This window comes from Micromonospora sp. HK10 (genome assembly GCF_000982955.1).
GTDB lineage: Bacteria > Actinomycetota > Actinomycetes > Mycobacteriales > Micromonosporaceae > Micromonospora.
This window is the reverse complement of the sequence record NZ_KQ058674.1, coordinates 1-45803: the sequence shown is the minus strand read 5'-3', so window position 1 is coordinate 45803 and position 45803 is coordinate 1. Positions and strand designations below refer to the sequence as shown.

Here is a 45803-nt window from a genome sequence, read left to right as displayed (position 1 = left end):
CGCCGACCGGGGCGCGCCCGCCGGAGCCGCCCCGCGGCGGTACGGAGGCGCGGGCCGAGGCGCCGTCCCCCGATCCGGATGGCCAGCCGTTCCCGCGTGCGCCCCCGCCGGAGCCGGGGTCGCCGCCCGGGCCCGGGATCTGGGCCCGCCCACGCGAAGAACTGGGATCGCCGTAGTTCATTCCTCACACCCTGCCGGTCGCGGTGGGGCGCGGTCGCGCCGCCACCGGGTTGCCGTGAGATGGAACACGAGACGCTACACCCTGGGCGCACCCAGGCGCAGGCGTCAGATCCGACCTAATCGGACCAATCAGACGTGGAAGCTGTCGGGTGGACCGCCCGCCGATGTCGCGGGGGCCGACCAGGACAGCCAGCTTCACCGTTGCGCCTCTCGCCTTCGACGAGGGGTGGAACCGGTCGCGGCCGAACCGCTCGCCGCCTCCTGCTCCGACCCGTCCTCGGCGCCCTCGGCCAGCCCGTCCCGGCCGAGCAGGTACTGCTCGACGAGATGGTTCCAGGCACAGCCGGGGCACACCTCCACCACGTAGACCTGGAACTCACGCAGCGTCATCGCCAGCAGCGACAACTCGGCCCGGTTTCGCGCCTGCCCGGCCGACTGCTTGAGTTCGTCACCGTAAATGTAGTGGACGTGGATGAGGTTCTCGCTGCGGCAGATCGGGCAGCGCTCATCGGTGGGTTCGCCATGGAAGCGAGCGGCGTTCTTCAGGTACGGCGAGGCGTCGCAGACGTCGTACGCGCCGATCCGGTTCGCCAGGAGGTCACGCAGCACCGCTCGCTTCTGGAGCGAGTAGTCGACGACCTGGCGGGACGTGCGCATGCGGCAAAGGGTACGCGGTCCGGCCGGACGAGGCGACCATGGTCACGATCCGTGACCGCAGCACCGCGTAAACGGGGGTTTGCCCCGGTCGGACGACTCCGCTACCGTGCGATGTATCGGTCCGATACATCGCGGCGGTTACCGCTCCGCGCCGGGGGTAAGAAGGGATGGCCCGTGCTCGAGTTCGCCATCCTGGGCCTCCTGCAGGAGGCTCCGATGCACGGCTACGAGCTGCGCAAGGAGCTGACCGCCAAACTCGGCGCCATCCGGGCGGCGATCAGCTACGGCACGCTCTACCCGACCCTGCGCCGGCTGCAGGCGGCGGGCTGGATCACCGAAGCCGACGGCACACCCGCGACCGCCGAGGAGGTTCCCGCGCTGACCAGCCGACGCGGTCGGGTGGTCTACACCATTACCGCGGAGGGCAAGGAACGCTTCGCCCAGCTCATAGCGCAGGCTGGACCCGAGACGTACGACGACACGGGCTTCGGCGTGCACTTCGCGTTCTTCGCCCGGACCGACCAGGCCACCCGGCTCCGGATCCTGGAAGGTCGTCGCCGGAAGATCGAGGAGCGTCGCGAGGGTCTTCGTGACGTGCTCGGCCGGGCGGCCGAGCGGCTCGACGCGTACACCCTGGAACTGCAACGCCACGGGCTCGACGCCTGTGAGCGCGAGGTCCGCTGGCTGGAGGAGCTCATCGCCAACGAGCGCTCCGGCCGGGCCCCGGCCGACCCGCGACCCGGGACGGCCGGTGGCCGAGGAGACAACGACAGCCCGCCCACGCCTGGAACGTCCAGGACAGAGCGGCCGTGATGAAGAAGAAGGAGGCAGACGCTATGGGCTCCGTCCGCGTCGCCATCGTCGGTGTGGGTAACTGCGCCTCGTCCCTCGTACAGGGCGTGGAGTACTACCGGAACGCCGACCCGAACGACCGCGTCCCGGGTCTCATGCACGTCACCTTCGGCGACTACCACGTCTCGGACGTGAAGTTCGTCGCGGCGTTCGACGTGGACGCCAAGAAGGTGGGCATGGACCTCGCGGAGGCGATCGTCGCCAGCGAGAACAACACGATCAAGCTGTGCGACGTGCCGCCGACCGGCGTCACCGTGCAGCGCGGCCCGACCTTCGACGGTCTCGGCCAGTACTACCGCGAGATCATCGAGGAGTCGGACGTCGAGCCGGTCGACGTGGTCCAGGCGCTGCGCGACGCGCAGGTCGACGTCGTCGTCTCCTACCTGCCGGTCGGTTCCGAGCAGGCCGACAAGTTCTACGCCCAGGCCGCCATCGACGCGGGCTGCGCGTTCGTGAACGCCCTGCCGGTCTTCATCGCCTCCGACCCGGAGTGGGCGCAGAAGTTCACCGACGCCGGCCTGCCGATCGTCGGTGACGACATCAAGAGCCAGGTCGGCGCGACCATCGTGCACCGCGCCCTGGCGAAGCTCTTCGAGGACCGCGGGGTCGAGCTGCTGCGCACCTACCAGCTCAACTTCGGCGGCAACATGGACTTCATGAACATGCTGGAGCGCAACCGCCTGGTCTCCAAGAAGATCTCGAAGACCCAGTCGGTGACCTCGCAGATCCCGCACGAGATGCAGAAGAGCGACGTGCACATCGGCCCGTCCGACCACGTGCCGTGGCTGGACGACCGCAAGTGGGCGTACATCCGGCTTGAGGGCCGCTCCTTCGGCGACACCCCGCTCAACGCCGAGCTCAAGCTCGAGGTCTGGGATTCGCCGAACTCGGCCGGCGTCATCATCGACGCCGTCCGGGCCGCGAAGATCGCGCTGGACCGGAAGATCGGTGGCCCGATCCTCTCCGCCTCCTCGTACTTCATGAAGTCCCCGCCGCAGCAGTACGCCGACCACGACGCGCACGCCGCCGTCGAGGCGTTCATCGCCGGCGAGGTCGAGCGCTGACCCGCTGACGAGCAGCACCGACGAGGGCCGGGTCCGGGTGGACCCGGCCCTCGCGCGTTCAGTCCGCCATCTCGAGGTACGGCGAGAGCCGCAGCGCCAGCTCCTCGACCGAGTCGACCTCGCCGCTGGTCAGCGCGTCCGTCAACGCCATCCGCTCCTTGGCCGGCATGCTGAGAACGAAACCGGAGCGTTCCAGGCGAACGTCCGCTGCCGTCCAGGCGAGACTGGCGTTCCACATGTCCAGCGGCCGCCAGACCAGGATCGCGTGCAGGAGTGCCGCCGCCTGGTCCAGCGGTGTCGGATAGACCCGGCCCTGCAGCAGATGGGCGTGCGGACGCGCCGCCGAGGCGAAGAGGATCCCACCGTCGCGCACGATGGTTCGGGACGACGTGCTTCCCGCGAGCAGGAGCAGCAGGTCCTCCGCGTCCGGCCAGGACCGCGTCATCGGTCGCCCAACATCTCGTAGAACTCGGCATTGCGCTCGTGGACCCGGCGGGCGGCCTGCCGGGTCCACTCGTCGCGCTCGTGCCGGTCCAGGTACGCCTGCACCGCCACCTCGACCGTCTTGTGCATCGACCGGTGCTCCGCCTCGGCGAGTTCCTTGAGCCGCTGCTCGACCTCGGGCTTCAGGTTCAGGGTGAAGGCCATACCAGATTTGTATAACTCGCGTGTCTGCACGTCAACCACGCTGGGTGCCACGTCTCCTCCGCACGACTCGGGATCTTGCCGGAGGAGATGATGGCGAGCAGCGCTCGGACCAGGGCGGACGAATTGTGCGACAACTCCTCAGGAGAGCCAGGCGCGCCGCAGCGCCACCGCCGCCTCGAGTTCCAACAGCGTCACCTTGCGCGGCAGCCCGCCGCCGAAGCCGACCAGCTTGCCGCCCGCCCCGACGATCCGGTGACAGGGCACCAGCACCGGCACCGGGTTGCGGTTGCAGGCCACCCCGACCGCCCGGGCCGCGCCCGGCTCGCCGACCGCCTGCGCCACCTCGCCGTAGGTGAGCGTCTCGCCGTACGGGATGCGGGTCATCTCCCGCCACACCGCGCGTTCGAACTCCGAGCCGCGGGACACCGACACCGGCACGGTGAACTCGGTCAGCTCGCCGGCGAAGTAGGCGCGCAGCTCGGTCAGCGCCCGCCCGGCGACCGGGTCGCCCGGCCGCTCGGTGGCCGACTCCATCCGGCCGAAGTGCGCCGCCCGGACGGCCGCGCCGTCGGTGGCCACGGAGAACTCCCCGATCGGCGAGTCGAGCACGGTCCAACGCATGGTTCCCATTCTTCCTCGGGCAGCCGCTGCCCAGCGAACCCCACTTCGAGGTGACCGTCGCGCCGGGTTGACCGTTCGGCCGGGCCGCAACGTTGCACGATGTCGATACCGTGCAGGTCGTGGCCACGGGGACGCTCATCTTTCTGATCATCGGTGGGGCGGGGGTCGGCGTGCTGGCCCTCGCCCTCGTCGGGGCCGGGCTGCTGCACATCGGGCACCCGGACGTCGACGGTCCGGTGTCGCTGGAGGCGGTCGCCGGTTTCACCGGCGCCTTCGGCTTCGGCGCGGCGATCGTCAACGAGCTGCTCGGTGGGCGTACCCCCGGAATGATCGCCGCGGCGGCGGCCGGTGGGGTGGTGGCCGCCGTGCCCACCGCGTGGCTGGCGGCCCGGCTCAGCCGTGCCGCCCGCACCATGCGCACCGACGCCACCCCCACCCGGTCCCACCTGGTCGGCGCGACCGGCCTGGTGGTCACCCCGGTGCCGGCGAGCGGCTACGGCGAGGTCCGGGTACGCCTCGCCGGCCAGCCGGTCAAGCTCAACGCCCGGGCCGACCGCCCACTCCCGGTCGGCGCCCGGATCTTCGTGGTCGAAGCGCTCAGCGAGACCAGCGTGCACGTCGAAACGTACTGATTTCCCCTTCCACAGACGGGAACGACCATGCCCCTGCTCGTCGCCATCGGCGGCGCGGTTCTCCTCGCCGTCCTCCTCGTCCTGTTCGTGCTCTCCCGGATCAAGGTCGCCGGCCCGAACCAGGCGTTCATCGTCACCGGCCGCAAGGGCCGGACCACCCAGACCGCCGACGGCGCCCGGTCCACCGACATGTCCGGACAGAAGGTGGTGCTCGGCGCCTCGGTCTTCGTCCTGCCCGTGGTGCAGAAGCTGCAGTCCCTCGACCTGTCCAGCCGGCGGATCGACGTGAGCATCCGCGGCGCGGTGAGCAAGCAGGGCATCCGGACCGAGCTGCACGGTGTGGCCATCGTGAAGGTGGGCGGCACCGAGGACGCCATCCGGGCCGCCGCCCAGCGTTTCCTGAACCAGCAGGAGGAGATCGACAACTTCACCCGGGAGGTGCTGGCCGGCGCGCTCCGCTCGATCGTCGGGCGGCTCACCGTCGAGGAGATCATCCGGGACCGGGCGGCGTTCGCCAGCGCGGTCGCCGAGGAGGCCGAGCACTCGATGACCAACCAGGGCCTGGTGCTGGACACCTTCCAGCTCCAGGACATCCTGGCCGAGGGCTCGTACCTGCAGGACCTCGGGCGGCCGGAGGCGGCCCGGGTGCTCAAGGACGCGGCCATCGCCGAGGCGCGGGCCCGCCAGCAGGCCGAGCAGGAGCGGCTGCTCGCCGAGGAGGCGATCGCCGAGGCGAACCGGAACCTGGCGTTGAAGCAGGCCGGCATCCAGGCCGAGATCGACGCCGCGAAGGCGAAGTCGGCGGCGGCCGGACCGCTCGCCCAGGCCGAGCGGGACCAGGCGATCCTCTCCGAGCAGCAGAAGGTCGCCGAGCGCAACGCCGAGCTGAAGCAGCGCCAGCTCGACACCGAGGTGCGCAAGCCGGCCGACGCGGCCCGTTACAAGGTCGAGCAGGAGGCCGAGGCGGCCCGCAACGCGGCGGTGCTCACCGCCGACGCGCAGCGGCAGGCCACCATCGCGGCCGCGCAGGCGGCCGCCGAGCAGGCCCGCCTCACCGGTGAGGGCGAGCGGGCCCGCCGGGCCGCGCTGGCCGAGGCGAACGCGATCGAGGGTGCCAAGGAAGGTGAGGCCGAGCAGCGCCGGCGCAGCGCCATTGCCGAGGCGGTCGAGCGGGAGGGTCAGGCCGAGGCCGCGGCCATCCTGGCCAAGGGGCAGGCCGAGGCCGACGCGATGGCCCGCAAGGCCGAGGCGTTCGCCGCGTACGGCGAGGCCGCCGTGCTGGACCTGCTGGTCAAGGTGCTGCCGCAGGTGGTCGAGGCGGCGAGCGCCCCGATCGGCGCGATCGACAAGATGACGGTGATCTCCACCGACGGCGCGTCCTCACTGACCAAGTCGGTGGCCGGCAACGTGGCCCAGGGCCTCCAGCTCGGCAGCGACCTCACCGGCATCGACCTGGCCGGCCTGCTGGCCAAGCTGGGCTCGGCGTCCACCGCTCCGGCCGGCAACGGCAAGCCGTCGGTCGACGGCACGGCGGTCGAGACCCACTGACCGCGAGCACGACGAAGGGGCCGCCCAATCGGGCGGCCCCTTCGTCGTGGTGTCAGTCGACGATGCCCTGCTCGCGGGCCCAGCGCAGCAGCTCCGCCTCGGCCTCGTCGCGGTCCAGCGGGCCGCGTTCCAGCCGCAGCTCCTTGAGGTACTGCCAGGCCCGGCCCACCACCGGGCCGGGCGGGATGCCGAGCAGTTCCATGATCGCGTTGCCGTCCAGGTCGGGGCGGACCCGGGCCAGGTCCTCGTCGGCGGCGATCCGGGCGATCCGCTCCTCCAACGCGTCGTAGTCGGCCGCGAGCTGGGCCGCCTTGCGCCGGTTGCGGGTGGTGCAGTCGGAGCGGGTGAGCTTGTGCAGGCGGGCGAGCAGGTCACCGGCGTCCGTGACGTACCGGCGGACCGCCGAGTCGGTCCACTCGCCCCGGCCGTAGCCGTAGAAGCGCAGGTGCAGGCCGACCAGCTTGACCACCTGGGAGGTGATGTCCTTGGGGTACCGCAGCGCCTTCATCCGGGCCTTGGTCAGCCGGGCGCCCACCACCTCGTGGTGGTGGAAACTGACCCGGCCGTCCGGGCCGACGGCCTTGGTGGCCGGCTTGCCGATGTCGTGCATGAGCGCGGCCATCCGCAGCACGAAGTCGCAGCCGTCGGTCTCCATCGACATGGCATTGCTGACCACGGTCAGGGTGTGCTCGTAGACGTCCTTGTGCTGGGCGTGCTCGTCGATCTCCAGCTTGAGCCCGGTCAGCTCCGGCAGGAAGCGTTCGGCCAGCCCGGTGTCGACCAGCAGCCGCAGCCCGGTGACCGGGTCGGCGCCGCAGAGCAGCTTGGTGAACTCGTCCCGGATCCGCTCGGCGGTGATCCGGTCCAGGTCCGCGGCCATCCGGGTCATCGCCGCGCGGACGTCCGGGTGCACCGCGAAGCGGAGCTGGGCGGCGAACCGGGCGGCCCGCAGCATCCGCAGCGGGTCGTCACCGAACGACTCCCGGGGCGTGCCCGGGGTACGGATGATCTTGGCGGCCAGGTCGGCCAGCCCGCCGTACGGGTCGGTGAACCGGTGATCGGGGAGGCTGACCGCCATCGCGTTGACGGTGAAGTCCCGGCGCTGCAGGTCGTCGACCAGGCTCGTGCCGTACGCCACGATCGGGTTCCGGCTGACCTGGTCGTACGCCTCGGCGCGGAAGGTGGTGATCTCCAGGCTGAGCCCGTCGCGCTGGCAGCCGATGGTGCCGAACTCCCGGCCGGTCTCCCAGATCGACTCGGCCCAGCCCTTGATGATCTTCAGCGTCTGGTCCGGGTGGGCGTCGGTGCAGAAGTCGAGGTCGTTGCCGAGCCGGCCGAGCAGCGCGTCCCGGACCGATCCGCCCACCAGGTGCAGTTCGTGACCCGCCTTGGCGAAACGGCGGCCGAGCTCGTCGGCGACCGGCGAGACGCGGAGCAGTTCGGCGACGGCGTTGCGCTGCGCGCCGGTCAACTCACGGCGGTCGGCGGCGTGGGATGCGGAGGCTTCGGACATGGGATCGCCAGCCTATCGGGCCGGGGCGGGAACAACCGCGCCGGGCGCGGGTATGCCACCGAGGTTGACTAAGGTCTCGGTGTGCGGGCCCGCAGGTCCGGCTGCGACGTACCCCCTGGGAGGCTGGAGATGAGCGGCGGCCTGTACCGCAGCGCCAACGCGCACGGCGGCACCCAGCCACCGGACGACGAGGCCACCTTCATCTCGGCCGAGCCGCTCAACCAGCCGGCCGTCGAGGCCACCGCGCCGCCGCAGGAGGTGGTCGCCGAGACCAGCGCCGCGGCGAACAGCGCGGTGATGGCGATCGGCAGCCTGGTCAGCCGGGGTACGGGCTTCATCCGCAACCTGCTGATCGGCGCCGCGCTCGGCAACGCGGTCGGCGACGTCTACACCACCGCCCAGTTCCTGCCGAACCAGGTGTACGAGTTCCTCCTCGGCGGCGTGCTCACCAGCGTCCTGATCCCGGTGCTGGTCCGCCGCCGCAAGGTCGACCCGGACCGGGGCGAGGCGTACGCCCAGCGCCTGCTCAGCCTGGCCGTGCTCGCCCTGGCCGCCGCGGCGCTGATCGCGGTGCTGCTCGCACCGGTGATCACCGCGATCTACGCCGCCGGCAAGGACGACACGTACAAGGGGCTGGTCAACGACCTGTCCTACCTGATGCTGCCGATGCTCTTCTTCACCGGCCTGAGCGCGTTGATCGCCGCGGTGCTGAACACCCGGGGGCACTTCGCCGCCCCGATGTGGGCGCCGATCCTCAACAACCTGGTGGTCGCTGGCACCTTCGGCCTGTACATCGTGGTGTACGGGGCGCGGGCGCTGCGGCCGGAGCAGATGGACGCCGGCCGGATCCTGCTGGTCGGCGGTGGCACCCTGCTCGGCGTCGCGGTGCAGGCCGCCGGCCTGCTGCCGGCGCTGCGCAAGGTCGGCTTCCGGTGGAAGTGGCGGTTCGACTTCCGCGCGCTCGGCCTGCGCGAGCTGGCCCGGCTCGGCGGCTGGATGTTCTGCTACGTGGGGGTCAACCAGCTCGGCCTCTTCGTGGTGGTCAACCTGCTCACCCGGGTCGGCGGCGGGAAGAACGCCGGTCTGCTGATCTACAACTACGTCTTCCTGCTGCTGATGATGGCGCACGGCATCATCGCCGTCTCGATCATCACCGCGCTGATGCCCCGGATGAGCGCGGCCGCCGCCGAGGGCCGGTTCGACGACGTCACCGCCGACCTGTCCCGGGGCACCCGGATGGTCACCGCGGTGCTCGCCCCCATCGCGGTCTGCTACGCGGTGCTGGCCGGCCCGATCTCCGTGGTGGTCTTCCGGTACGGCGCGTTCACCGGTGACAACGCGGTGGCCACCTCGACCGTGCTGCTGGTGGCGGCGCTCGGCCTGGTCCCGTTCGCGATCAGCCAGCTCTTCACCTTCGCCTTCTACGCGCTGCCGGACACCCGCACCCCGGCTCTGATCAACATCCCGGTGGTGGCGCTGCGGGTGCTCCTCCAGGTCGGCCTCTTCCTGGCCTTCTCGGCCACCTTCGCCGCGGCCGGCATGATGCTCGGCAACGCCGTCTCGTACGTGGCGGCCGCGATCCTCTCCGCGGTGCTGCTGCGTCCCCGGGTGGGCCGGATCGGGCTGGGCGGGATCATGCGCACCATGGGTCGGGTGGTGGTCGCGGCGCTCGGCGCGGCCCTGGTCGGCCTGCTGGTGGTCAAGCTGCTCCCCGGCGACCCGGCGCACCTGAGCTGGGCGGCGGCGGCGGTTCAGCTGGTGATCGGCGGCGCGGTGATCGGCGCGACGTACCTCGGGCTCGCCATGGTGCTGCGGATCGGTGAGATCACCGAGGTCGTCGCCATGGTGCGGCGTCGCCTGGGTCGATGAGCCCGACCAGCGGCTATGACTGAGGGTGAACGAGGATCACCAGCCTGGGGATACGGCTGTGGATAACTCGGGCTTCCGCCGCCCAGTAGGCCTACCGGCCTGTGGACAACCAACCGTAAGGATGAGGGTGACCAGCTGGACCAGGGGAAACCGCAGGTCTCCGGCAAGGCCGCCACACCGGTCCGCCCCTGCGCCCACGGCCCGGCCGCAACCTCTAGATTGGCGGGAGCGTGTTGTCAGCAGACGCGGCGGAACGCCACCGGCCGTGGCCCGCACCGTGGTCACTGGCTTCCCACCGGCTCCGGCGGGAAGATGACATGTCGGAGAACCGGGCATCCCGGGTAAGGTCGCTCTCGACGGGTACGGCAGGTGCCCACGCGGGCGTCGACACCCGCCTGCCGGTTCCTTCGAAGGCAGAGCGGACAGCCACATGCCCAGCAATACGGGTCCATCGATGGACACGATCACCGAGGGAGGACGGGTGACCCAGGTCGGCGAGGGTCAGGAGGCGGAGGAGAACGCCCCTCCGGTCATGACCTTCGGTGCTCCCACGGCCGGTGAGGTCCTCGCCGAGCGGTACGAGCTGGTCGAGCACATCAACAACGACAGCGCGGGCCGCCTGGTCTGGCGCGGGGTCGACGTCGTGCTGCGCCGTCCCGTGGCGGTGGTCCTCCGGTACCCGGGTGGCGACTCCGCCACCGAGATGCTCCAGGCCGCCGTCGCGGCCAGCCGGGTGATCCACCCGAACCTGGTCGGCGTCTACGACGCCATCGACGAGGCCGACCGGGCGTACGTGGTCCGCGAATGGGTGGACGGGCAATCCCTGCGCGAGCTGGTCGCCGCCGACGGCGCGCTCGACCCGGTCCGCGCCACCGCCATCGGCAACGCGGTCGCCAGCGCCCTCGCCGCGGTGCACGCCACCGGCATGGTGCACGGCAACCTGCACCCCGGCACCGTGATGATCAGCGACGACGGCCGGGTGGTGCTCGCGGACGCGCGGACCGACGGCGCGGACAGCCAGGAGACCGACATCCGGGCGGTCGGCGGCGTGCTCTACTTCGCGCTCACCGGGCACTGGCCGCACGGCGAGGCCCCGCTGCACGGCGCCACCGCCGGGCACGGGCGGGCCGCCCTGCCCGACGCGGTACGCGACGCCAGCGGCTCGATCGCCGCGCCCCGGCAGGTCCGCGCCGGAGTGCCGGCGTACCTGGACGACCTCACCATGGACCTGCTCGACCCGGAGATCGCCCCGCCGTCGTCGGACGTGCTGGCGGCCGAGCTCAGCCGGCTGGACGTGCCGGCCGACGAGCACTTCCTGGAGCAGGCCGGCCCGCTGCGGTTCGCCGCGGACACCGGCGAGGAGCCCTCGCCGCTGGCCTCCACCGGTGGCCGTAAGGTCGCCCTGGGCATCGCCGGCCTGCTGGCGGTGGCCCTGGTCGGGCTGCTCATCGGGATCAGCACGCTCGGCGGCGAGAAGGACCCCAAGCAGGAGCAGGTGGCCCGCCCTTCCAGCAGCGCCCCCGCGGCCGGTGACGCCACCCAGGCCCCCACGGTGGTCCGCCCGCTGCACATCGAGGACGTCCGGATCATCGACCCGGACAGCAAGACCCGGGACGAGCTGGGCGGCGCCGAGAAGGTGATCGACGGCACCGACGCCGGCTGGGAGACCGACACCTACACCCGGGCGAACTTCGGCAACTGGAAGCGCGGCATGGGCGTCTGGATCGACCTGGGTGCCCCGCACACCGTCAAGTCGTTGCAGGCGGTGCTCTCCGCCCCCGGCGCCTCGGCCCGGCTCCTCGCCGGCAGCGGCGAGCACCCGCCCACCTCCGCCGGTGACAAGCAGCTCTACACCACCTACAAGACGGCGATCGGGCAGCCGATCGAGGACCACGACGGCACCACGATGACGTTCGACGGGTTCGACCCGGAGCGGAAATACCAGTACCTGCTCTTCTGGATCACCAAGCTGCCGAAGAAGGACGACAACAGCGGATACAAGATCGGTGTCCAGGAGATCAAGGTCCAGGGCGCGTGAGCCGGGCGCCCCGGCCGGCGCAACGCCTCCGCCGGACGTGGTGATGGCCGGTCGCGGTGGGCGCTCGCCCGAGCCGGTGACCGGGGACGGCCCGGCGGCCGGGAGGTCCGACCTCGACCTGCTGCGGGCGCACGTCGCCGGCGACCGGGACGCCTTCACCGAGCTGTTCCACCGGCACCGGGACCGGCTCTGGGCGGTGGCCCTGCGTACCGTCGGCGACCGGGAGGAGGCCGCGGACGCCCTCCAGGACGCGCTGCTCTCGGCGCACCGCGCGGCCGCCCGGTTCCGGGGCGACTCGGCGGTGACCACCTGGCTGCACCGGATCGTGGTGAACGCCTGCCTGGACCGGATCCGACGCCGGCAGGCCCACGCCACCGTCCCGCTGCCCGACGGCGTGCGCGGCGACGGTGAATCCGGGCGGCACACCGGCGGGGTGGAGCCCGCCGCGCCGGCCCACGACCACGACACCGCCCTGGTGGTCCGGCAGGCGCTCGCCCAACTGCCGGCCGAGCAGCGGGCCGCGCTCGTGCTGGTGGACGTCCAGGGGTATCCGGTGGTCGAGGTGGCCCGGATCCTCGGCGTCGCCGAGGGGACGGTGAAGAGCCGCTGCGCCCGGGGCCGGGCCCGCCTCGCCGGGCTCCTCGGGCACCTGCGGACCGGGTCCGACGAGACGGCGGACGTGCGCCGGGTCACCGGGGGGAACCCGGGACCGCCCGAGGGCGTCGGATCGACGTCGGGGTGGTCCCGGCGGGACGCCAGCCAGGAGGACACGTGACTGCCCGGAAGTTCAGCGGGGTCGACCACGACCTGCTCGCCGACTACCTCGGCGGGGCGCTGGACGGTACGCCGGAGCAGGCCACCGTGGCCCGGCTGATCGACGACGACCCGGCCTGGGCCGAGGCGTACGCGGCGCTGGCCCGGGCGGTGGAGCTGGTCCGGGCCGACCTGTCCGGCTGGGCGGCCGGCCCCGCCCCGGAGCTGCCGCTCGCCGTGGCGGACCGGATCACGGCGGCCCTGGCCGGCGCCGGCCCGGCGCCGGTCGACGCGCGGCGGGAAGCCACCGGGCCGGAGGTCGCGGCCGGCGTCTCCGGGGCAGCGGACGGCGGGCCGGCCCCTCGGCCGGGGACGGTACCCGCCCAGCCCACCGGCGGCACCCGGCCGGCCGGCGGCACGGGCCGCCACACCGGTCCCGGCCGGCGGTCGCGCCGCTGGATCCGGATCGCCGGACCGGTCGCGTTGGCGGCCGCCTCGGTCACCGCGGTCGGTCTCGGGGTCGGCAACCTGGTCGGCGCGGGCGGCGGCTTCGCCGGTTCGGTGGCCGACGGCGGCCGGCCCGCGGCCGACGAGGCCGCGCCGATGGCCGCCGTCGCGCCGTTCCGCACGACCGGACCCCCGCAGCACAGCGGCACCGACTACGGCCCGGAGCGGCTCTCCGGCCGGACCAGCGCGCTGAACGCGCCGACGACCCCGGCGGGCGACAAGGACGCCGCCGGCGACGCCCCGCGGGACCAGCGCGTACCGTTCGCGACCCGGCTGGACCGGCTGGGCCAGCCGGCGGCGCTGGCGGCCTGTCTCGCCGCGATCAGCACCGAGCACGCGACCGGGCCACTCACCGTCGACCTGGTCGACTTCGCCACCTACCAGGGGGTGCCGGCGCTGGTCGTCACCTTCGTCGACGCCGGCGGCGCGCGGTGGGCGTGGGTGAGTGGACCCGAGTGTGGCGTCCCCGGCTCCGGCGCGGACACCCGGTTCCGTACCCGGGTAGGGTGAGGATCACGGTCACCCGGACGTGTCCCGCCACGTGACGTGACCCACCGGATGACCGGCTCGGGAATCCCCACTTCGTACGATGACGTTCTGCAAGTCAGGCGCCGGTGCCGTTAAGCCGCCGGCACTCGGGATCGGCATCGGTGCGCGGCCGGTGACGAACACACACATCGGGAGACGGCAGTGGACGAGGTCCGCAACCTGATCATCATCGGCTCGGGACCGGCCGGCTACACGGCGGCGGTCTATGCCGCGCGCGCCAACCTGAAGCCGCTCGTCATCGAGGGCGTGCAGTCCGGCGGTGCGCTGATGACGACGACCGAGGTGGAGAACTTCCCTGGTTTCGCGGACGGCATCCTCGGCCCCGAGCTGATGGACAACATGCGCAAGCAGGCCGAGCGGTTCGGCGCCGAGTTCCTGACCGACGACGTGACCCGGGTCGAGCTTCAGGACACCGGCGAGGTGGGCTCGCACACGGTCAGCACCGTCTGGGTCGGCGAGACGGCGTACCGGGCCAAGGCCGTCATCCTCTCCACCGGCTCGGCCTGGCGCCCGCTGGGCGTGCCGGGCGAGCAGGAGTACCTGGGCCACGGGGTGTCGTCCTGCGCGACCTGTGACGGCTTCTTCTTCCGTAACCAGCACATCGTGGTGGTCGGCGGCGGCGACTCGGCGATGGAGGAGGCCAGCTTCCTCACCCGGTTCGCCGACTCGGTGACGATCATCCACCGGCGGGACGAGTTCCGGGCCAGCAAGATCATGGCCGACCGCGCGCTGGGCAACGACAAGATCAAGGTCGAGTGGAACAGCGTGGTCGAGGAGATCCTCGGCGCCGACGGCAAGGTCAGCGGGGTCCGGGTCCGTAACGTGCACACCGGCGAGACCAAGGTGCTCGACGTCACGGGCGTCTTCGTGGCGATCGGCCACGACCCGCGCAGTGAGCTCTTCCGGGGCCAGGTGGACCTCGACGACGAGGGGTATGTGAAGGTGCAGGCGCCCAGCACCCGGACCAACATCCCGGGTGTCTTCGCCGCCGGCGACCTGGTGGACCACACCTACCGGCAGGCGATCACCGCGGCCGGCACGGGCTGTGCCGCCGCCCTCGACGCCGAACGCTTCATCGCCACCCTGAACGGCTGAACAATTCTCGGAAAAAAGTCCCGGAGGAGGGGTTCATAGTGGGAGCAACCAAGGCGGTCACCGACGCCAGCTTCGCCAGCGACGTGCTCAAGTCCGACAAGCCGGTTCTGGTCGACTTCTGGGCGGAATGGTGCGGCCCGTGCCGCAAGGTCTCGCCGTTGCTCGAGGAGATCGCCGGTGAGATGGGCGACCAGGTCAGCATCGTCAAGCTCAACATCGACGAGAACCCCGAGACCGCCCGCGCCTACCGGGTGATGTCCGTGCCGACCCTCACCATCTTCAAGAACGGCGAGCCGGTGCAGTCCATCGCCGGCGCCAAGCCGAAGGGCGAGCTGGTCAAGCTCATCGAGTCGGCGCTCTGAGCCGACCCCGTACCCACGGAACCCCCGTCACCCGGCTCGGGTGACGGGGGTTCCGGCTCTCCGGCGACCTCCGCGAACCCGCAGCTCCGGGTGATCGGCCACGGTACGCTCCGTAGGCGTCCCCCTCGTGTCAGGGGGCAGCACCTCCGTCGGAGTCTCCGGCCAGCCAGCATCCGCGCAGAGGGGGTCGTCGTGCGTCCGATCCGACCCGGTGACCGGGGCCCCGCGGTGGCCGAGATCCGCACCGTCCTCACCACCCTCGACCTGCTCCCCTCCGACGGGCGGGGCGACGAGTTCGACACCGCGACCGAACGGGCCGTCCGGGCGTTCCAGCAGTCCCGCGGGCTCAGCGTGGACGGACGGGTGGGCGCGGAGACCTGGCGGGCGCTGGACGCCGCCCGCTGGCGGCTGGGCGCCCGCACCCTCTACCACGCCGTGCCCGAACCGCTCACCGGCGAGGACGTCCGGTCGCTCCAGGAACGCCTCCTGGAGATGGGGTACGACGTGGGCCGCGCCGACGCCATCTACGGCGTGCGTACCTCCCGGGCCGTCGCCCAGTTCCAGCGCGAGATGGGGCTGAAACCGGACGGGTCCTGCGGCCCGCACACCATGAACACGCTGCGCCGGCTCGGCCGCAAGGTGGTCGGCGGACGCCCGCAGTGGCTCCGCGAGTCCGACGCCATCCGCCAGGCCGGGCCGACCCTGGTCGGGCGCACCGTGGTGATCGACCCCGGGCACGGGGGCACCGACCCCGGCGAGGTGGTGCCCGACGGCCCGCTCCGCTGGACCGAGGCGGACATCGTGTACGACCTGGCCAGCCGGCTGGAGGGGCGGCTCGCCGCCGCCGGGGTGCGGGTGCAGCTCACCCGGGGCCCCTCCCCGGCGACGTGCCTGCCCGACGCCGACCGGGCCCAGCTCGCCAACGCCCTGGGCGCGGACGTCTTCATCGCCCTGCACACCGACGGGCACGCCAACCCGGCGGCGAACGGGGTCGCCACCTACCACTACGGCACCGACAACGGCGTCACCTCGGCCACCGGGGAACGCCTGGCGGGGCTGGTGCAGCGGGAGATCGTCGCCCGCAGCGGGCTGCGCGACTGCCGCACCCACGCCAAGTCGTGGGACCTGCTGCGGCTGACCAGGATGCCCGCGGTCCGGGTCGAGGTGGGCTACCTGACCTCGCCCGAGGACCGGGGCCGGTTGGTCGACCCCCGGTTCCGGGACACCATCGTGGAGGCGATCGTCGCCGCCGTGCAGCGGATGTACTTTCCCATCGAGCGGGACGTGCCGACCGGCTCGATCGACGTGAGCGAACTGCGCGCGATCGTCGCCGCCGGCACGGTGGTGGACTGAATCGGCCGCCCCCCGACCTCAGCCCGTCGCGCGGGTCGCCGGGGCCGGGCGCACCGGGCGGAGCAGCGACTCCGGGCTCATCGAGCCGAGCAGCTTCTCCAGCGCGTACTCGACGTCGGACTTCCAGCTCAGCGCGGTGCGCAACTCCAACCGCAGGCGCGGGTAACGGGGATGCGGGCGGACGGTCTTGAAGCCCACCGAGAGGAAGAAGTCGGCCGGCGCCACACAGGCCCGGGTCGGATCGTCCACCGCGCCCTCGCCGAACTTGGCGTCGCCGAACGCCTCGATCGCCTTGATGCCGCGCTTCGTGAGATCCCGGGCGACACCCTGGACCAGCATCCGGCCCAGACCTCCACCGGCGAAGGCGGGCACCACGTTCGCGGTCATCAACAGCGCGGCGTCCGCCGAGACCGGCGAGGTCGGGAAGGCCATCGAGCGCGGAACGTACGCGGGCGGGGCGTACATGACGAAACCGGCCGGCATCCCGTCGACGTACGCCAGCTTGCCGCAGGAACCCCACTCGAGCAGAGTCTGCGAGACCCAGGCCTCCTTCTCCAGCCCAGGGTCACCGGCCGCGCAGGCCCGATCGGCCGAAACCGGATCCAGCTCCCAGTAGACGCACTCCCGGCAGGGACGGGGCAGATCCTCAAGGGTGTCGAGGGTCAGACTGACCAGACGTCGCGACATCAGCGCATCCCCACCAATAGGCTCGGGGCGGTAACCACCGCGGTGCACACGTTCCGCCACTTTCCCCTGCCCCCGACGAGCGATCGTACGCCGCCGCCCCGCGGTTCGGGAGGGGACGCGCGAACCCCCACCCGGCGGCGGGACGGCCCGTCCGGGATGTGGACGTACCCGGATGGCTGGTCCGGACCGGCTGGCCGCGGACTACGATCGACCAACCGGCCGTCCCGCGCCGCCATGGATGTCGGTATCGGGGGTACCCACCGGACGGCCGCTCCGCCGACACCCGATCGAGGTGATGTCATGACCGGCACGACGCTCGACGACTACACCGACAGGTACGCCCGCCGGGTCCGGGGGATGACCGCCTCCGAGATCCGGGCGCTCTTCGCGGTGGCCAGCCGGCCGGAGGTGGTCTCGCTCGCCGGCGGGGCACCGTACATCGCCGCGCTGCCGCTGGACGCGGTCGGTGAGATGCTCGGCCGGCTCGGCGCCGAACACGGCACGACCACCCTGCAGTACGGCATCGGCCAGGGCACCCCGGAGCTGCGCGAGCGGATCTGCGAGGTGATGTCCCTCTCCGGGATCGACGCCGCCTGCGGTGCCTCACCCGAGGACGTGGTGGTCACCGTCGGCGGTCAGCAGGCGCTCGACCTGGTGGCCCGACTCTTCCTCGACCCGGGCGACGTGGTGCTCGCCGAAGGCCCGACCTACGTCGGCGCGCTCGGGGTGTTCCAGGCCGCCCAGGCCCAGGTGGCCCACGTAGCGATGGACGACGAAGGGCTGATCCCGGAGGCGCTGGAGACGGCCATCGCCGACCTGGCCCGGGCCGGCCGGCGGGTGAAGTTTCTCTACACCATCCCCACCTACCAGAACCCGGCCGGCGTGACGCTGAGCGAGGAGCGGCGCGAGCGGGTGCTCGACATCTGCGAGCGGGCCGGCCTGCTGGTGGTCGAGGACGACCCGTACGGTCAGCTCGGTTTCGAGGGCGAGGCGCCCGCTCCGCTGCGGGCCCGGCGGCGCGACGGGGTCTTCTACCTGAGCACCTTCTCCAAGACCTTCGCCCCGGGCCTGCGGGTGGGCTGGATCCTCGCCCCGCACGCCGTCCGCGACAAGCTCGTGATCGCCAGCGAGGCGCAGATCCTCTGCCCCAGCGGGTTCGCCCAGGCGGCCGTCGCCACGTACCTCGGCACCATGCCCTGGCGGCAGCAGCTCAAGGTCTACCGGGAGGTCTACCGGGAGCGCCGGGACGCGCTGCTGGACGCACTCGCGGACCTGATGCCGGCCGGCACCACCTGGACCACCCCGGCTGGTGGTCTCTTCGTCTGGGCCACCCTCCCCGACGGCCTCGACTCCAAGGCGATGATGCCGCGTGCCATCGCCGCCCGCGTCGCGTACGTGCCCGGCACCGGCTTCTACGCCGACGGGAGCGGCGGCGGCAACATGCGCCTCAACTTCTCCTTCCCGGCCCCGGAGCGGATCCGGGAGGGCGTGCGCCGGCTGGCCGGCGTGATGGAGCAGGAGCTCGCCATGCGAAAGGTCTTCGGGGCGGTCGGCGGCGCCGGGCCGCGGCGCCGGCAGGGCGGCGCGGACGCGCCCGGTCCCGACTTGGCATGATGCCCGCATGGCCGTCAGCCCCGCCGCCCCGGAATCCGTGACCGACCCCGCCGCCACCGACGAGTTGCACGTTCTGGTGCTCGCCGGCGGCCTCTCCTACGAGCGGGACGTATCCCTGCGGTCCGGTCGGCGGGTGCTCGACGCGCTGCGCGCGGTGGGCGTGGAAGCCGAGCTGCGTGACGCGGACGTGGCCCTGCTGCCCGCGCTGGCCGCCGACCCACCCGACGCGGTGGTGATCGCGCTGCACGGGGCCACCGGCGAGGACGGCTCGCTGCGCGGGGTGCTCGACCTCTGCGACATCCCCTACGTGGGCTGCGACGCGCGCGCCTCCCGGCTCGCCTGGGACAAGCCATCGGCGAAGGCGGTCCTGCGCGAGGCCGGCATCCCCACCCCCGACTGGGTGGCCCTGCCCCACGACCGCTTCTCCGAGCTCGGCGCGGTAGCCGTACTCGACCGCATCGTCGACCGGCTCGGCCTGCCGTTGATGGTGAAGCCGGCACAGGGCGGCTCCGGGCTGGGCGCCGCCGTGGTCCGGGACACGGCGTCGCTGCCGGCCGCCATGGTCGGCTGCTTCGCGTACGACCAGACGGCGCTCGTGGAGCGGTACGTGCCCGGGATGGACGTGGCGGTCTCCGTGGTCGACCTGGGCGCCGGCCCGCAGGCACTACCTCCGGTTGAGATCGTGCCCCGCAACGGCGTCTACGACTACGCGGCCCGCTACACCGCCGGTCGCACCACCTGGCACGCGCCCGCCCGGCTCGACGAGGAAACCACGCGGCGGGTGTCCGAGGTGGCCCTCGCCGCACACCGTGCGCTCGGCCTCCGGGACCTGTCCCGGGTCGACCTGATCGTCGACGGGGACGGGCAGCCACACGTGTTGGAGGTCAACGTCTCCCCGGGGATGACCGAGACCTCCCTGCTGCCGCTGGCCGTGCAGGCCGCTGGACTGGACTTCGGCCGGGTACTCGGCTCGCTGGTCAGCCGGGCAGCGGGCCGTCAGCTGTAGCTCTCCCGGCGCTCTCAGGTCGCCCGCCGGCCGGCCGGGTTCCCGGTCCTGTGGGGGCCGACGCGGGCGACGCAGGCCGGTGGGGGCTGCCCGGCTCGGGTCGACGACCCGGCCGGCGAGGGCCGGCCGCGTCGGCCGGCCGCGTTCCGGATCCTGCGGCGGGGCGGCGGGGCGGCGCGGCCGACGCGACCAGCCGCGCTCCCGATCCTGTGGTGGGGCGGCGCGGCCGACGCGGGCCGATGCAACCAGCCGCGTTCCCGATCCTGTGGCGGTGCGGCGCGGCCGACGCGGGCCGACGCGACCAGCCGCGCTCCCGATCCTGTGGCGGGGCCGCTGGCGGCCCGGCTGCTCGAGGCGGCTTCCACACCTGGATCGGCCGCGATGACATGCGCTATTCGCCGCGCCGCGGCAAGGAAGGGGGGATCCGGCCGCGCTGAGGCGGACGGGTCGCTCGGTCAGCCCGCGCTCGGTGCCGGCTTACTCTGCTCCGCTTCGAATGGATCCCGCTGCGCTGGCACCTCGGTCCGCTCGACCTGGTCCGGGTTGCCAGCCTGCCCTGCCGGCGCTGCCGGCGTGGCCTGCGCTGCCGGTTCGGCCCGGTCTGCTGAGCCCGGCCGCCCCGCTGGCTCGACTGACTCCGTCGAGACCGTGTCCTCGGCCGACGCGAGATGTTCAGCCGGCGCGGTATGCCCGGTGGGCGCGGCGTAGCCCGCCGGCTCAGTGTGGCCCGCCGGCTCAGTGTGGCCCGCCGGCTCAGTGTGGCCCGCCGGTGCGGTGTGATCGGTCGGTGGGGTGTAGTCGGTCAGCGCGGTGGGGTTAGTCAGCGCCGCGGGGTCGGGCGCCGCGGGGTCCGTGGCTGACGCGGGGTGGTCGGTCGGCGGGACGTCCCTTGGCGGCGTGGCGTGCTCGGCCGACTCAGCTGGTTCCGGCTCCGGGTTTTCCTCGGCGGCTTCGATCACCGAAACGGCTTCGTCCTCCGGTCCACCGCCGGCGCTCTCACTCGGCGAGGAGGAGAAGCGGGACGGGGCCTGCCACTGGATGCGTGGCGGCTCGGCGAGCGGTCGGCCACCGAACTCGGCCAGCCAGGCGGCGACCAGGGCCAGATTCTCCCGCCACTGCGACTCGGAGATCGGCGGCAGAATCGAGTCCCAGAGGGACAGGAAGGTGCCCCTCAACTGCAGTCGCCCGTACGGCCGTGCCAGGAACCACAGGTGCAGGTGCGCGGAGCCGTCGCCCCAACGGTTGACGTGGACGCGGGCCACTCCGTCCAACGACCGGATGGCGCGTTCCAGCCGTACCGTCATCACGCCAAGCTCGGCGGCGAGCAGGTTCGGAAGGTCACCGAGATCGAGGTGCGAGCGAGACTCCAGAATCAGCACCATCGGCAGCCCGGTGGGCCGGTCCATGGTCCGTACCCGCCATCGTTCGCCGACCCAGATGTACGCCTCGTCGGGCGCGGCGCAGGCGGTGCACTCCCGGTTGCCCTCTCCACGGCGCGGAGGTTCGACCGGTACCGGATCGTCGAGCTGCTTGACGTGGAGGTCGCCCTCGAAGGGAAAGGAGGGCCACTGGGTGAAGTCCGGAACTGAGGGAGGGGTGTCCTGCACGACGCTGACCCTAACCGAGTCAGCGACGCCTGTCCCTACCCGATCCAACGGTGATCGGCGGAATCCCGATGACCGTCCACCGGTTGTCCACCGGGTTGTCCACAGGCAGCTGAGGTCATCACCACACCGCGTCATCCACAGCTCAGCAAGGCTTTCGGCGTGTTGTTTCACGTGAAACGGCGATGCCCTGTGGAAAACAACTGTGGATAACGCGACGCGGTGCCCGAGGGCGTTCTACCCGGACGCGGCCCGTAGTTTCTAACGACGGACTCGGGCGTCGGCACCGGCCTGGGAGGGCCGATCACGCATCCGTTGCTACGGATCTCGGCCGAACCCGAAGGGCTACCGTTGACACGCCGACGGAAACCGGACTCGGAAGCTCGCAGGCGAAGCTTTGCGTTCGGGTGAGCGGTACTGCGGTGGGTTCGGAGTGGCGATCGGGCCGGCGCGGATCTTTGCGCCGCCGGCCCTCGACGGATCAGACCCTAAGTGGCCCGAAGGGCCGAGCCCGATCGATGAGGCGGGAAAAGCAAGCGGCGTCGGCCAAGTCGGTCGTCGCACGGCTCGACATCCAGAGGGCAGCGCCGCTCGTGCTGCCGACCGCGATCAAGCCGCGAGATCGCCGCCGGCAGCACGAGCGGGCAGGCTGGCCGGCGGGCGACCCTCGCGGCCCGGTTCCCCAGGGGCGGAAGGGGAGCCGGCGGCGCGCCGGGACGTGCCCGGCCGACGGTCGCTGTCGCCGCTCTGCGAGGCGGTGCCGATGACGCCGTGGTGAGGTTTCGGCCCCCCTTTCGCGCCGCGCGTCATTGTCGTTCGAACCGGCGCGCTCCACGCCCCTGCCGGTTCAACTATCTAGTGGGAGTTCGGCAGGACCACTCGGGCCGTTCGAGCGGTCGGCGTCTCGGGTCCGCTCTGTGGTGTTGCCGGCGTCGGGCCGGCGCTGCGGCGTTGCCGGCGTCGGGTCGGGTACTCCCTCGCTCTTTGGCATTGCCGGCGGGTCGGTGCTCCTCCTTCTGTTTCACGTGAAACGGCGACTCAGCTCCACCCGCGCCTCTGTCCAACAGAGATGGACCGCTGGCCAACTCCGGTTTTGTTTCACGTGAAACGACAGGGCCCGGTCCGGTCTTCTGGTCCTTCCACCTACCCGCACGCGTATAGGCCGTTGGGGCAGCTCAGCCCGTCGTTCCCGTGCAACCGTCACCGGCAGACGTTCCGGCTCGGCAGACCGGCCCGTCCCGGCCTTATCTCACATGGCCGTCGTCGGCAGTCCTACCGCCCGGCCCTGGAGGCGCGGTCGCCGCCTCCTGGTGCCGACAAGGCGGAGGGGCGCGGACCTTGGCACGCCGAACATGGCGGTCGCCGACACCCACCGAACCCAACAGGTCGGTCAGCGAGAGAGGCACCGCCCCTCCGATTGCGCCCATCCGGGCCTGCCGCCATCGTCGACCGCGCCGCGCCGGCACCTCTTGAGCGCCAGGCGAGTGAACTCGTCACCGGTTCCGATCCGAGAGTCGACTCTCAACGGGCCGCGCACACCGCTGCCGGCGCACCGGAGGACTGGCGGCTTCATCTCCCACCGGTCGACCAACCCAAAAGCTCTTCGCCAGCCTTTAACCAGGCCGTAGCCACACCGGCCTGCCCCGGAGCGATCCACCGGTGGTTCTGCCGTGCGGTCTGGTGACCGGGCCGGAGCGCACTTGACTTGGTGTACGGATGGCGCCGGCTCGCCCGTCGGCCGATGGCCTTCGTTTCACGTGAAACATGGCCGCCTTCATCCATCCGCACCCCGTACCGGCAACGCCCGTGAGCCTCGCTGCGCCGCTTGACACGGCCGCCCGGAGCCCCGGGGCGCAACGGTGGGAATTGGCCAGCAGGAGGCCTCTCAGCGGGTCCTACGGTGCTGGGTCCGTGGAGCCGCAGCAGCACTGAGTCTGTCTTCGGTCCGACTGGCTCAGCCCGGCCGCAACCCTCGGGCGCAAACAGACCCCGCCACTCGGTGCCGTCGAGCCCGACCTACCGTCGACCGGACCGTGGCTCGGGGGTCGGGATGGGCGCCGGCTTCTCCGGCCGGCTCGGCTGAGGCACCTGCACGCTGGTTCACCCCCGCCACTGCGCCGGGGGCGACTCGGCACCCGCCCTCGTTGGCGTCCCGCCCTCGGCTACCCCGGATACGACTCGGCCGCGTGGTCCATACGGAATCCACGCGGCCGGGGTCGAGGCGGGCGACTACTCCGTCGGCGGCTCCTCCTGGCCCACGCCGATGATGCCCACGATCCGCTCCAGGTCGTCGACCGTCGCGAACTCAATGGTGATCTTGCCCTTGCTCCGGCCGATGTCGACCTTCACACGGGTGTCGAACCGGTCGGAGAGGCGGTCAGCCAGATCGGAGAGCGCCGGCGCGTGGGGCTTCGGTCGGCGCTTGGCCGCCGGTGCCTTCGCCGGGCCGTCGGCCAGCGCCAGCGCCACCAGTTCCTCGGTGGCGCGTACGGAGATGCCCTCGGCGACGATCCGCTTGGCGAGCTGCTCCTGGGCCTCGGTGTCGTCGAGGCTGAGCAGCGCCCGCGCATGGCCGGCGGAGAGCACTCCGGCAGCGACCCGTCGCTGCACCTGGGCCGGCAGGTTCATTAGCCGGATGGTGTTCGAGATCTGCGGCCGACTCCGCCCGATCCGGCGGGCCAGTTCCTCGTGGGTGGCCCCGAACTCCTCCAGCAGTTGCTGGTACGCGGCCGCCTCTTCCAGCGGGTTGAGGTTGGCCCGGTGGATGTTCTCCAGGAGGGCGTCCCGGAGCATCGCGTCGTCCTTGGTGTCCCGGACGATCGCCGGGATGCTGTCGCGGCCGACCGCTTGGGCGGCGCGCCAGCGCCGCTCACCCATGACGAGTTCGTACTTCTCGCTGTCGAGTTGGCGCACCACGATCGGCTGGAGGAAGCCGACCTCCTGGATGGAGGTCTTCAGCTCCTCCAGGGCCTCCTCGTCGAAGACCTGCCGCGGCTGCTTCGGGTTGGGCACGATCGAGTCGACCGGGATCTCAGCGAAGCGTGCGCCGGGCACCGGGCTCAGCTGTGGCTCTGGCTCAGGCTCGGCGGCCGGGGTGGGCGGGCCGACGATGGCGGCGGTCGCACCCGTGGCCGGGGGGACGGGAACCGGCGACGCCGCACCGCTCTCGGGCTCGGCGCTCGCCGCACCGGGCGCGGGCCCGGTGGGGATGAGGGCACCCAGCCCTCGGCCCAGTCCGCCGCGAGGACGGTTCTTCATGCGACGCCTCCCAGCGACTTCTCCGCACTACGCATTCCGGCTCACCGGCTCCTTGACGCCCCGCTCGGCAATCTCCTGGGCGGCCTCGAAGTAACTCGTCGCCCCCCGCGAACCGGGATCGTAGGTCATCACCGATTGGCCGTAGCTCGGTGCCTCGGAGACCCGTACGTTCCGGGGGATCACCGCCTGGAGCACCTTGTCGCCGAAGTGGTTCCGGACGTCCTGCTCCACGGCGTCGGCCAGTCGGGTACGCCGGTCGTACATGGTCAGCAGGATGGTGGAGACCTCGAGCTTCGGGTTCAGGTGCTGACGGACCAGGTTGATGTTGTTGATCAGCTGGTTGAGGCCCTCCAGCGCGTAGTACTCGCACTGGATCGGGATCAGCACCTCCTGCGCGGCGACCAACGCGTTGACGGTCAGCAGGCCGAGCGAGGGCGGGCAGTCGATGAAGACGTAGTCGAAGTGGCCCGGGTACGCGGCGATGGCACGGGCCAGCCGGGACTCCCGGGCGACCACGGACACCAGCTCGATTTCGGCACCGGCCAGGTCGATGGTGGCCGGCACGCACCACAGGTTCGGGATGCCCTCGACCGCCTGGGCCACCTCCTCCAGCGGCACGCTGTCGATCAGGCAGTCGTAGACGTCCGGTACGCCGGTGTGGTGCGGGACGTTGAGACCGGTGGAGGCGTTGCCCTGCGGGTCGAGGTCGACCACGAGTACCCGGTTGCCGTGCAGGGCGAGCGCCACCGCGAGGTTCACCGTGGTCGTGGTCTTGCCCACGCCGCCCTTCTGGTTGGCGACGCACATCACCCGGGTCCGCGCGGGACGAGGCATGGTCACCTCGCCACTGGGATTCAGGATCTGCACGGCACGCATCGCCTCCATAGCCAAGGGTGGGTCATCCTCTTCGCGCGTCGGGGTTTCACGTGAAACGTACGTGCTGGGGGCAGCCTCGGTCTCGTAGCCGGCGGCCGGTGGCGTGTCGGTCGGAATCACGACACCCGGCACCGCGTCCGCAGCGGCCTGCGGGGCCGGCTGGTGCGGCACACCCGACACGGACGGCTGCGGTTCGTAGCGAGCCGGCACGGCCGCGTTGCCCCGCACCGGACCGGGACGCGCGCTGGGCGCGTTCGCCGGACCGTCGGTCGGGTCGTGCGGCTCGCGGCTCAGCGGCACGTTCGCCGGCACGGACGAGATCGGCCGGCCGGGCACGTCCCGGCGGCGCACCGCCGGCTCCCCTTCCGCTCCCGGGAGGACCGGGCCGCGAGGGTCGCCCGCCGGCCAGCCTGGGTGGTCGGTTTCACGTGAAACGGGATCGTCGGCAGAGGGTCGTCCTCCTGAACCGGTCACCCGTGGATCGTCGTACCTGCCGTCGTCATGCACCTGCATCCCTGCCCGCTCCGGATGGTCGGTCCGCACCCCGTCAATCAGGCCCTCGCGCTCGACGCGCTCTGCACGGCCCGGCGGGAACGGTCGGGTTCGGGTGCCGTCCCGGCACCGCCGCTCCACACTATCGACGCGCGGTCAGCCTACGGCGGACGGGCGCGGCCGGTCCACGTCGGGTTTGCTCGATCACCTGTCCCGAGGCCGAATCCGGCCACCGAAACGACACCGAGACACTGTGCGGGGTCAGCGATCCCCGTCCCGGCCGCCGCGTCGACGGCCACCACGCGAGCGCTTCGGCCCCTTCTTCCGGGCCGGACCGACGACCCGCTCCCGGACCACCTCGACCACGGTCGCCGGCGGGTCGATCACACCGACCCCGCACCGGTGCAGCTCGGGTTCGCCACCACCGAGCCGAGTCACGGCGGCGCCGTGCTCGGTGATCTCCTCGGCGGCTGAGGCGCCCTTGAGCGCGATGAGCCGGCCGCCGGGCACCGCGAGCGGCAGGCACCACGCGGCGAGCCGGTCCAGCGCGGCGACCGCGCGTGCGGTCACCACGTCGGCACTCAGCGGTGCCCGGTCGCGGCTGCCGGCCGCGGCTTCCTCGGCGCGCCCCCGGAAGACCCGGACCGTGCGGGCCAGGCCGAGCCGCTCGACCGTTTCGATGAGGAACCCGGTCCGCCGGGCAAGCGGCTCGACGAGCGTCACGGTGAGGTCGGGCCGGGCGATCGCCAGCACGAGGCCCGGCAGTCCAGCGCCGGAGCCGACGTCGATGACGCTCGCCCCGTCCGGGATCCGCTCGGCCAGCGCGGCGCAGTTGAGCAGGTGCCGCTCCCAGATCCGCGGCGTCTCGCGGGGGCCGATCAGGCCGCGCAGCACACCGTCCGTCGCCAGCAGTTCGGCGTACGCGGCGGCCAGGTCGAGCCGGTCGCCGAAGAGGGTACGGGCCGCCTGGGCCAGCTCGGGCGGCAACGTCACCACGGCCGGCGGCGCCACGGCCGGGCGCGGAGCCTCGACGTCCGGCTCGGACCTTTCGGCAGGACCGGCAGGCTCGGACCTTCCGGCGGGACCGGCAGGCTCAGACGGCTCGGCATGACCGACAGGCTTAGGCCTCTCGGCACGACCGGCCGGAACGGCAGGCCCCGACGGCTCGGCATGCCCGGCAGGCTCAAGCCTGTCGGCACGACCGGCCGGAACGGCAGGCTCAGACCCTTGGGCCCCGCTCACAGACCCAAACGCGTCGGCCCGCCCGGCACGCCTGCCCGGCTCGCCTCGGCGGTCACCGTCCACAGCAGACGGACGCGCAGACCGACGTGGGGTGGCACCGGCCTGCGCCAGCTCCGCGGCCTCATCGGGTGCGGGCGCCGGCTCCGCGGCGGGAGCGAAAGCTGCGGCGCGAGCGGTGGCCGCAGCGGGAGCGGAGGACGCGTCGGGCGCGGAGGACGCGTCGGGCGCGGCGAACAGCGACGCCACATCGCCCACCGGGGCCAGGGTGCCCGCCGGGTCCGACGGTCCGGTGGCTCCGGTACCCACCCCGGGACCGGGTCGGCCGGAAAAGGCCGGTGGCACGTCCGCGGGTGCCTCCCCACCTCCGGGGTACCTCTCGATCTCGGGCTGGGCCGGCGCCGAGAAGGCCGGGTCGGCTGGCGCCGGCGCGGCACCGGGGCGCACCGGGTCGGCGGCTGTGCCGGTGTCGCGGTCGGAGAAGACCGGATCGGTGGCCGGATCGGGGTGCACAGGCGACGGCCCGGGCGGCGTGCCGCCCGGGCCGGACCCGGCACCCGCCGGCGTCTCGTCGTGGGTCACCCCGTCAGTCCGCCACCGGCCGGACGACGATCCGGCGGCTCGGCTCGACGCCCTCGGACTCGCTCTCCACCCCACTCATCGCGTTGACCACGTCGTGTACGCACTTGCGCTCGAAGGCGGACATCGGCTCCAGCCGCACCGGCTCGCCGTACTCCTTGACCTTCTCCACGGCGTTGCGGGCCACGGCGGCGAGTTCCTTGCGCCGGGCGGCCCGGTAGCCGCCGACATCGAGCAGCAGGCGGCTCGGCGAGCCGGTCTGCCGGAAAACGGCCAGCCGGGCCAGCTCCTGGAGCGCCTCCAGGGTGGCGCCCCGCTGGCCGACCAGGTTCTGCAGCCGGCCACCGACCACCTCGACGACCGGGCGACCACCGGAGACCAGTTCGTCGATGTCGCCGTCGTAGTCGAGGATGTCGAGCAGCCCTTCGACGTAGTCAGCGGCGATCTCGCTCTGCCGAAACAGCTCGCTCTCGGCCGGTGCCTTCTTCTCCCGGGCGCCCTCGGTCTCGGTCTCCTCAGCCTCGTCGGCCTCGTCGGCGACGGCGGCCGGCACGGTCTCCTCGTCCAGGGACTGGTCGGCGCTGGGGATGCTGGTGTCGGTCACGGTCTCATCTCCGTACTCGCTCGGCCGGACCGTCGGGTCCGCTGGTCTCCCGGGGCCGGCGGGAGGTTCGCCGATGCCCTCGGGCACGTCTGTACGGGCCAGTTTCGCCCGTGACCGCGCTCCGCGCGGCGGTTCCGGCCCGGCGCCGGCCGTACGGCGGCAGCTCGGGGGCCGGAACGGGCCGCCACCGGTGGTACCGGCGGCGGCCCGGCGGGGTCAGCCCTGCCTCTTGGCGGGCCGACCGCCCTTCTTCGGGTTGAGCGGCTTGGCGCCGGGCTTCGGGGCCGCCACCTTCGGGGCGGCGGCCGGGGCCTTGGCGGCCGGCTGCGCGGTCTTGCGGCCGAGCAGGCCACCGGTCTTGGCCGGCTGGGCGGCGGCCTTCCCGGCGGTGGTGGTCTTGCCGGCGTTCTTGGGCGGCACCAGCGGCGGGAACTTCCGCAGCACCCACTGCTGCTGGCCGAGGGTGAAGAGGTTGTTGGTGACCCAGTAGATGATCACACCGATCGGGAAGATCGAGCCGGAGACCAGCAGCGAGACCGGGATGCCGTAGAGCATCAGCCGCTGGACCATGCGCTGCTGCGGGTCCTCGGCCCAGCCGGTCTTCAGGATCATCTGGCGGCTGGTCAGGTAGGTGGTGGCGATCATGATCAGCACCAGGATGCCCGCGACGATCTTGACGGTGCCGCTGTTCGCGCCCAGCTTGGCCAGGTCGTCGGCGGTGGAGCCGAACCGGCCGGAGATCGGCGCGGTGAAGAGCTTCGCGCTGGAGGCGCTGTTGAACTGCTCGACGGTCCAGCCGTACAGGGTCTTGCCCTGGTTGTCGGGGTTGAGCCGCTTGAGCGTGTGGAACAGGCCCAGGAAGACCGGAATCTGGAGGAACATCGGAAGGCAGCCCATCAGCGGGTTGGCCTTTTCCTTCCGGTAGAGCTCCATCATCTCCTTCTGGAGCGTCTCCCGGTCGCCCTTGTGCTTCTCCTGAAGCTCCTTGACCTTGGGCTGGAGCGCCTGCATCGCCCGCTGCGACTTGATCTGCTTGACGAAGACCGGGAACAGGATCACCCGGACCGTGACCACCAGGAAGATGATGGACAGGATCCACGCCCAGTTCGTACCGAGCACGGCCCCGACCGGAACTCCGATGGCGTCCCAGGCCGAGTGCCAGGTCAGCAGGATCCACGAGATCGCGTAGTAGATCCAGTCGAGACTAAACACTCAGGCTCCAGTCACGTCGACGCGGCGGCGGCCGCCCGGCTCCGGCACCGGGTCGTGTCCACCTGGGTGGAAAGGGTGGCAGCGCGACAGCCGCCGGACCGTCAGCCAGGCTCCCCGCAGCGCACCGTGCCGGGTCACCGCCTCCACGGCGTAGGCACTGCACGACGGGTAGAACCGGCAGCGGGCCGGCAGTGCCGGACTTATCCACCGACGGTACGCGATGATGGGCGCCAGCAGCATCCGGGCACCGGTTGTCGGCCGCGCCGCGGCAGTGGGGCGGGTCACCGGGACCGCCGACCCCGGGCGGTCCGCGCGGCCGCGATCGCGGCGTCCAGGTCGGTCCCGAGTCGGGTGTACGACGCCTCGGCGGCCGGCGGCAGGGCCCGCACCACGAGGGTGCTCCCGACGGGCAGCTCGGCGAGGCGCTCGCGGACCAGGTGCCGCAGTCGCCGGCGGACCTTGTTCCGGACCACGGCGTTGCCGACCGCCTTGGACACGACGAAGCCGGCGCGGCTCGGTGCGGAGGTCTCCGCACCGCTGTTCCGCGCCGGCTCCGGCGAGGTTGTCGCGGTGACTCCGGTCTGGGCGGGGAGGGTCAGGTGGACCACGACGGCGCCACGGCCGACGCGTCGGCCACCCCGGACCGCTGCGGCGAAGTCACTACTGCGCCGCAGTCGCTGCGCGGCGGTCAGCACGACTGCCCACGTCCCCGGACCGGACCGGTCGGCCCTCAGGCCGACAGGCGGGTGCGGCCCTTGGCGCGACGGGTCGCGATGATGGCGCGGCCGGCACGGGTGCGCATGCGCAGCCGGAAGCCGTGGGTCTTCGCGCGCCGGCGGTTGTTCGGCTGGTAGGTGCGCTTGCTCACGTCAGGCTCTCCGTTGTCGTCGGCCCCGCGCGGGGGATCGCCCGGGGTCGTGTGGTGGTCCAGGCCACCTCGGCGGTGGCCTCCGATCGGTGCTGCCCGGCGGCGCCGGTCCTGATGGATGCGGGACGCCGACCGCGGACAGCAAGCACCCGTCACCCTAGCAGAGGGCGAGAGAGCAGCCGCTCCAGCCTACGCAGGGGGGCAATGACCGTCAAACATCACAGCCGAGGGCGTTCCCCGCCCCGGAACACGACCGAAGGGGCGGTTTTCACTGATGTTGACAAGGCTGCCCCGGTGTCGACGGTTGATGGCGCGGGGTCCGCGCTGTTAGCGTGCCCGATTGCGGTCAGCGTCGGGGGTCCGTGTCGCCGGCCGGCAAGACCGGACATGGTGGTGAATCGTTCGGCACGGTGAACCCGCTTCAACGCCTCCGGGGCATGGGGGGGCAGGTCCGACCCGCGTCCGGTGGGCGGCCACAATCGGTCGGTACACACAGGCTGTGGATAACTTGTGGATGACGACCGGTCAGCCGTCCGGGCGGGCGTGAGCAGAGGCGAGGGGGGTGGCACGACGGTGACCGGAGCGACCGACCTTGCCGCGGTGTGGACGGCGACGACCGACGAACTCGCCGACGAGATCATCTCCGCGCAGCAGCGGGCGTACCTCCGGCTCACCCGGTTACGGGCCATCGTCGAGGACACCGCGCTGCTCTCGGTGCCGGACGCCTTCACCCGGGACGTGATCGAGTCCCGCCTCCGCCCGGCCATCACGGAGGCGCTGAGCCGGCGGCTCGGCCGGCCCATCCAGGTGGCCGTCACCGTACGGGTCGCCGAGGACGGCCGCCCGGCCGGCACCGTCTACCGCAGCGGGCCCGAGCCGGCCGAGCTGGACGCCCCCCAGGACCTGCTCGCGGGCTTCGACCAGCCCGGCCCGCCGTCGGAGCCGCCCGGCTTCCCCGAGTTCGGCTTCCCGGCCCGGACCGACAGCGCCGGCTATCCCGAGCCGCGCGCCGAGCAGCCGGCCGAGGAGTCCGCCCCCCGGCAGCGTGCGCCCGAGGCGAACCGACCGCCGCTCATCCCGGCCAGCCGGGACGGCCAGGAGACCCTGTTCAGCGCCGCCTTCGGCGACCCGATGCGGGGTGCCCCCGAGCGCCGCGGCTTCGAGGACCGCGCCGTGGACACGCCGGCAGCGGACGGCCGGGGCTTCGAGCCGCGGTACCGGGAGAACCCGGCGGCCGCGCCGCCGCTGCGCGGCCTGCCCGGCAGCGGGGCCACCGACTCGGGCCCGGGGCGCGGTGGTACGGATCACCGCCCCGGCGGCTCGGCCGACCGGCGGCTGCCCGGCGGGGCGGAGAGCGGCGGCAACCGGCTCAACCCGAAGTACATGTTCGAGACGTTCGTCATCGGCTCCTCGAACCGCTTCGCGCACGCCGCGAGCGTCGCGGTGGCCGAGTCGCCGGCCAAGGCGTACAACCCGCTGTTCATCTACGGCAGCTCCGGGCTGGGCAAGACCCACCTGCTGCACGCCATCGGGCACTACGCCACGACGCTGGGCAACGCCCGCTCGGTCCGGTACGTCTCGACCGAGGAGTTCACCAACGACTTCATCAACTCGCTGCGGGACGACAAGACCAGCGCCTTCCAGCGCCGGTACCGGGACGTGGACATCCTCCTGATCGACGACATCCAGTTCCTGGAGAACCGGGAGCGGACCCAGGAGGAGTTCTTCCACACCTTCAACACCCTGCACAACGCCAACAAGCAGATCGTGATCACCTCCGACCGGTCGCCCAAGCAGCTGGCGACGCTGGAGGACCGGCTGCGGACCCGGTTCGAGTGGGGCCTGCTCGCCGACATCCAGCCGCCGGACCTGGAGACCCGGATCGCGATCCTGCAGAAGAAGGCCGCCCAGGAGCGGCTCTTCGCCCCGCCGGACGTGCTGGAGTTCATCGCCTCCCGGGTGTCGAACTCGATCCGGGAACTGGAGGGGGCGCTGATCCGGGTCACCGCGTTCGCCAGCCTCACCCGCTCGTCGGTGGAGCTGTCGCTCGCCGAGGAGGTGCTGCGGGACTTCATCCCCGACGGCGCCGGCCCGGAGATCACCGCCGACCAGATCATGGTCTCCACCGCCGACTACTTCGGGGTGAGCCTGGAGGATCTGCGCGGGCACTCCCGCTCCCGGGTGCTGGTCAACGCGCGCCAGGTGGCCATGTACCTGTGCCGGGAGCTGACCGACCTGTCGCTGCCCCGGATCGGTCAGGCCTTCGGCGGCCGGGACCACACCACGGTCATGCACGCGGACCGGAAGATCCGTCAGCAGATGGCCGAGCGCCGGTCGCTCTACAACCAGATCGCCGAGCTGACCAACCGGATCAAGCAGACCACCTGATCCCGCCTGTGGGGGCCGCCGGCCACCGCGCCACCGCCGTCATCGTGACCGCCACGGCCGACGACATGACCGCCACGGCGCTCGACGTGATCGACACGGGTTGCGGGCGTGATCGACACGGGATGCGGCAAAACGGGGCCTCTCCGCAGTGGGAAGCCACGATTTGCCGCAACCCGCGGCCGAGGTCGCGCATCCAACCCGCGAAACCATCTCGCGAACCCGTGCACGTCTGGCCGCCACGCGAGCCCCTGCGCGTCCGGCTGCCACGCGAACCCTGCGCGTCGGGCCGCCGCCGGAGGACTCCCGCCGGGCCGGTGGACGGCCGCGACTTGACCCTCGACCCGGTTCAGGGCCCACCATCGGCGTCGTGTTCGTCCACAGCATCGCCCGGTTGTCCACATCCCCTGTGTCACAGGCGGTGGAAAACCACGCTCCGTCCCGAGCTGGTTACCCACAGACTGTGGACAAACCCTGGGGACGGTGCTGTGGACGCCTGGGGACAACGGGTCGGTTGTCCACCGACAACGGTCGCCCTGTGGGCTTCCTGTTGAAGGTTCTGGGGATGACGTCGGTCCGCTCGCTCGGCGTCGTCCACAACGCTGGGGAGAAACCCGGTGGATTAGCGGTGGACAACCGGTGGACAACGGTGGACAACCTGGGGGCAGCGCCCGCCTGTGGACCGCGACACGGGTTCTACCCCTGGTTCTCCACAGTCAAACCACCGGTGGATAACCTGTCTGACCTGCGCGGACGCCGGTTCTCCACAGTTTGCACAGGTGCGATGAAGACGATGAGTTATCTCTTCTAAACAACAAAAACCAATCATCACCGTTGGACTTCCTGTGGATCGGGCCGGGCACTGCCGCCGGCAGTCGCCCGGGGCACCTGGATCCACGGGGTCGGGCGCACAGCCGATGCCCGCGCGCCCTAAGGTGCGATGGGTACCCGCACGGTCGGGCGGGGCGGGTGGCAGCGGTCGGCATGAGAGAGTTGTCGCTGACGTCGACGCGGAGGCATTGATGAAGTTCCGAGTGGAGCGCGACGCGCTCGCCGAGGCGGTCGCCTGGACCGCCAAGAGCCTGCCCAACCGACCCTCCGTACCGGTGCTGGCCGGAGTGATGCTCCGGGTCACCGACGGCAACCTCCAGGTGTCCGGCTTCGACTACGAGGTCTCCAGCCAGGTCACCGTCGAGGTGCAGGGCGACGCCGACGGCGCCGCTCTCGTCTCCGGCCGCCTGCTCGCCGAGATCACCAAGGCGCTCCCGGCCAAGCCGGTGGACATCGCGGCCGTCGGGGCCCATCTGGAGCTGGTCTGCGGCAGCGCCCGATTCACCCTGCCGACCATGCCGGTCGAGGACTACCCGACCCTGCCGGAGATGCCGGAGAGCGCCGGCACGGTCGACGCCGCCGGCTTCGCCGCCGCGGTGGCCCAGGTGGCCGTCGCCGCCGGCCGGGACGAGACGCTGCCGATGATGACCGGCGTCCGGATCGAGCTTTCCGGCAGCACCCTGGCGATGCTCGCCACCGACCGCTACCGGCTCGCTCTGCGCGAGATGGAGTGGAACCCGGACGATCCCGAGATCAGCATCAACGCCCTGGTGCCCGCCCGCACGCTGCACGACACCGCCAAGGCCCTCGGGCCGCTCGGCGGCCAGGTGACCATGGCCCTCTCCCAGGGCGGCGCCGGCGAAGGCATGATCGGCTTCTCCGGTGGCACCCGCCGCACCACCAGCCGACTGCTGGACGGCGCCAACTACCCGCCGGTGCGCTCGCTCTTCCCGGCCAACCACAACGCGGAGGCCCGGGTGCCGGTGGCCACGCTCATCGAGGTGGTCAAGCGGGTCGCCCTGGTCGCCGAGCGGACCACCCCGGTGCTGCTCAGCTTCAGCGCGGACGGGCTGGTCGTCGAGGCCGGTGGCACCGAGGAGGCCCGGGCCAGCGAGGCGATGGAGGCCACCTTCACCGGCGACCCGCTCACCATCGGCTTCAACCCGCAGTACCTGATCGACGGCCTGACCAATCTGGGCGCCCAGCACGCCCTGCTGCGCTTCGTCGACGCCTTCAAGCCCGCGGTGATTTCCCCCGCCGGCGAGGATGGCGAGGTCATCCCCGGGTACCGGTACCTCATCATGCCGATCCGCGTGTCCCGCTGATCGCACGCAGCACCACCCAGACGTACGGAGGTAGGAGCAGATGCAGCTCGGCCTGGTAGGGCTCGGCCGGATGGGCGGCAACATGCGCGAGCGGTTGCGCGCCGCCGGTTACGAGGTGGTCGGTTACGACCGCAACGCGGAGCTGAGTGACGTCGCGAGCCTCGCGGAGCTGGCCGAGAAGCTCGAGTCGCCACGGGCGATCTGGGTGATGGTGCCGGCCGGGGTCACGGACGCCACCATCGACGAGCTCGCCGGCGTCCTCGGCGCGGGCGACATCATCATCGACGGCGGCAACTCCCGGTTCAGCGACGACGCCCCGCGCGCGGAGCGCCTCAACGACCAGGGCATCGGCTACATCGACGTCGGCGTCTCCGGCGGCGTCTGGGGCAAGCAGAACGGCTACGCCCTGATGGTCGGCGGCGCCCAGGAGCACGTCGAGCGGCTCATGCCGATCTTCGAGGCGCTCAAGCCGGCCGGCGAGTTCGGTTTCGTGCACGCCGGCCCGGTCGGCGCCGGCCACTACGCCAAGATGGTGCACAACGGCATCGAGTACGGCCTGATGCACGCCTACGCCGAGGGCTACGAGCTGCTGGCCGCCTCCGAGCTGGTGACCAACGTGCCGGGCGTGTTCAAGTCGTGGCGCGAGGGGACCGTGGTCCGGTCCTGGCTGCTCGACCTGCTGGACCGCGCCCTGGACGAGGATCCGGAGCTGGCCGAGCTGAGCGGCTACACCGAGGACACCGGCGAGGGGCGCTGGACCGTCGACGAGGCGGTCCGGCTGGCCGTGCCGCTGAACGTCATCACCGCCTCGCTGTTCGCCCGGTTCGCCTCCCGGCAGGACGACTCGCCCGCCATGAAGGCCGTGGCCGCGCTGCGCCAGCAGTTCGGTGGCCACGCCGTCCACAAGCGCTGACCGGTATCCACAGCCTGTGTACGTCCGCCGGCTCGAACTGGTCGACTTCCGCTCGTACGAGCGGGTCGGCGTCGACCTGGAGCCGGGCCCGAACGTGCTGATCGGCGCCAACGGCGTCGGCAAGACCAACCTGGTCGAGGCGCTGGGCTACGTGGCGACCCTGGACTCGCACCGGGTCGCCACGGACGCCCCGCTGGTCCGGCTGGGCGCGGCCGCCGCGGTGATCCGCTGCGCGGTGGTGCACGAGGGGCGAGAGCTGCTGATCGAGCTGGAGATCGTGCCCGGCAAGGCCAACCGGGCCCGGCTGGGACGCTCGCCGGCCCGGCGCGCCCGGGACGTGCTCGGTGCGCTGCGGCTGGTGCTCTTCGCCCCGGAGGACCTGGAACTGGTCCGCGGCGACCCGGCGGAGCGTCGCCGCTACCTGGACGACCTGCTGGTCACCCGCCAGCCCCGGTACGCCGGCGTGCGGGCCGATTACGAGCGGGTGGTCAAGCAGCGCAACGCGCTGCTGCGCACGGCGTACCTGGCCCGCAAGACCGGCGGCTCGCGGGGCGGGGACCTGTCCACCCTCGCGGTCTGGGACACCCACCTCGCGCAGCACGGGGCGGAGCTGCTCGCCGGCCGGCTGGAGCTGGTCGCCGCGCTCACCCCGCACGTGGCTAAGGCGTACGACGCGGTGGCGGCGGGGCGCGGGGCGGCGGGGATCGCGTACCGGCCGTCGGTGCCGCTGGCCGAGCCGACCACGGACCGGGCGGTGCTGACCGAGGCGTTGGCGTCCGCGCTGGCCGGGCAGCGCGCGGCGGAGATCGAACGCGGCACCACCCTGGTCGGCCCGCACCGCGACGACCTCGCCCTCACCCTCGGCCCGCTGCCCGCCAAGGGGTACGCCAGCCACGGCGAGTCCTGGTCGTACGCGCTCGCGCTGCGGCTGGCCGGGTACGACCTGCTGCGCGCCGACGGCATCGAGCCGGTGTTGGTGCTGGATGATGTCTTCGCCGAGCTGGACGCCGGGCGCCGGGAGCGGCTGGCCGGGCTGGTCGGCGGGGCCAGCCAGTTGCTGGTGACCTGCGCGGTGGACGACGACGTGCCGACCGCGCTGCGCGGGGCCCGGTACGCGGTGGGCGAAGGGACGGTACGCCGTGTCGGATGAGGTGCGGCTCCCGCCGGCCCGGCTGGGGCCGGGACGCGGTGCGCGTACCCCCGAGGGGTCTGCGGCGACGGACGGCGAGGGCCCCACGGGGCGTCGCGGCGCTGCCGCGTCGGGACCGAGGGGCGACGGCGCGACGACCGGTCGGCGCGGTGCCGCCACGGCCGGAACGGGCGGCGGGGCCGCGACGGCAGCAACGGGCGGCGGGGCCGCGACGGCAGCAACGGGCGGCGGGGCCGCGGGGGCCGGAACGGGCGGCAGGGCTGCGGCGGCCGGAACGGGCGGCAGGGCTGCGGGCCAGGGCCGGCCGGTGGCGGTCGACGGCGGACCGGACGGCGCGGGCGCAGCGCCGGGATCCGGCGACCTACCGGACGGGGCGGCCGGGCCGGAGCTGGCCCGGGCGGTGCTGGACGCGGCGAAGGCCCGCCGGCAGGCGGCGGCGGGCACCCGGCGGCGCAGCGCGGTGCGGGGCGACGGCGAGAAGCGGCTGCGCGGCTACTCCGGCCCGGGGCCGGACCCGCGCGATCCGCAGCCGCTCGGTGCGGTGCTGGACAAGCTGGTCAAGGCGCGGGGCTGGCAGCAGCCGGCGGCCGAGGCGACCGTCTTCGGGGCCTGGGAGCGGGTGGTCGGGCCGGAGGTGGCGCAGCACAGCCGCCCGGTGAAGCTGGAGGACGGCGAGCTGACCGTGGAGGCCCGCTCGACCGCGTGGGCGACCCAGCTGCGGCTGCTGGCCGGCTCGCTGCTGCAGCAGATCGGCCGCGAGGTCGGCCACAACGTGGTGCGCAAGCTGCACATTCACGGCCCGGCGGCGCCGTCCTGGTCGCGTGGGCCGCGCCGGGTCCGGGGCCGCGGCCCACGCGACACCTACGGCTGACCGTCACCGCTCGGCGCGCCGGGCGGCCTCCGGGCCGCTCGCGGCCGGTCTGTCAGACGTCGGCGTAGACGGCGAAGCCCCGGTCGGCGCAGCGCCGGTAGAAGGCGGCCAGCACGCTCAGCTCGGCGCAGGTGAAGTTCCACTGCGGCGGCTCGCCGTTCTCGTCGCGCAGCCGGTCCAGCCGGGTGTCCAGCCAGCGCAACTGCTGCTCGGCCAGCCGGCCGTCGCCGAGCAGTGAGCGCAGCACCTCGCTCACCGACTCGAAGGTCACCGACTCGTCGATCGCCCGGTGGCGGGCGATGAACTTCTCCACGCCGTCGGCGATCCAGGAGCACCCGTCCGGGTCGATCACCGGATCCTCGTCCTCGGCCGCGTTCTCCGTGGCGTAGAGCACATTTTCCAGGCCGAGGATCAGGTCGACCAGCTCGGTGTACGCGGTGGCGCGTACCGTGCCGGTCTTGGCGATCAGCTCGGCGAGCGCCGCCGTGGGCGCGGAGATTCGTGGCATGTCCACGATCTCGCCGAAGTCCACGAACTCGGCCGGCGCGACCGGGTCGTAGAAGCGGCCGGTCCGCGGCCAGTGCACCGCGACGTTGTCCAGCCCCATCTCGCGTCACCTCTCACCAAGCGCGTTCACCACCGATCGGGTCGATCGTCCCGGTTCGGTCCGTGAAAGATCAAGGCCGCAGCGGCGGCGCCGCAAAGGTACGGCACGGCCGGTCCCGCCGCGACCCCCGGTCGGTCGACTGCCGGTGCCGATCCGTCGGGCCGGTCTGACGCCCCGCCCCGACCGGAAGCCCTCCGTGGCGTGTAGGGGGAGTCGCGGATAGCGCGGTTCGGCCGGCTACGGAGTTCTCAGCCGCCCCGCAGGGGTGCCGAGTGGCGGTTTGGTCGGCTGCGCACAGTAAGATTGGAGGCGAGACGAAAGACCCGACACGGAGCGACGGACACGGGCCCGCAGGGCCCTTGATCATTGTCCCGGATCGGGTCGAGCCGATCGCGATCCGCGGGCAACCGCGGCGACCGGCGCAGCGATCCGCGACCTGGGCGTCCGGGGACCGGTTTGTGCGCCGACGTCGCGTCCTGTCCGCCGAACCCGCGCCCCGCGCCCTGGCGCGGCCGGTGCGAGAAAGTGGCCGAGGGTGGCAGCGGAGGACAACAAGAAGTACGGCGCGGAGTCGATCACCGTCCTCGAGGGGTTGGAAGCGGTCCGGAAGCGGCCCGGTATGTACATCGGGTCCACCGGTGAGCGCGGCCTGCACCACCTCGTGTGGGAGGTCGTCGACAACGCGGTGGACGAGGCGCTGGCCGGCTACTGCGACACCATCGACGTGGTGCTGCTGGCCGACGGCGGCGTCCGGGTCACCGACAACGGCCGTGGCTTCCCGGTCGACCTGCACCCCAAGCTGAAGAAGCCCGGTGTCGAGGTCGCGCTGACCGTGCTGCACGCGGGCGGCAAGTTCGACGGCAAGGCGTACGCGGTCTCCGGCGGCCTGCACGGCGTCGGCGTGTCCGTGGTGAACGCGCTCTCCACCAGGATGGCCGTGGAGATCCACAAGGACGGCAACGTCTGGCGACAGGAGTACCACAACTCCAAGCCGACCCCACTGGAGAAGGGTGAGCCGACCGACCGTACCGGCTCGGCGGTCTCCTTCTGGCCCGACCCGGACGTCTTCGAGACGGTCGACTTCGACTTCCAGACCATCTACCGCCGGCTCCAGGAGATGGCCTTCCTCACCCGCGGCCTCACCATCCACCTGCTCGACGAGCGCGTCGCCGAGACCGAGGAGGGCAAGCCGCGTGAGGTGACCTTCCACTACGAGGGCGGCATCGCCGACTTCGTCCGGCACCTCAACGCCTCGAAGAACCCGATCCACAAGACCGTGGTGGAGTTCGGGTCGGAGGAGGAGGGCATGTCCGTCGAGATCGCCATGCAGTGGAACGAGTCGTACGGCGAGTCGGTCTACACCTTCGCCAACAACATCAACACGCACGAGGGCGGCACTCACGAGGAGGGCTTCCGCGCCGCGCTGACCAGCGTCGTCAACCGGTACGGCGCGGAGAAGAAGCTGCTCAAGGGTGACGAGCGGCTCTCTGGCGAGGACATCCGGGAAGGGCTGGCCGCGATCATCTCGGTCAAGCTGACCAACCCGCAGTTCGAGGGCCAGACCAAGACCAAGCTCGGCAACACCCCGGTGAAGAGCTTCGTGCAGCGGGTCTGCAACGAGTCGCTGGTCGACTGGTTCGACCGCAACCCGGCCGAGGCCAAGATCATCATCACCAAGGCGTCCCAGGCCGCCCGGGCCCGGATCGCCGCCCAGCAGGCACGCAAGCTGGCCCGGCGCAAGTCGCTGCTGGAGTCCGGCTCGATGCCGGGCAAGCTGGCCGACTGCCAGTCGACCGACCCGCGCGAGTCCGAGGTGTTCATCGTCGAGGGTGACTCGGCGGGCGGCTCGGCCAAGCAGGGCCGGGACCCGCGTACCCAGGCGATCCTGCCGATCCGCGGCAAGATCCTCAACGTGGAGAAGGCCCGGATCGACCGGGTGCTGAAGAACAACGAGGTCCAGGCGCTGATCACCGCGCTGGGCACCGGCATCCACGACGACTTCGACATCGAGAAGCTGCGGTACCACAAGATCGTGCTGATGGCCGACGCCGACGTCGACGGCCAGCACATCCAGACGCTGCTGCTCACCCTGCTGTTCCGGTTCATGCGGCCGCTGGTCGAGCTGGGGCACGTCTACCTGGCCGCCCCGCCGCTCTACAAGATCAAGTGGAACAAGAAGGGCGACGACGCGCAGTACGCGTACTCGGACCGGGAGCGGGACGGGCTGATCGCGCTGCGCCAGCAGAAGAAGCCCAACGCCCGGCCGGACGACATCCAGCGGTTCAAGGGTCTCGGCGAGATGAACTATCCCGAGCTGTGGGAGACCACCATGAACCCGGCCACCCGCACCCTGCGCCAGGTGACCCTCGACGACGCCGCAACCGCCGACGAGCTGTTCAGCGTCCTGATGGGTGAGGACGTCGAGGCGCGCCGCTCCTTCATCCAGCGCAACGCCAAGGACGTGCGGTTCCTGGACATCTGACGGACCACGCCGGGCCGGCCGGAGATCCACCGGGCGGCCCGGCGGTCCACAGAGTTATCCACAGCCAGGCCGGTTTCCACAGCCGTTATCCACAGCACGAACACGACTCTGAGTCTGATAAGGGTTAACAGTGACCGATACTCCCGAGTCCACCCCGAACGAGCCGGAGACCCCGGAGACACTGGCCGCGGTCGTCCAGCACGACCGGATCGAGCCGGTCGGCCTCGAGGTCGAGATGCAGCGCTCGTACCTCGACTACGCGATGAGCGTGATCGTCGGGCGGGCCCTGCCGGACGTCCGGGACGGGCTCAAGCCGGTCCACCGCAAGATCCTCTACGCCATGTTCGACTCCGGCTACCGGCCGGACCGCGGCTACGTGAAGTGCTCCCGGGTCGTCGGCGACGTGATGGGCCAGTTCCACCCGCACGGCGACTCGGCGATCTACGACGCGCTGGTCCGGATGGCACAGCCCTGGTCGCTGCGCTACCCGCTGGTCGACGGCAACGGCAACTTCGGTTCGCCCGGTAATGATCCGGCCGCGGCCATGAGGTACTGCGTCACGGCAGATGTCCGGATTCGCACCGCCGAGGGCAGCGTCCGGATCGGCGACGTCGTGCCAGACGCCGCGCCGAGCAGCGAGACCGACATCGAGCTGAAGGTCCGCGACCGCAACGGCGACCTGGTCCGCGCCAGCAAGTTCTTCCACTCCGGCGAACACCCCACGCTGCGGCTGCGCACCCGCGAGGGGTACGAGCTGACCGGCACCCACAACCACCCGGTGCTCTGCCTGGTGGACGTGGCCGGCGTGCCGACCCTGCTCTGGAAGCTGCTCGCCGAGATCGCCCCGGGTGACCGGGTGGTCCTCCAGCGCACCGTGCCGGATGAGATCGGCTACCCGATGTTGGAGCACGTCGAGGCGGCCCTGCTCGCTGGCGCGTTCGTGTCGGAGGGCTGGGTCTCCGAGGCCCGGGCGGGCTTCAACAACGTGGACCGGGACTTCTTCCTCCGCGTCCTTGCCGCCTACGACCTGGCCGTCGGCGGCCCCCGTTACGTCAGCGAGCGGGTGATCGCCTCCGATAGCACCCTGCACGAACTGGATGTGCAGGACCTGTCCGCGCTGCGCGCGAGCATCCTCGGCGAGATGGTCGGGGCGCGCAGCGCGGACAAGTTCGTGCCCGAGTTCGTCTGGCAGGGGCCGGTGGCCGTCAAGCGCGCCTTCCTCCAGGCGCTCTTCGAGGGCGACGGCTCGTCCTCGCTGCTGCCCCGCCACACCATCCAGATCTCGTACTCGACCCGCAGCGCCCGACTGGCCCGCGAGGTCCAGCAGCTCCTGCTGGAGTTCGGCGTGGTGAGCCGGCAGTGCCGGTACGACAACGGCGAGATCAAGGTCGTGGTGACCAACCGCCGGGACGCCCGGATCTTCGCGGCCCACGTCGGCTTCCTCGGCCGCAAGCAGGCCAAGCTGGAGTCCGAACTGGCCCAGGTGCCGGCGAGCAGCACGGCGCTCTCCGGCGACCACGTGCCGTTCGTCGGTGACTTCATCCGTGAGCACGGCGCCAGCCGGTGGACCGAGCGGGACTGGCTGCGCCGGCACAACGTGGACCGGATCGAGCGGTGGGAGCGGGATCGCGACGAGATCGCGGCCCGGATCACCGAGGCCGAGGTGCTCGACGTGGTCGAGCCGCTGGTTGACGGCCGCTTCTACTACGCCGAGGTGGCGGAGCTGTCCGATGCCGGCGTGCAGCCGGTCTACAGCGTCCGGGTGGACACCGAGGACCACTCGTTCGTCTCCGACGGGTTCGTGAGCCACAACACCGAGTGCAAGCTCGACCCGCTGGCCATGGAGATGCTGCGGGACATCGACGAGGACACCGTCGACCTCCAGGACAACTACGACGGCCGGGCCAAGGAGCCCACCATCCTGCCGTCCCGGATCCCCAACCTGCTGATCAACGGCTCCGAGGGCATCGCGGTCGGCATGGCCACCAAGATCCCGCCGCACAACCTGCGGGAGATCGGCGCGGCCGTGCAGTGGTGCCTGGAGAACCCGGAGGCCGACGAGGCCACCACGCTGGAAGCCCTGCTGGAGATCGTCAAGGGCCCGGACTTCCCGACCCACGGCCTGATCGTCGGCCAGGCCGGCATCCAGGACGCGTACCGGACCGGGCGGGGCTCGATCCGGATGCGCGCCGTGGTCGAGGTCGAGGAGGACAAGCGGGGCCGGCCGGCGCTGGTGGTCAGCGAGCTGCCGTACCAGGTCAACCCGGACAACCTGGCGGAGCGGATCGCCGAGCTGATCAAGGAGGGCAAGCTCGCCGGCATCGCCGACATCCGGGACGAGTCCTCCGGGCGTACCGGCATGCGGATCGTGCTGGTGCTCAAGCGCGACGCGGTCGCCAAGGTGGTGCTGAACAACCTCTACAAGCACACCCAGCTCCAGGAGACCTTCGGCGCCAACATGCTGGCGCTCGTGGACGGCGTGCCGCGCACGCTCAACCTGGCCCAGTTCATCCGCTACTACGTCGAGCACCAGATCGAGGTCATCCGCCGGCGGACCGCGTTCCGGCTGCGCAAGGCGGAGGAGCGGGCGCACATCCTGCGCGGTCTGGCCAAGGCGCTGGACGCGCTCGACGAGGTCATCGCCCTGATCCGGCGCTCGCCCACGGTGGAGGACGCCCGGCAGGGCCTGATCCGGCTGCTGGAGATCGACGAGATCCAGGCGACCGCGATCCTGGACATGCAGCTGCGCCGGCTGGCCGCCCTGGAACGCCAGCGGATCCTGGACGACCTGGCCAAGCTCGAGCTGGAGATCGCCGACCTCAAGGACATCCTGGCCAAGCCGGAGCGGCAGCGGAAGATCGTCTCCGACGAGCTGGGCGAGATCGTCGCCAAGTGGGGCGACGAGCGGCGCACCAAGATCATCCCGTTCGACGGTGAGGTCTCCATGGAGGACCTCATCGCCCGCGAGGACGTGGTGGTCACCATCACCCGCACCGGCTACGCCAAGCGCACCAAGGTCGACCTGTACCGCTCGCAGCGGCGGGGCGGCAAGGGAGTCAGCGGGGCGACGCTGCGGCAGGACGACATTGTCAGCCACTTCTTCGTATGCTCCACCCACGACTGGATCCTGTTCTTCACCAACAAGGGCAGGGTCTATCGGGCCAAGGCGTACGAGCTTCCGGAGGCCAGTAGGGTGGCCAAGGGCCAGCACGTGGCCAACCTGCTCGCCTTCCAAGCAGACGAGCAGATCGCGCAGATCATCGAGATTCCGAACTACCAGGTGGCGCCCTACCTGGTACTCGCCACGAAGAACGGCCTGGTGAAGAAGACGCGGCTCGAGGAGTTCGACTCCAACCGTTCCGGCGGCATCATCGCGATCAACCTGCGCGATGAGGACGAGCTGGTCGGTGCTGCCCTGGTGGGCCCGGAGGACGACCTGCTCCTGGTGTCGAAGAACGCCCAGGCCATCCGCTTCGGGGCCACGGACGAGACGCTGCGGCCGATGGGCCGGGCCACCTCCGGCGTGATCGGCATGCGGTTCAGTGAGGAAGACGTCCTGCTCGCCATGGAGGTCATCCACCGTGAGGGCATGGAAGAGAAGGACGTGCTGGTAGCGACGAACGGGGGATACGCGAAACGTACCCCGATCGAGGAATACCCGGTCCAGGGCCGGGGAGGTAAGGGCGTGCTGACTGCGAAGATCACCGAGCGACGCGGTGGTCTGGTCGGTGCGGTGGTGATCAGTCCGGACGACGAGCTGTTTGCTATCACCAGCAACGGCGGCGTCATCCGGACTCCGGTGAAGCCTGTACGCCGTACGCGTGACCGGAACACAATGGGGGTCAAGCTGATGGACCTCCCGGACGGCGTGACTATCGTGGCGATTGCTCGCAATGCCGACGAGCCTGACGAACAGGACTAGTTGATGACGGAGACACAGGCGAAGTCGGGGAACAAGGGGACCTCGGCCAACCCGGTCGACGAGGAGGCCGCGCAGGGCGGTACACCAGCGACCGGCCGCGCGGCCGTGGGCCGGGCGACGGTCCCCGCCGACGCGCCTGCCCCGAAGTTCACCCGGGCCCCCGGCATGGCTCCGCCACCGGAGAAGCCCGCCGGGGACTCGGCCGCCGGCGACCCGACCGAGCAGGCCACGGCCGACGCCCCGGCGTCCGCCGACGGCACGGCGGCCGCCCCCGCGGTCACCGCCACCAAGCCCGTCACCGCCACCCAACCGATCAAGCCCACGGGTACGGCGAAGCCGTCGACCGGCACCACCGGCACCCAGCCGCGCGTCGGCGCCGGCCTCGGCACCGCCCCGAAGCCCTCACCGGACGGCGCCCGCCCCGGTGCCCCCGGCCGCCCCGCCAACGGGGGCGGCCTGCCGCCGGGCATCAGCGGCGCGGCCGCCGTCGGTGCCGCCCGCGTCGGTGAGGCGGTACGCGCCGCGCGTACCTCGGTCAGCTCGGCCGCGTCGCGTGGACCGCGCCGGGCCCGGCTGAACCTCAAGCGGATCGACCCGTGGTCGGTGATGAAGTTCGCGTTCGCGGTCTCGGTGGTGCTCTTCATCGTGGTGGTCGTCGCCACCTCGGTGCTCTACCTGGCCCTGGACGCGATGGGCGTGTTCAAGAGCGTCAACGACAGCCTCACCGACCTGGTGAACGCCGGCGGGCAGTCCGGTAGTGGCGGCTTCCGGATCACCGCCAAGGGCGTGATCCTCAGCTCCGCGCTGATCGGGCTGGTCAACGTCGTGCTCTTCACCGCGCTGGCCACCCTCGGCGCCTTCGTCTACAACGTCTGCGCCGACCTGGTCGGCGGGATCGAGCTGACCCTCGCCGAGCGGGACTGACCGACGACCCGACGCCGGGCAGCCGCCGACTGCGGCCGCCCGGCGTCGCCGTATCCGCCGGCCGGTGGCGGGCGGTCCGGGTTGGCCTTGTCGTGGGCCTTCGTGGGCGGTCG

The 45803-nt window shown here is 71.9% G+C and carries 36 protein-coding genes and 1 pseudogene; 21 read left to right on the top strand and 16 right to left on the bottom strand.

What is annotated here, in order from left to right; translation table 11 throughout:
- Positions 1-375: 375 nt before the first annotated feature.
- Positions 376-837, bottom strand: a complete 462-nt coding sequence (locus LQ51_RS03035) for a DUF5318 domain-containing protein (RefSeq protein ID WP_046563085.1) — start codon at positions 835-837, stop codon at positions 376-378.
- A gap of 174 nt (positions 838-1011) precedes the next feature.
- Between LQ51_RS03035 and LQ51_RS03030 the strand changes: the two genes are divergently transcribed.
- Complete coding sequence (locus LQ51_RS03030; RefSeq protein WP_046563084.1) at positions 1012-1650, top strand: PadR family transcriptional regulator; 639 nt, start codon at positions 1012-1014, stop codon at positions 1648-1650.
- 23 nt (positions 1651-1673) lie between these two features.
- Positions 1674-2753 carry an inositol-3-phosphate synthase gene (locus LQ51_RS03025; protein ID WP_046563083.1) on the top strand — a complete coding sequence of 360 codons (1080 nt, stop codon included), beginning with the start codon at positions 1674-1676 and terminating at the stop codon, positions 2751-2753.
- Between the two features lie 58 nt (positions 2754-2811).
- Here LQ51_RS03025 and LQ51_RS03020 read toward each other — a convergent pair whose 3' ends face one another.
- From LQ51_RS03020 to LQ51_RS03010, 3 genes are all read right to left on the bottom strand, one after another.
- Complete coding sequence (locus LQ51_RS03020) at positions 2812-3198, bottom strand: hypothetical protein (RefSeq protein ID WP_052744735.1); 387 nt, start codon at positions 3196-3198, stop codon at positions 2812-2814.
- Positions 3195-3401, bottom strand: a complete 207-nt coding sequence (locus tag LQ51_RS03015) for a ribbon-helix-helix domain-containing protein (protein WP_046563082.1) — start codon at positions 3399-3401, stop codon at positions 3195-3197. The genes LQ51_RS03020 and LQ51_RS03015 overlap by 4 nt, the downstream gene beginning before the upstream one ends.
- Before the next feature lie 138 nt (positions 3402-3539).
- On the bottom strand, positions 3540-4022 hold the full coding sequence (locus tag LQ51_RS03010; RefSeq protein ID WP_046563081.1) for a methylated-DNA--[protein]-cysteine S-methyltransferase: 483 nt from the start codon (positions 4020-4022) through the stop codon (positions 3540-3542).
- 110 nt (positions 4023-4132) lie between these two features.
- Between LQ51_RS03010 and LQ51_RS03005 the strand changes: the two genes are divergently transcribed.
- Both LQ51_RS03005 and LQ51_RS03000 read left to right on the top strand, forming a co-directional pair.
- Positions 4133-4654, top strand: coding sequence for a hypothetical protein (locus tag LQ51_RS03005; RefSeq protein ID WP_231605255.1), 522 nt, complete (start codon positions 4133-4135; stop codon positions 4652-4654).
- A gap of 18 nt (positions 4655-4672) precedes the next feature.
- Positions 4673-6202, top strand: a pseudogene (locus tag LQ51_RS03000) (flotillin family protein); the annotation flags it as partial.
- 52 nt (positions 6203-6254) lie between these two features.
- On the opposite strand, the gene LQ51_RS02995 reads toward LQ51_RS03000, so the two are convergent.
- Positions 6255-7715, bottom strand: a complete 1461-nt coding sequence (locus LQ51_RS02995) for a CCA tRNA nucleotidyltransferase (protein ID WP_046563078.1) — start codon at positions 7713-7715, stop codon at positions 6255-6257.
- Positions 7716-7844: 129 nt separating this feature from the next.
- Between LQ51_RS02995 and murJ the strand changes: the two genes are divergently transcribed.
- The 7 genes from murJ (at position 7845) to LQ51_RS02960 (ending at position 16241) form a co-directional block, all read left to right on the top strand.
- The gene (gene murJ / locus LQ51_RS02990) at positions 7845-9584 is read left to right on the top strand and encodes a murein biosynthesis integral membrane protein MurJ (RefSeq protein WP_046563077.1); all 1740 of its coding nucleotides are present in this window, start codon (positions 7845-7847) and stop codon (positions 9582-9584) included.
- Positions 9585-10014: 430 nt separating this feature from the next.
- Positions 10015-11622, top strand: a complete 1608-nt coding sequence (locus tag LQ51_RS02985) for a protein kinase family protein (RefSeq protein ID WP_046563076.1) — start codon at positions 10015-10017, stop codon at positions 11620-11622.
- Positions 11623-11665: 43 nt separating this feature from the next.
- Entirely contained in the window at positions 11666-12397 is a 732-nt protein-coding gene (gene sigM, locus LQ51_RS02980) for an RNA polymerase sigma factor SigM (RefSeq protein ID WP_046563091.1), read from the top strand.
- The gene (locus LQ51_RS02975) at positions 12394-13392 is read left to right on the top strand and encodes a hypothetical protein (RefSeq protein ID WP_046563075.1); all 999 of its coding nucleotides are present in this window, start codon (positions 12394-12396) and stop codon (positions 13390-13392) included. Before sigM ends, LQ51_RS02975 begins: the two co-directional genes overlap by 4 nt.
- 180 nt (positions 13393-13572) lie before the next feature.
- The gene (gene trxB / locus LQ51_RS02970) at positions 13573-14526 is read left to right on the top strand and encodes a thioredoxin-disulfide reductase (RefSeq protein WP_046563074.1); all 954 of its coding nucleotides are present in this window, start codon (positions 13573-13575) and stop codon (positions 14524-14526) included.
- A 38-nt stretch (positions 14527-14564) separates the two neighbouring features.
- Entirely contained in the window at positions 14565-14888 is a 324-nt protein-coding gene (gene trxA, locus LQ51_RS02965) for a thioredoxin (RefSeq protein WP_046563073.1), read from the top strand.
- A 192-nt stretch (positions 14889-15080) separates the two neighbouring features.
- Positions 15081-16241: an N-acetylmuramoyl-L-alanine amidase gene (locus tag LQ51_RS02960; protein ID WP_046563072.1), complete on the top strand. Its 1161-nt coding sequence runs from the start codon at positions 15081-15083 to the stop codon at positions 16239-16241.
- Between the two features lie 18 nt (positions 16242-16259).
- On the opposite strand, the gene LQ51_RS02955 is transcribed toward LQ51_RS02960, so the two are convergent.
- A complete protein-coding gene (locus tag LQ51_RS02955) occupies positions 16260-16928 on the bottom strand; it encodes a GCN5 family acetyltransferase (RefSeq protein WP_046563071.1) in 669 nt (222 codons plus the stop codon).
- Positions 16929-17228: 300 nt separating this feature from the next.
- On the opposite strand from LQ51_RS02955, the gene LQ51_RS02950 reads away from it, so the two are divergent.
- Positions 17229-18542: an aminotransferase-like domain-containing protein gene (locus LQ51_RS02950; protein ID WP_046563070.1), complete on the top strand. Its 1314-nt coding sequence runs from the start codon at positions 17229-17231 to the stop codon at positions 18540-18542.
- 7 nt (positions 18543-18549) lie between these two features.
- A complete protein-coding gene (locus tag LQ51_RS02945) occupies positions 18550-19548 on the top strand; it encodes a D-alanine--D-alanine ligase family protein (RefSeq protein ID WP_046563069.1) in 999 nt (332 codons plus the stop codon).
- A gap of 455 nt (positions 19549-20003) precedes the next feature.
- Here LQ51_RS02945 and LQ51_RS33675 read toward each other — a convergent pair whose 3' ends face one another.
- The 9 genes from LQ51_RS33675 to rpmH form a co-directional block, all read right to left on the bottom strand.
- The gene (locus tag LQ51_RS33675) at positions 20004-20930 is read right to left on the bottom strand and encodes a hypothetical protein (RefSeq protein WP_082159243.1); all 927 of its coding nucleotides are present in this window, start codon (positions 20928-20930) and stop codon (positions 20004-20006) included.
- A gap of 2451 nt (positions 20931-23381) precedes the next feature.
- Positions 23382-24410: a ParB/RepB/Spo0J family partition protein gene (locus LQ51_RS02935; protein ID WP_046563068.1), complete on the bottom strand. Its 1029-nt coding sequence runs from the start codon at positions 24408-24410 to the stop codon at positions 23382-23384.
- Positions 24411-24437: 27 nt separating this feature from the next.
- Entirely contained in the window at positions 24438-25793 is a 1356-nt protein-coding gene (locus LQ51_RS34330) for an AAA family ATPase (protein ID WP_082159242.1), read from the bottom strand.
- 246 nt (positions 25794-26039) lie between these two features.
- Positions 26040-26789 (bottom strand): 16S rRNA (guanine(527)-N(7))-methyltransferase RsmG, encoded by a 750-nt coding sequence (gene rsmG / locus LQ51_RS02925; RefSeq protein ID WP_231605253.1) that lies wholly within the window; start codon positions 26787-26789, stop codon positions 26040-26042.
- Positions 26790-27603: 814 nt separating this feature from the next.
- Positions 27604-28200 carry a Jag family protein gene (locus tag LQ51_RS02920; protein WP_046563067.1) on the bottom strand — a complete coding sequence of 199 codons (597 nt, stop codon included), beginning with the start codon at positions 28198-28200 and terminating at the stop codon, positions 27604-27606.
- A gap of 216 nt (positions 28201-28416) precedes the next feature.
- Entirely contained in the window at positions 28417-29412 is a 996-nt protein-coding gene (gene yidC, locus LQ51_RS02915; protein ID WP_046563066.1) for a membrane protein insertase YidC, read from the bottom strand.
- Positions 29413-29652 (bottom strand): membrane protein insertion efficiency factor YidD, encoded by a 240-nt coding sequence (gene yidD, locus LQ51_RS31670; protein WP_156312959.1) that lies wholly within the window; start codon positions 29650-29652, stop codon positions 29413-29415.
- Between the two features lie 41 nt (positions 29653-29693).
- Entirely contained in the window at positions 29694-30107 is a 414-nt protein-coding gene (rnpA, locus tag LQ51_RS02910) for a ribonuclease P protein component (protein ID WP_046563065.1), read from the bottom strand.
- A 35-nt stretch (positions 30108-30142) separates the two neighbouring features.
- Positions 30143-30280 carry a 50S ribosomal protein L34 gene (rpmH, locus tag LQ51_RS02905; protein ID WP_046563087.1) on the bottom strand — a complete coding sequence of 46 codons (138 nt, stop codon included), beginning with the start codon at positions 30278-30280 and terminating at the stop codon, positions 30143-30145.
- Positions 30281-30853: 573 nt separating this feature from the next.
- On the opposite strand from rpmH, the gene dnaA reads away from it, so the two are divergent.
- The 5 genes from dnaA (at position 30854) to LQ51_RS02880 (ending at position 37755) form a co-directional block, all read left to right on the top strand.
- Positions 30854-32668 (top strand): chromosomal replication initiator protein DnaA, encoded by a 1815-nt coding sequence (dnaA, locus tag LQ51_RS02900; RefSeq protein ID WP_046563064.1) that lies wholly within the window; start codon positions 30854-30856, stop codon positions 32666-32668.
- A gap of 1019 nt (positions 32669-33687) precedes the next feature.
- Complete coding sequence (gene dnaN, locus LQ51_RS02895; protein ID WP_046563063.1) at positions 33688-34821, top strand: DNA polymerase III subunit beta; 1134 nt, start codon at positions 33688-33690, stop codon at positions 34819-34821.
- A 40-nt stretch (positions 34822-34861) separates the two neighbouring features.
- Positions 34862-35734 carry a phosphogluconate dehydrogenase (NAD(+)-dependent, decarboxylating) gene (gnd, locus tag LQ51_RS02890; protein WP_046563062.1) on the top strand — a complete coding sequence of 291 codons (873 nt, stop codon included), beginning with the start codon at positions 34862-34864 and terminating at the stop codon, positions 35732-35734.
- 16 nt (positions 35735-35750) lie between these two features.
- Positions 35751-36884, top strand: a complete 1134-nt coding sequence (recF, locus tag LQ51_RS02885) for a DNA replication/repair protein RecF (RefSeq protein WP_046563061.1) — start codon at positions 35751-35753, stop codon at positions 36882-36884.
- A 307-nt stretch (positions 36885-37191) separates the two neighbouring features.
- Entirely contained in the window at positions 37192-37755 is a 564-nt protein-coding gene (locus tag LQ51_RS02880; protein ID WP_046563060.1) for a DciA family protein, read from the top strand.
- 52 nt (positions 37756-37807) lie between these two features.
- On the opposite strand, the gene LQ51_RS02875 is transcribed toward LQ51_RS02880, so the two are convergent.
- A complete protein-coding gene (locus tag LQ51_RS02875; RefSeq protein ID WP_046563059.1) occupies positions 37808-38362 on the bottom strand; it encodes a hypothetical protein in 555 nt (184 codons plus the stop codon).
- A gap of 535 nt (positions 38363-38897) precedes the next feature.
- Here LQ51_RS02875 and gyrB point away from each other — a divergent pair.
- The 3 genes from gyrB (at position 38898) to LQ51_RS02860 (ending at position 45690) form a co-directional block, all read left to right on the top strand.
- Complete coding sequence (gene gyrB, locus LQ51_RS02870) at positions 38898-40844, top strand: DNA topoisomerase (ATP-hydrolyzing) subunit B (RefSeq protein ID WP_046563058.1); 1947 nt, start codon at positions 38898-38900, stop codon at positions 40842-40844.
- Between the two features lie 235 nt (positions 40845-41079).
- Entirely contained in the window at positions 41080-44766 is a 3687-nt protein-coding gene (gene gyrA, locus LQ51_RS02865; RefSeq protein WP_369799816.1) for an intein-containing DNA gyrase subunit A, read from the top strand.
- Between the two features lie 3 nt (positions 44767-44769).
- Positions 44770-45690, top strand: coding sequence for a DUF3566 domain-containing protein (locus LQ51_RS02860; protein ID WP_046563057.1), 921 nt, complete (start codon positions 44770-44772; stop codon positions 45688-45690).
- Positions 45691-45803 lie beyond the last annotated feature (113 nt).

What these genes read in the sequence shown, in the direction of transcription:
- LQ51_RS02935 (WP_046563068.1), bottom strand. Translation starts at nt 24,410, where the DNA reads ATGAAGAACCGTCCTCGCGGCGGACTGGGCCGAGGGCTGGGTGCCCTC.
- gnd (WP_046563062.1), top strand. Translation starts at nt 34,862, where the DNA reads ATGCAGCTCGGCCTGGTAGGGCTCGGCCGGATGGGCGGCAACATGCGC.
- LQ51_RS33675 (WP_082159243.1), bottom strand. Translation starts at nt 20,930, where the DNA reads ATGGTGCTGATTCTGGAGTCTCGCTCGCACCTCGATCTCGGTGACCTT.
- dnaN (WP_046563063.1), top strand. Translation starts at nt 33,688, where the DNA reads ATGAAGTTCCGAGTGGAGCGCGACGCGCTCGCCGAGGCGGTCGCCTGG.
- gyrA (WP_369799816.1), top strand. Translation starts at nt 41,080, where the DNA reads ATGCAGCGCTCGTACCTCGACTACGCGATGAGCGTGATCGTCGGGCGG.
- LQ51_RS03020 (WP_052744735.1), bottom strand. Translation starts at nt 3,198, where the DNA reads ATGACGCGGTCCTGGCCGGACGCGGAGGACCTGCTGCTCCTGCTCGCG.
- sigM (WP_046563091.1), top strand. Translation starts at nt 11,666, where the DNA reads ATGGCCGGTCGCGGTGGGCGCTCGCCCGAGCCGGTGACCGGGGACGGC.
- LQ51_RS02860 (WP_046563057.1), top strand. Translation starts at nt 44,770, where the DNA reads ATGACGGAGACACAGGCGAAGTCGGGGAACAAGGGGACCTCGGCCAAC.
- LQ51_RS02995 (WP_046563078.1), bottom strand. Translation starts at nt 7,715, where the DNA reads ATGTCCGAAGCCTCCGCATCCCACGCCGCCGACCGCCGTGAGTTGACC.
- LQ51_RS02955 (WP_046563071.1), bottom strand. Translation starts at nt 16,928, where the DNA reads ATGTCGCGACGTCTGGTCAGTCTGACCCTCGACACCCTTGAGGATCTG.
- LQ51_RS02945 (WP_046563069.1), top strand. Translation starts at nt 18,550, where the DNA reads ATGGCCGTCAGCCCCGCCGCCCCGGAATCCGTGACCGACCCCGCCGCC.
- murJ (WP_046563077.1), top strand. Translation starts at nt 7,845, where the DNA reads ATGAGCGGCGGCCTGTACCGCAGCGCCAACGCGCACGGCGGCACCCAG.
- LQ51_RS03035 (WP_046563085.1), bottom strand. Translation starts at nt 837, where the DNA reads ATGCGCACGTCCCGCCAGGTCGTCGACTACTCGCTCCAGAAGCGAGCG.
- yidD (WP_156312959.1), bottom strand. Translation starts at nt 29,652, where the DNA reads ATGCTGCTGGCGCCCATCATCGCGTACCGTCGGTGGATAAGTCCGGCA.
- LQ51_RS02950 (WP_046563070.1), top strand. Translation starts at nt 17,229, where the DNA reads ATGACCGGCACGACGCTCGACGACTACACCGACAGGTACGCCCGCCGG.
- LQ51_RS03015 (WP_046563082.1), bottom strand. Translation starts at nt 3,401, where the DNA reads ATGGCCTTCACCCTGAACCTGAAGCCCGAGGTCGAGCAGCGGCTCAAG.
- LQ51_RS03010 (WP_046563081.1), bottom strand. Translation starts at nt 4,022, where the DNA reads ATGCGTTGGACCGTGCTCGACTCGCCGATCGGGGAGTTCTCCGTGGCC.
- LQ51_RS03025 (WP_046563083.1), top strand. Translation starts at nt 1,674, where the DNA reads ATGGGCTCCGTCCGCGTCGCCATCGTCGGTGTGGGTAACTGCGCCTCG.
- LQ51_RS02875 (WP_046563059.1), bottom strand. Translation starts at nt 38,362, where the DNA reads ATGGGGCTGGACAACGTCGCGGTGCACTGGCCGCGGACCGGCCGCTTC.
- LQ51_RS02985 (WP_046563076.1), top strand. Translation starts at nt 10,015, where the DNA reads ATGCCCAGCAATACGGGTCCATCGATGGACACGATCACCGAGGGAGGA.